Annotated in this window: 49 protein-coding genes and 2 pseudogenes (2 of these 51 running past the window's edge); 18 read left to right on the plus strand and 33 right to left on the minus strand. The window is 71.0% G+C overall.

The window, feature by feature from the left end; all coding sequences use genetic code 11:
• The 5 genes from ACGFY9_RS42265 to ACGFY9_RS42285 all read right to left on the minus strand — a co-directional run.
• Positions 1–116 carry the beginning of an ABC transporter substrate-binding protein gene (locus ACGFY9_RS42265; RefSeq protein WP_393763436.1) on the minus strand. The gene continues 1,693 nt to the left of window position 1, outside the view, so only the first 116 of its 1,809 coding nucleotides appear in the window; its start codon is at positions 114–116; its stop codon lies off the left edge, out of view.
• 120 nt (positions 117–236) lie between these two features.
• Positions 237–1,271 (minus strand): ABC transporter permease, encoded by a 1,035-nt coding sequence (locus ACGFY9_RS42270; RefSeq protein WP_393763438.1) that lies wholly within the window; start codon positions 1,269–1,271, stop codon positions 237–239.
• Positions 1,272–1,956: 685 nt separating this feature from the next.
• Entirely contained in the window at positions 1,957–3,864 is a 1,908-nt protein-coding gene (typA, locus tag ACGFY9_RS42275) for a translational GTPase TypA (RefSeq protein WP_393763440.1), read from the minus strand.
• 153 nt (positions 3,865–4,017) lie between these two features.
• Positions 4,018–4,602 carry a hypothetical protein gene (locus tag ACGFY9_RS42280; protein WP_393763442.1) on the minus strand — a complete coding sequence of 195 codons (585 nt, stop codon included), beginning with the start codon at positions 4,600–4,602 and terminating at the stop codon, positions 4,018–4,020.
• 106 nt (positions 4,603–4,708) lie between these two features.
• Positions 4,709–6,874 carry an ABC transporter family substrate-binding protein gene (locus ACGFY9_RS42285; RefSeq protein WP_393763443.1) on the minus strand — a complete coding sequence of 722 codons (2,166 nt, stop codon included), beginning with the start codon at positions 6,872–6,874 and terminating at the stop codon, positions 4,709–4,711.
• A 293-nt stretch (positions 6,875–7,167) separates the two neighbouring features.
• On the opposite strand from ACGFY9_RS42285, the gene ACGFY9_RS42290 reads away from it, so the two are divergent.
• The 4 genes from ACGFY9_RS42290 to ACGFY9_RS42305 are packed head-to-tail and all read left to right on the plus strand — an operon-like array spanning position 7,168 to position 11,014.
• Positions 7,168–7,458 (plus strand): hypothetical protein, encoded by a 291-nt coding sequence (locus tag ACGFY9_RS42290; protein WP_019058435.1) that lies wholly within the window; start codon positions 7,168–7,170, stop codon positions 7,456–7,458.
• Between the two features lie 18 nt (positions 7,459–7,476).
• Positions 7,477–8,298: a hypothetical protein gene (locus tag ACGFY9_RS42295; protein ID WP_266861771.1), complete on the plus strand. Its 822-nt coding sequence runs from the start codon at positions 7,477–7,479 to the stop codon at positions 8,296–8,298.
• Complete coding sequence (locus ACGFY9_RS42300) at positions 8,298–10,241, plus strand: fumarate reductase/succinate dehydrogenase flavoprotein subunit (protein ID WP_393763446.1); 1,944 nt, start codon at positions 8,298–8,300, stop codon at positions 10,239–10,241. Before ACGFY9_RS42295 ends, ACGFY9_RS42300 begins: the two co-directional genes overlap by 1 nt.
• A complete protein-coding gene (locus ACGFY9_RS42305) occupies positions 10,238–11,014 on the plus strand; it encodes a succinate dehydrogenase/fumarate reductase iron-sulfur subunit (protein ID WP_393763448.1) in 777 nt (258 codons plus the stop codon). The genes ACGFY9_RS42300 and ACGFY9_RS42305 overlap by 4 nt, the downstream gene beginning before the upstream one ends.
• On the opposite strand, the gene ACGFY9_RS42310 is transcribed toward ACGFY9_RS42305, so the two are convergent.
• The 3 genes from ACGFY9_RS42310 to ACGFY9_RS42320 form a co-directional block, all read right to left on the minus strand.
• The gene (locus ACGFY9_RS42310) at positions 10,989–11,987 is read right to left on the minus strand and encodes a phosphotransferase family protein (protein ID WP_393763450.1); all 999 of its coding nucleotides are present in this window, start codon (positions 11,985–11,987) and stop codon (positions 10,989–10,991) included. The genes ACGFY9_RS42305 and ACGFY9_RS42310 overlap by 26 nt on opposite strands.
• Positions 11,984–12,271: a hypothetical protein gene (locus ACGFY9_RS42315; protein ID WP_393763452.1), complete on the minus strand. Its 288-nt coding sequence runs from the start codon at positions 12,269–12,271 to the stop codon at positions 11,984–11,986. Before ACGFY9_RS42315 ends, ACGFY9_RS42310 begins: the two co-directional genes overlap by 4 nt.
• A gap of 82 nt (positions 12,272–12,353) precedes the next feature.
• The gene (locus tag ACGFY9_RS42320; protein ID WP_393763454.1) at positions 12,354–13,598 is read right to left on the minus strand and encodes a hypothetical protein; all 1,245 of its coding nucleotides are present in this window, start codon (positions 13,596–13,598) and stop codon (positions 12,354–12,356) included.
• Between the two features lie 325 nt (positions 13,599–13,923).
• Between ACGFY9_RS42320 and ACGFY9_RS42325 the strand changes: the two genes are divergently transcribed.
• The gene (locus ACGFY9_RS42325; protein WP_393763540.1) at positions 13,924–15,453 is read left to right on the plus strand and encodes a hypothetical protein; all 1,530 of its coding nucleotides are present in this window, start codon (positions 13,924–13,926) and stop codon (positions 15,451–15,453) included.
• Between the two features lie 47 nt (positions 15,454–15,500).
• Here ACGFY9_RS42325 and ACGFY9_RS42330 read toward each other — a convergent pair whose 3' ends face one another.
• The 6 genes from ACGFY9_RS42330 to ACGFY9_RS42355 form a co-directional block, all read right to left on the minus strand.
• A complete protein-coding gene (locus tag ACGFY9_RS42330; protein WP_393763456.1) occupies positions 15,501–18,215 on the minus strand; it encodes a SpoIIE family protein phosphatase in 2,715 nt (904 codons plus the stop codon).
• Positions 18,216–18,477: 262 nt separating this feature from the next.
• Positions 18,478–18,885, minus strand: a complete 408-nt coding sequence (locus tag ACGFY9_RS42335; protein WP_393763542.1) for an ATP-binding protein — start codon at positions 18,883–18,885, stop codon at positions 18,478–18,480.
• Positions 18,886–19,039: 154 nt separating this feature from the next.
• Positions 19,040–19,450: a (deoxy)nucleoside triphosphate pyrophosphohydrolase gene (locus tag ACGFY9_RS42340; RefSeq protein ID WP_393763458.1), complete on the minus strand. Its 411-nt coding sequence runs from the start codon at positions 19,448–19,450 to the stop codon at positions 19,040–19,042.
• 31 nt (positions 19,451–19,481) lie between these two features.
• Positions 19,482–19,673: an SPOR domain-containing protein gene (locus ACGFY9_RS42345; protein ID WP_033286475.1), complete on the minus strand. Its 192-nt coding sequence runs from the start codon at positions 19,671–19,673 to the stop codon at positions 19,482–19,484.
• Positions 19,674–20,015: 342 nt separating this feature from the next.
• Entirely contained in the window at positions 20,016–20,768 is a 753-nt protein-coding gene (locus tag ACGFY9_RS42350; RefSeq protein ID WP_393763460.1) for a GntR family transcriptional regulator, read from the minus strand.
• A 147-nt stretch (positions 20,769–20,915) separates the two neighbouring features.
• On the minus strand, positions 20,916–22,280 hold the full coding sequence (locus ACGFY9_RS42355; protein ID WP_393763462.1) for a DUF4190 domain-containing protein: 1,365 nt from the start codon (positions 22,278–22,280) through the stop codon (positions 20,916–20,918).
• A gap of 296 nt (positions 22,281–22,576) precedes the next feature.
• On the opposite strand from ACGFY9_RS42355, the gene ACGFY9_RS42360 reads away from it, so the two are divergent.
• Positions 22,577–23,806 carry a serpin family protein gene (locus ACGFY9_RS42360; protein WP_393763463.1) on the plus strand — a complete coding sequence of 410 codons (1,230 nt, stop codon included), beginning with the start codon at positions 22,577–22,579 and terminating at the stop codon, positions 23,804–23,806.
• A 24-nt stretch (positions 23,807–23,830) separates the two neighbouring features.
• Positions 23,831–24,439: pseudogene (locus ACGFY9_RS42365) on the plus strand (discoidin domain-containing protein); the annotation flags it as partial.
• A gap of 24 nt (positions 24,440–24,463) precedes the next feature.
• Here ACGFY9_RS42365 and ACGFY9_RS42370 read toward each other — a convergent pair.
• A complete protein-coding gene (locus ACGFY9_RS42370; protein WP_393763465.1) occupies positions 24,464–26,677 on the minus strand; it encodes a DEAD/DEAH box helicase in 2,214 nt (737 codons plus the stop codon).
• Positions 26,678–26,767: 90 nt separating this feature from the next.
• Positions 26,768–27,598, minus strand: a complete 831-nt coding sequence (locus tag ACGFY9_RS42375) for an oxidoreductase (RefSeq protein WP_393763467.1) — start codon at positions 27,596–27,598, stop codon at positions 26,768–26,770.
• 90 nt (positions 27,599–27,688) lie between these two features.
• Between ACGFY9_RS42375 and ACGFY9_RS42380 the strand changes: the two genes are divergently transcribed.
• Positions 27,689–28,597 (plus strand): LysR family transcriptional regulator, encoded by a 909-nt coding sequence (locus ACGFY9_RS42380; protein WP_393763469.1) that lies wholly within the window; start codon positions 27,689–27,691, stop codon positions 28,595–28,597.
• Between the two features lie 96 nt (positions 28,598–28,693).
• Positions 28,694–30,289, plus strand: coding sequence for a hypothetical protein (locus ACGFY9_RS42385; protein WP_393763471.1), 1,596 nt, complete (start codon positions 28,694–28,696; stop codon positions 30,287–30,289).
• Here the strand turns inward: ACGFY9_RS42385 and ACGFY9_RS42390 are convergent.
• On the minus strand, positions 30,251–31,813 hold the full coding sequence (locus ACGFY9_RS42390; RefSeq protein WP_393763473.1) for a sigma-70 family RNA polymerase sigma factor: 1,563 nt from the start codon (positions 31,811–31,813) through the stop codon (positions 30,251–30,253). The two genes, ACGFY9_RS42385 and ACGFY9_RS42390, sit on opposite strands and share 39 nt — an antisense overlap.
• Positions 31,814–32,021: 208 nt before the next feature.
• On the opposite strand from ACGFY9_RS42390, the gene ACGFY9_RS42395 reads away from it, so the two are divergent.
• A complete protein-coding gene (locus ACGFY9_RS42395) occupies positions 32,022–32,438 on the plus strand; it encodes an SsgA family sporulation/cell division regulator (protein ID WP_318018619.1) in 417 nt (138 codons plus the stop codon).
• A gap of 124 nt (positions 32,439–32,562) precedes the next feature.
• Entirely contained in the window at positions 32,563–33,999 is a 1,437-nt protein-coding gene (locus tag ACGFY9_RS42400) for an NAD(P)/FAD-dependent oxidoreductase (RefSeq protein WP_393763475.1), read from the plus strand.
• Between the two features lie 584 nt (positions 34,000–34,583).
• Here the strand turns inward: ACGFY9_RS42400 and ACGFY9_RS42405 are convergent.
• Positions 34,584–35,417, minus strand: coding sequence for a hypothetical protein (locus tag ACGFY9_RS42405; protein ID WP_393763477.1), 834 nt, complete (start codon positions 35,415–35,417; stop codon positions 34,584–34,586).
• A 118-nt stretch (positions 35,418–35,535) separates the two neighbouring features.
• On the opposite strand from ACGFY9_RS42405, the gene ACGFY9_RS42410 reads away from it, so the two are divergent.
• Positions 35,536–36,198, plus strand: coding sequence for a response regulator transcription factor (locus ACGFY9_RS42410; protein ID WP_393763479.1), 663 nt, complete (start codon positions 35,536–35,538; stop codon positions 36,196–36,198).
• 319 nt (positions 36,199–36,517) lie between these two features.
• A complete protein-coding gene (locus ACGFY9_RS42415; protein WP_393763481.1) occupies positions 36,518–37,909 on the plus strand; it encodes a sensor histidine kinase in 1,392 nt (463 codons plus the stop codon).
• Positions 37,910–37,922: 13 nt separating this feature from the next.
• Here ACGFY9_RS42415 and ACGFY9_RS42420 read toward each other — a convergent pair whose 3' ends face one another.
• The 3 genes from ACGFY9_RS42420 to ACGFY9_RS42430 form a co-directional block, all read right to left on the minus strand.
• Positions 37,923–38,714: a hypothetical protein gene (locus tag ACGFY9_RS42420; RefSeq protein ID WP_393763483.1), complete on the minus strand. Its 792-nt coding sequence runs from the start codon at positions 38,712–38,714 to the stop codon at positions 37,923–37,925.
• A 232-nt stretch (positions 38,715–38,946) separates the two neighbouring features.
• Positions 38,947–39,648, minus strand: coding sequence for a polysaccharide deacetylase family protein (locus ACGFY9_RS42425; protein ID WP_393763485.1), 702 nt, complete (start codon positions 39,646–39,648; stop codon positions 38,947–38,949).
• A 38-nt stretch (positions 39,649–39,686) separates the two neighbouring features.
• Positions 39,687–40,661 carry a glycoside hydrolase family 11 protein gene (locus ACGFY9_RS42430; protein ID WP_393763487.1) on the minus strand — a complete coding sequence of 325 codons (975 nt, stop codon included), beginning with the start codon at positions 40,659–40,661 and terminating at the stop codon, positions 39,687–39,689.
• A gap of 178 nt (positions 40,662–40,839) precedes the next feature.
• On the opposite strand from ACGFY9_RS42430, the gene ACGFY9_RS42435 reads away from it, so the two are divergent.
• Positions 40,840–42,192, plus strand: a complete 1,353-nt coding sequence (locus tag ACGFY9_RS42435) for a M14 family zinc carboxypeptidase (protein WP_393763489.1) — start codon at positions 40,840–40,842, stop codon at positions 42,190–42,192.
• Positions 42,193–42,233: 41 nt separating this feature from the next.
• Here the strand turns inward: ACGFY9_RS42435 and ACGFY9_RS42440 are convergent, their stop codons facing one another.
• Positions 42,234–42,848 (minus strand): TetR/AcrR family transcriptional regulator C-terminal domain-containing protein, encoded by a 615-nt coding sequence (locus tag ACGFY9_RS42440; protein ID WP_393763491.1) that lies wholly within the window; start codon positions 42,846–42,848, stop codon positions 42,234–42,236.
• 58 nt (positions 42,849–42,906) lie between these two features.
• On the opposite strand from ACGFY9_RS42440, the pseudogene ACGFY9_RS42445 reads away from it, so the two are divergent.
• The 4 genes and pseudogenes from ACGFY9_RS42445 to ACGFY9_RS42460 form a co-directional block, all read left to right on the plus strand.
• Positions 42,907–43,239: pseudogene (locus tag ACGFY9_RS42445) on the plus strand (FAD-dependent monooxygenase); the annotation flags it as partial.
• A gap of 504 nt (positions 43,240–43,743) precedes the next feature.
• Positions 43,744–44,250, plus strand: a complete 507-nt coding sequence (locus tag ACGFY9_RS42450; protein ID WP_393763493.1) for an RNA polymerase sigma factor — start codon at positions 43,744–43,746, stop codon at positions 44,248–44,250.
• A 63-nt stretch (positions 44,251–44,313) separates the two neighbouring features.
• Entirely contained in the window at positions 44,314–44,928 is a 615-nt protein-coding gene (locus ACGFY9_RS42455; protein ID WP_393763494.1) for a hypothetical protein, read from the plus strand.
• Between the two features lie 93 nt (positions 44,929–45,021).
• Positions 45,022–46,575 (plus strand): ABC1 kinase family protein, encoded by a 1,554-nt coding sequence (locus tag ACGFY9_RS42460; protein WP_393763496.1) that lies wholly within the window; start codon positions 45,022–45,024, stop codon positions 46,573–46,575.
• A gap of 126 nt (positions 46,576–46,701) precedes the next feature.
• On the opposite strand, the gene ACGFY9_RS42465 is transcribed toward ACGFY9_RS42460, so the two are convergent.
• The 11 genes from ACGFY9_RS42465 to ACGFY9_RS42515 all read right to left on the minus strand — a co-directional run.
• Complete coding sequence (locus ACGFY9_RS42465) at positions 46,702–47,181, minus strand: SRPBCC family protein (RefSeq protein WP_393763498.1); 480 nt, start codon at positions 47,179–47,181, stop codon at positions 46,702–46,704.
• Complete coding sequence (locus ACGFY9_RS42470) at positions 47,178–48,194, minus strand: hypothetical protein (protein WP_393763500.1); 1,017 nt, start codon at positions 48,192–48,194, stop codon at positions 47,178–47,180. Before ACGFY9_RS42470 ends, ACGFY9_RS42465 begins: the two co-directional genes overlap by 4 nt.
• Positions 48,191–49,612: a cytochrome P450 gene (locus tag ACGFY9_RS42475; protein ID WP_393763502.1), complete on the minus strand. Its 1,422-nt coding sequence runs from the start codon at positions 49,610–49,612 to the stop codon at positions 48,191–48,193. Before ACGFY9_RS42475 ends, ACGFY9_RS42470 begins: the two co-directional genes overlap by 4 nt.
• 11 nt (positions 49,613–49,623) lie before the next feature.
• Complete coding sequence (locus tag ACGFY9_RS42480) at positions 49,624–50,304, minus strand: class I SAM-dependent methyltransferase (RefSeq protein ID WP_393763504.1); 681 nt, start codon at positions 50,302–50,304, stop codon at positions 49,624–49,626.
• A gap of 101 nt (positions 50,305–50,405) precedes the next feature.
• Complete coding sequence (locus ACGFY9_RS42485) at positions 50,406–51,752, minus strand: NAD(P)/FAD-dependent oxidoreductase (protein ID WP_393763506.1); 1,347 nt, start codon at positions 51,750–51,752, stop codon at positions 50,406–50,408.
• Complete coding sequence (locus ACGFY9_RS42490) at positions 51,749–52,306, minus strand: flavin reductase family protein (protein WP_393763508.1); 558 nt, start codon at positions 52,304–52,306, stop codon at positions 51,749–51,751. The genes ACGFY9_RS42485 and ACGFY9_RS42490 overlap by 4 nt, the downstream gene beginning before the upstream one ends.
• A complete protein-coding gene (locus ACGFY9_RS42495) occupies positions 52,299–52,766 on the minus strand; it encodes an SRPBCC family protein (RefSeq protein ID WP_393763509.1) in 468 nt (155 codons plus the stop codon). Before ACGFY9_RS42495 ends, ACGFY9_RS42490 begins: the two co-directional genes overlap by 8 nt.
• Positions 52,767–52,821: 55 nt before the next feature.
• On the minus strand, positions 52,822–54,102 hold the full coding sequence (locus tag ACGFY9_RS42500) for an aspartate aminotransferase family protein (protein WP_393763544.1): 1,281 nt from the start codon (positions 54,100–54,102) through the stop codon (positions 52,822–52,824).
• 371 nt (positions 54,103–54,473) lie between these two features.
• A complete protein-coding gene (locus ACGFY9_RS42505; RefSeq protein ID WP_393763511.1) occupies positions 54,474–55,586 on the minus strand; it encodes an SDR family oxidoreductase in 1,113 nt (370 codons plus the stop codon).
• A gap of 100 nt (positions 55,587–55,686) precedes the next feature.
• Positions 55,687–56,817 (minus strand): acyl-CoA dehydrogenase, encoded by a 1,131-nt coding sequence (locus ACGFY9_RS42510; protein ID WP_393763513.1) that lies wholly within the window; start codon positions 56,815–56,817, stop codon positions 55,687–55,689.
• Positions 56,818–57,295: 478 nt separating this feature from the next.
• Positions 57,296–57,671, minus strand: the 3' end of a protein-coding gene (locus ACGFY9_RS42515) for a bifunctional lysylphosphatidylglycerol flippase/synthetase MprF (protein ID WP_393763546.1). It continues 596 nt past the right edge of the window; the window shows 376 of its 972 coding nt (coding positions 597–972); its start codon lies off the right edge, out of view — the gene reads right to left on this strand; the stop codon is at positions 57,296–57,298.

Below are 57,671 nucleotides of genomic sequence, written 5' to 3' on the forward strand. Positions count from 1 at the left end.
TCCTGCTTGTTGTTGTCGCTCGCGTCGCTGCCGCCCTTGCTGCAACCGGTGAGCACAAGAGCCCCGGCCGCGAGCACGGAGAGCGCGGCGTATACGTGGCGTCCGCCCCTACTCATCACTCAGTTTCCACCCATCTGTGTGTCACCAGTGCACAAAGGAATTCCCGTGCTGGATCGCCGTGCTGGATTGCTGTGTTGCCGTGCGGTAGCCGGGCGCGAACGCCCGCCAACGGACGGTCAGCGGGCCGTCTTGGGATCGAAGGCGTCCCTGACCGAGTCCCCGAGCAGGTTGAAGGCCACGATGAAGATGATCATCGAGACACCCGGGAAGAACATGTAGGTGATGTCGTTCGACATCACGAGTTCGGTGGACGCCTTGGAGAACATCTGTCCCCAGTCCGGCGTCGGTTCGACGATGCCCACGCCCAGGTAGGACAGGCCGGCCTCGGCGGTCACGAAGCCGGGAAGCATGTACGTGGACTGCACGAGGATCGGCGTGACCACGTTCGGCAGGATCTCTCTGCTGATGATCCGCCAGGACGAGGCTCCGCTGACCCGGGCCGCCTCGATGAACTCCCGTTCGCGCAGCGCCAGACTGGTGCCGCGCAGGATGCGGGCCAGGCTCATCCAGCCCAGGAACCACTGCACCGCGATGAGGGCCACGACACGGACGTACGTCGGTGTCTCGTCGGTCGGGCTCACGAAGAGCGACACGACGACCGGCATGCTCGCGATGAAGAACAGCTGGGCGGGGAAGGCCAGCAGGAAGTCGATGACCCGGCTGATGAAGTAGTCGGACTTGCCGCCGAGGAAGCCGGCCGCGACGCCGAGCAGGATGCCGGTGAGGACGGTCGCGATCGTCACGCAGACGGAGATCATCAGCGAGGTGCGGATGCCGTAGAGGAGCTTGGTGAAGACGTCGTAGCCGTTGCCCGGTTCGAGGCCGAACCAGAACTGGCTGCTGATCCCGCCGTTGGGCTGCAGCGGGACGCCCGCGCTGTCGAAGAGCTCGGGGCGTTCGTCCGCGTACACGGTGTACGGGTCCTTGCCGTACAGCTTGGAGATCAGTGGTGCGAGGAGTCCGACGAGGAAGAAGAAGGCCACGACGTAGGCCGAGATCACGCCGGTGCGGTCGCGCTTGAAGCGGATCCACATCAGCTGGCCGGGCGACCGGCCCTCCATCTTCTTGGCCTCGGGTTCCGCCTGCGGCCCTGGTTCGCCGTCGACGACGACCGAGGTTCCGCCGCCCTCAATGTCGATAGGACTTGTCACTGTTCGCCCATTTCACAGGTGTGGGTGTGCCGAGCGGGCGACCGCCGCAGGGTGTGCGCGATCACCGGTCGGAGCTAGGAAAGAGGTCCCGAGCGTCCCGGTGCGGTGGGAGATCCCGCAGCCGGACGCGCGTAGTTGAACGGCGGCACTGGACCGCCGGCCGACTCCTCAGAGCCAATCTCCGTATGGGCGGGCGAGGTTGCTACTGACGGACGGCGTGTCCCACCTGGCGTTCATGACACCACGCATGGGGCTCCTCCTCATGACTCCACGTGTTCACCAACAGGAGGGGGTTCACGTCTTTCCTCCGCCACCCCTGGCGGAGGGTCAGACACCCCCTGGTGCTCGCGAGTCGGCGCCGTCCCCACGGCGCGCTGACCCATTGACCCGAGCGCTACGCGGCTAACTATCTGCCATGTGCCAGGTGCCGACCACTGTCTTTAAATCTCAATTCAGTCACAGCTCGCCCGTACATCTTCCAAAACATGGACAAACTGTTCGATGCGAGAAGGCCACGAAACGGACTTGTTACATGGGTATCGGGCGAGGATCTCCGCATTACGGACAGACCGTCCCGGGGAACAGGGCGAAAATCAGTTGCAAAAAGCCCGGGCACCCCCAAGATGGGGGCACCCGGGCTCAGTTGGCCGGTAACAGCGCCTCGAACGGCCTGCGATCGTATGCGTCAGCCGTGCTTGGCGCGGCTCGCGGAGCGGCCGCGCTCCTTCTGGTCGAGCACGACCTTGCGGATGCGAACGGCCTCCGGGGTCACCTCGACGCACTCGTCGTCGCGGCAGAACTCCAGGGACTGCTCCAGCGAGAGCTTGCGCGGCGGCACGATCGCCTCGAACGAGTCGGCGGCGGCCGAGCGCATGTTGGTGAGCTTCTTCTCCTTGGTGATGTTCACGTCCATGTCGTCGGCGCGCGAGTTCTCGCCGACGATCATGCCCTCGTACACCTCGGTGCCGGGGTCGGTGAACAGCACACCGCGCTCCTGGAGGTTCGTCATCGCAAAGGCGGTGACGGCACCGGCGCGGTCGGCGACCAGCGAACCGTTGTTACGGGTCGTCAGCACACCGAACCACGGTTCGTGGCCCTCGTGGATGGAGTGGGCGATGCCCGTACCGCGCGTCCCGGTCAGGAACTCGGTACGGAAGCCGATGAGACCGCGGGACGGGACGACGAACTCCAGCCGGACCCAGCCCGAGCCGTGGTTCGACATGTTGTCCATCCGGCCCTTGCGGACGCCCATGAGCTGCGTGACCGCGCCCATGTGCTCCTCGGGCACGTCGATCGTCATGCGCTCGACCGGCTCGTGCACCTTGCCGTCGATGATCTGGGTGACGACCTGCGGCTTGCCGATGGTCAGCTCGAAGCCCTCGCGGCGCATCTGCTCGACCAGGATGGCCAGCGCCAGCTCACCGCGGCCCTGCACCTCCCAGGCGTCGGGACGCTCGGTGTCGAGCACGCGCAGCGAGACGTTACCGATCAGCTCGCGGTCCAGGCGGTCCTTGACCTGACGGGCGGTCACCTTGCGGTCCTTGACGGCCGCCTTCGCGGAGGCGCCCTTGCCGGTGCCGCCGCGGCCGACGAGCGGCGAGGTGTTCGTACCGATGGTCATGGAGATCGCCGGCTCGTCGACCGTGATGAGCGGCAGCGCGATCGGGTTCTCGGGGTCGGCGAGGGTCTCGCCGATCATGATGTCCGGGATACCGGCCACGGCGCAGATGTCACCGGGGCCCGCCATCTCGGCCGGCTTGCGGGTGAGCGCCTCGGTCATCAGCAGCTCGGTGATGCGCACGTTGGACATCGTGCCGTCGCGCTTGATCCACGTGACGGTCTGGCCCTTGCGCAGCTCGCCCTGCTCGACGCGGAGCAGCGCGATACGGCCGAGAAAGTTGTCCGCGTCCAGGTTGGTGACGTGCGCCTGGAGGGGGGCGGCCTCGTCGAACTCGGGGGCCGGGACGTGCGACAGGATCGTGGTGAAGAACGGCTCCAGGTTGTCGCTGTCCTGCGGGACGGTGCCGTTCTCGGGCTTGGTCAGCGAGGCCACGCCGTCACGCGCACACGCGTAGACGATGGGGAACTCGATCTGCTCCTCGTCCGCGTCCAGGTCCAGGAACAGGTCGTACGTCTCGTTGACGACCTCGTCGATCCGGGAGTCGGGGCGGTCCGTCTTGTTGATGCACAGGATGACGGGCAGGCGCTGCTGGAGCGCCTTGCGCAGCACGAAGCGGGTCTGGGGCAGCGGGCCCTCGGACGCGTCGACGAGCAGCACCACCGCGTCCACCATCGACAGACCGCGCTCGACCTCGCCACCGAAGTCGGCGTGGCCCGGGGTGTCGATGATGTTGATGGTGATGACGTCGCCGCCATCCTTCGGGTGGTACTTCACGGCCGTGTTCTTGGCCAGGATCGTGATGCCCTTCTCACGCTCCAGATCGTTCGAGTCCATCATTCGGTCGTCGAGCGATTCGGCGGCGTGCGCGGCGAAGGCACCGGCCTGCTTCAGCATGGCGTCGACGAGGGTCGTCTTCCCGTGGTCGACGTGGGCGACGATGGCGACGTTGCGGATGTCGTGGCGCGTGGCCATATTGCGGCGAACTCCCGGAGAGTGAGGAAGGCCTGCGCGTACGTCTGTGTTACGCGGACCCTGCCGGGCTGGACACGCCACGGCCTTACCCCATCGTACGTGGCGTACGGGGAAGGGGCCTCCGCAGGGCCTTACGGGCGGCGCCGGGACCGGTCAGACGCCGGTCACGGCAAGGGATCCGGCGGGGCACAGCTTCGCCGCGGCGACCTTGGCCGGGGCGCCCTCGGAGGGCTGGGAACAGGGCAGGAACCCACCGCCGTAGGTGTCCCAGGTGTGCACGTGGCCGTGCACCGGCGGGTTCAGTCCGCAGGTGTATGTGAAGTCGGCCTCCACCAGGTCGACCGACTCCCAGGCGTAGTACGGCTGCCGGGGTCCGACGAGCTCGTCGAAGAAGTCCGTCTCCTCGCGCCCGGCCGTTTCGGACGGTCCGGCGAGCGGGTTGTCCGTCTTGAGGTGGGCGCCCAGGGCCTGGATCACGCGGGCGGGGGCGACGCCCTTGGGCGGGTGGGTCACGGTGGGGCGGTAGACGGTGCCGGAGACGGGTTCGATGACACCCTGGTATCCGCCGTCGGCGTACGTGATCCGGTCGGGCAGCCCGGTCAGCCGCTCGACGTGCCGGATGCCGGACCAGGCGTACGTCCCGTGCGCGCAGATCGTGGCCGCGTCGGCGGAGAGCCGGCTGCTGCCCGCCGTGACTCCGCAACCCGCCGAACTCGCACCCAGTACCACCACGGCCACCGCCGCTCCCCAACCCCGCATGCCCCACCCCCGTACGACAACCGCCGCCCCGCAGGTAGCTGCGGGACGGCGGCCGTGCTCGTCATGTGCGGGTGATGCTAATCCCTCAGTCCTTTGTCGGGCTCGCCGAGGGGTGGGCGCCCTTCTTCAGGAAGCCCATGTCCTCGTAGACCGGGGTCTGGAAGCCGAAGGAGCCGGCGTTGACGACGGTCTTGCGGGCGGCCGTGAGCTGGGGGCGCTGGTAGAGGGGGATCGAGCCGGCCGCCGCCCAGATGCGGGCGTCGGCCTTGCGGACCAGGGCGGCGGACTCGTCCTCGTCGAGGGTGGAGGCGGCCTGGTCGAAGAGCTGGTCGACCTGGTCGGTGCCGACGCGGGTGTAGTTCTGCTCGACGTTCAGGGAGCCGTCCGCGGCCGGGACCGGCTTGGCGAAGATCGGGCGGGCGTCGGTGGCGGGGAAGGCGGACGCGGGCCAGGAGTAGAGGGCGAGGTCGTACTGGCCGGACGCGATGTGGTCCTTGAAGTAGCTGACGTCGGAGACCTTGGTGATCTCCGTGCGGATGCCGACCTTCTCCAGCATCCGGGAGATGCTGTCGGCGACCGTGCTCAGCGACTCCGAGCCGGTCCCGGAGGGGAGCACGAAGCGGAGGGTGAGCGGCTTGCCGTCCTTCGCGAGCGGCCCGGTCTTCGCGCCCGCCGGAGCGGCCGTGCCCTTGGGGGCGTACGCGCCGGGCGCGCCGCCCTGCTTCACCTTGCGGCCGTCGTACTGCTTGCCGTCGGCGAGGTGCTTGGAGCCCTCGTCGCCGTGCCCGTGCTTCTTGGTGTGGTCCTGCGGGTCCTTGTTGTCCTCGCCGACGATGTACTGCCCGTCGGAGCCGCCCTCGGACTCGGCCTCGTCGTCGGACTTCTTGCCCTTCTTGCTCTCGGCGCCGGCCGCCTTCTCGCCCTTGTCCTTGAGCGGTCCGCCGGGCACCCAGCCGGCGTCGGCGAGCAGCGCCTGCGCCTCCGCGGTGTCGTGGTCGCCGAGCGCGCCGCTGTTGTCGGCGTACGCGGCCTGCCCGGAGAGCGCGAGGTGGCTGCCGACCGGCACGGCGGGCAGGCCGAGCGGCTTGAGTACGACCTTCGCCAGCTCGGTGCGGTCGAGCGCGCGGGCCACCGCACGGCGGACGCGCTCGTCGGCGAGGGGGCCCTCGGAGCCGTTGAGGGCGAGCTGGGTGTACGCGGGCTCGAAGGAGCGGCGGACGGTGAAGGCGCGCAACTCGTCCTGCTGGCGCAGGTACGTGGCGACCGCCTTGCGCTCCTTCTTGCTGAGCTTCTTCTTCTGCCGGCTCTCGTTCTTGTTCTCGTCCTTGCCCGTGGGGCTCGCGCCCTGGAGCGGGGTGCTGGTGCCCTTGGCGCGGCCCGCGAGCGCGATCCGGCTCGCGTCGGCGGGGTCGATCTCGGCCAGGTCGACCGTGCCGTCGGCGAGCGCCGCGGCCCGCTTGTCAAGCGGTACGGCGTGCAGCACGATCTGGGAGAGCTTCGCGGGCCGGCCCCACCAGTGCGGGTTGCGGGCGAGGACGATCTCCTTGTCCTTGCGGTCGATCTTCTGCACCCCGAAGGCGCCGGCGGTGACCTTCAGCTTGCGGCGCGCGCCGTCGTTGAAGGCGTCCGGGGTGCCCATGACGTCCTTGGGATACAGCGGCGAGAACAGCGCCTTCCAGTCGGCGTACGGCCTGCTGAAGGTGACCTTGACCTCAAGGTTGTTGGCGCCGCGCTCGATCTTCTCGATGCGGTCGTAGCCGGCGTTGCGCGCGGTCCAGTACGCGGAGTCCTTGCCGGACAGGGCGCGCCACTGGGCGGCGAAGTCGGCGGCGCCGATCTCGCGGCCGTCGCTCCACACGGCCTGCTGGTCGAGCTTGTAGAGGACGACCTCCTTGGGCTCGGTGTCGACGACCTTCGCGGACTCCAGGTAGTCGGCGTCGCGCTGCGGGCGGCCCTGCGCGTCGAGCCGGAACATGGCGGGCAGGACGGCCTGGGCGACGCGGGTGGTGGCGTCGTCGGCGTCCGACTGGAAGGTGTTGAGGGTCTCCGGTACGTCGTCGACGGCCCAGTTCAGGGTGCCACCGTCGGCGACCAGGTCACGGCCGACGGGGGCGATGTCCTGGCCGGCCAGCGGCTTGCCCGATTCGTCGTCGGAACCGCATGCCGCGAGGGTGGGCACCGCGAGCGCGCCCGCGGTGAGGAAGGCGACCGAGCGCATGACCGCGCGCAGTCTGACGCCGTCGTGGGACATCACTGCTACCTCCGGTAAACCGCGGGACTTCTGATCACTTTTGGCCGTATATGGTGCTGATCAGATCTTTGCGGCCACTGAAGAGGAAACGGTTCGGCCATGGGGGGAGACACGGCGGAGGGCGCCGGGAAGCCCACCCGTGCGGCGCAATGTTCGAATCTGCCCCCGTACACACCAACGCACCCCGGCCAATCCGTGCACACCGCTTCCCACCGGTAGGTGTGACGCGCAACACTCGCAGGCGCATGAACGTTGCCGTCCAGGGCCGACGCCCGCGGAAGTGAGGTCACGTCATGTCCGTGCACGACGAACTGACGTCAGTCCAGCGCTGTCTCGACGACCTGTTCAGGTCGGTGGGACGGCTGGAGAACCAATTCGGCAGCGGCGGCCTGGAGATGCGCAGGGTCAAGGCCGACGCCGACCGGCTACGCGAGAGCGTCGCGCTGCTGCGCGACGCCGCACCAGGGATCGAGCGCCCCCGGCGCCCCGATCTCGTCTCCATCCCCGACACCCCCTACGACAACACCCTGTGGACGGACTCGGACGACGAAGGACTCGGCGCCCACGACCGCCACGCACCCTGAACCGACCGGAGTCCTGACTTGGCCACTGGTACGGAACCCCAACCGAAGAGCGGCGGCGTACACACCGGTACGCGCGCCGCGATCGACGCCCCGCATCTGCGGACCGACCGCTGGTGGCTGGCCCCGGCCGTCACCGCCGCCGGACTGCTGGCCTTCGTCGTCTACTCGACCTGGCGGGCCTTCGCGGACTCGAACTACTACTCGGCGCCCTATGTCTCGCCGTTCTACTCGCCCTGTCTGGCCGACCGGTGCCGGACGATGCACGCGGGCCCGAACGCGGATCTCTTCGGGAGCTGGTGGGGCATCTCCCCCGCCATCATCATCCTGATCTTCCCGCTCGGCTTCCGCCTGACCTGCTACTACTACCGCAAGGCCTACTACCGGGGCTTCTGGGCCTCGCCCCCGGCCTGCGCGGTGGCCGAGCCGCACAAGAAGTACAGCGGTGAGACCCGCTTCCCGCTGATCCTGCAGAACGTCCACCGGTACTTCTTCTACGCGGCGCTCCTGGTGGCGGGCACGCTGACGTACGACACCGTGCTGACCTTCCGCGACGAGCACTACCACTGGGGCCACATGGGCCTGGGCACCCTCGTCTTCGTGGCCAACATCGTGCTGATCTGGGCGTACACCCTGTCCTGCCACTCCTGCCGGCACATCGTCGGCGGCAAGCTCAAGCACTTCTCCAAGCATCCCGTGCGCTACAAGGCGTGGAAGTTCGTCGGGAAGCTGAACAACCGTCACATGCAGCTCGCCTGGGCGTCGTTGATCAGCGTGGCGGCTGCCGACTTCTACGTGTACCTGGTCGCCTCCGGCGCTTTCAACGATCCGAGGTTTTTCTGATGTCCGTGGTCGAGCGACAGGAGTGGGACGTCGTCGTGGTCGGTGCCGGTGGCGCCGGTCTGCGGGCCGCCATCGAGGCGCGCGAGCGCGGTGCCCGTACGGCGGTGATCTGCAAGTCGCTGTTCGGCAAGGCCCATACGGTGATGGCCGAGGGCGGCATCGCGGCGGCGATGGCCAACGTCAACGAGCACGACAACTGGCAGGTCCACTTCCGCGACACCCTGCGCGGCGGCAAGTTCCTCAACCAGTGGCGCATGTCGGAGCTGCACGCGAAGGAAGCCCCGGACCGCGTCTGGGAGTTGGAGACCTGGGGTGCCCTCTTCGACCGTACGAAGGACGGCAGGATCTCCCAGCGCAACTTCGGGGGCCACGAGTACCCGCGCCTCGCACACGTCGGCGACCGTACGGGACTTGAGCTGATCCGCACGCTCCAGCAGAAGATCGTGTCGCTCCAGCAGGAGGACCACAAGGAGACCGGCGACTACGAGTCCCGTCTGAAGGTCTATCAGGAGTGCACCGTCACAAGGGTGTTGAAGGACGGCAGCCGGGTCTCCGGGGTCTTCGCCTACGAGCGCGAGACGGGCCGTTTCCTCGTCCTGGAGGCGCCCTCCGTGGTGATCGCGACCGGCGGGATCGGCAAGTCCTTCAAGGTGACGTCCAACTCGTGGGAGTACACGGGCGACGGCCACGCGCTGGCACTGCTCGCCGGAGCGCCCCTGCTCAACATGGAGTTCGTGCAGTTCCACCCGACGGGCATGGTCTGGCCGCCGTCCGTGAAGGGCATCCTCGTCACCGAGTCGGTGCGCGGCGACGGCGGGGTGCTGCGCAACTCCGAGGGTAAACGCTTCATGTTCGACTACATCCCCGACGTCTTCAAGGAGAAGTACGCCGAGTCGGAGGCAGAGGGCGACCGCTGGTACGAGGACCCCGACAACAACCGCCGTCCCCCTGAACTCCTCCCCCGCGACGAGGTCGCCCGCGCCATCAACTCCGAGGTGAAGGCGGGCCGCGGCTCGCCGCACGGCGGGGTCTTCCTGGACGTGTCGACGCGGATGCCGGCGGAGGTGATCCGGCGCCGACTCCCGTCCATGTACCACCAGTTCAAGGAGCTGGCCGACGTCGACATCACGGCGGAGGCGATGGAGGTAGGGCCGACCTGTCACTACGTGATGGGCGGTGTCGCGGTCGACTCGGACACGGCGGCGGCACGCGGGGTACCGGGGCTGTTCGCGGCCGGTGAGGTGGCCGGGGGCATGCACGGCTCCAACCGGCTGGGCGGCAACTCCCTGTCCGACCTGCTGGTGTTCGGCCGCCGGGCGGGCTGGCACGCGGCGGACCACGCGGCCGACCTGGCGGACAGCCGCCCGCTGGTGGACGACACAGAGGTCGACCTGGCGGCGGCGGAGGCACTGCGCCCCTTCTCGGCGGAGGGCCCCGAACCCGGCAAGGAGAACGGGCGCCCACCGGAGAACCCGTACACCCTCCACCAGGAACTCCAGCAGACCATGAACGACCTCGTCGGCATCATCCGCCGCGAGGGCGAGATGGAACAGGCGCTGGAGAAACTGGCGGATCTCCGGGTACGGGCCCGTAGGGCGGGAGTCGAGGGCCACCGCCAGTTCAACCCCGGCTGGCATCTCGCCCTGGACCTGCGGAACATGCTGCTGGTCAGCGAGTGCGTGGCCCGGGCCGCGCTGGAGCGCACCGAGTCGCGCGGCGGACACACCCGCGAGGACCACCCCGGCATGAACCGCGACTGGCGCCGCATCAACCTGATCTGCCAACTGACCGACCCCAACGGCGGGTTGGCGGCCACCGACCCGGTGTCCGGCCAGATCAGCCTGACCCGCGAGACGACCGACCCCATCCGCGCCGACCTGCTCGCCCTCTTCGAGAAGGAAGAGCTGGTCAAGTACCTCGCCGAAGAGGAGCTCTACGAGTGAGCAGCTACGAGGCCCGCTTCAAGGTGTGGCGGGGGGACGTCAAGGGCGGCGACCTGGAGGACTTCAAGGTCGAGGTCAACGACGGCGAGGTGATCCTCGACATCATCCACCGCATCCAGGCCACCCAGGCCTCCGACCTCGCCGTGCGCTGGAACTGCAAGGCGGGCAAGTGCGGTTCGTGCTCGGCGGAGATCAACGGGCGCCCCCGGCTGATGTGCATGACCCGCATGTCGGTGTTCACCCGCGAGGAGACGATCACGGTCACCCCGCTCCGCGCCTTCCCCGTCATCCGCGACCTGGTCACGGACGTCGGCTTCAACTACCAGAAGGCCAGGGAGGTTCCGGCGTTCGTGCCGCCGGAGGGGGTGGGTCTCGGCGAGTACCGGATGATGCAGGAGGACGTCGACCGCTCGCAGGAGTTCCGCAAGTGCATCGAGTGCTTCCTGTGCCAGGACACCTGCCACGTCGTCCGCGACCACGAGGAGAACAAGACGGCGTTCGCGGGCCCCCGATTCCTCATGCGGGTCGCGGAGTTGGACATGCACCCGCTGGACGCGGCGGCGGACTCCGGCCTCGACCGCAAGAAGACCGCCCAGGACGAACACGGCCTCGGCTACTGCAACATCACCAAGTGCTGCACCGAGGTCTGCCCCGAGGGCATCCACATCACGGACAACGCCCTGATTCCCTTGAAGGAACGGGCGGTTGACCGCAAGTACGACCCGCTGGTGTGGCTGGGGTCGAAGATCAGGAGGCGTTCTTCAGAAAGCTGAGGACCTGGCCGAGGTTGTGCTCGGCGATGCCGCGCATGAACTCCGGGTCGTGGAAGTCCCCGACGTCGAGGAGGCGGAGGGGGCCTGCCACGAGGGAGAGGTGCATCGCCAGGCGGTACAGGCGCAGGCGGTCCTCGTCCAGGCCCTCGGTGAGCAGGGCGTCGTAGTGGGGGCCGAAGCGCAGGCGGAGGAAGGCGTGTTCCCACTCGGCGTCGAAGTACATGAGGCCCTCGATGTCGATGAGGGCGAGGTCTCCGTCGGGGGTCACGCGGACGTGGTCGGGGCCGAGTTCGCCGTGGATGAGGGTGGGGGGCTCGGCGCGGGGGCGGATCTGCGCGGCCAACCCCCTTAGCCAGTCGGCCAGTCGGGTGTGGACAGCGGTGACTCGGGGCTCGCGGCCGGCGAGTTCGTCGAGGTCGCTCAGGGCGCGTGCGACGACGATCTTCTCGCATGACCTCCCGTACGAGGAACCGCCGTTGTCGACGACCACGACCTTGCCGAAGCGCGGACCCGTGCAGGCGTGCAGGGTGTCGAGCAGGGCCGTCATCCGCTCCAGTGCCTCCGCCTTTACGGCGGCCGGGGCGCCGTTCAGCAGGTCCTCCAGGGTGCCGCCCGGGAGGTCCTCGACGATCGCCACGTCCGCCGGGAGGTGGGTGTGCGTGGGGTCGGCGTGGAGGAGTCGGGGGGCGCGGACGCCGGCCGCGGCGAGGCGGTTCGCCGCCGCGGTGAAGAGGGGGAGGCCGGAGGCGTGGGAGAAGGGGTCGCGGGGGTCGCCGGGGCCGGCGTCCCAGAGGTCCTCCTCGGGGGACCAAACGTAGGCGACCGCGGTCGAACCGTCCTCGAAGGCAAGCCTGTAGACGCCCTTCTTCGAGCCGCCCCGGATGCGGGTGACGGTCGTCGGAGTGCGGCCGAGGGCGGACCGGGCGAGCGGTGCCAGGTCGTCGCGGGTGAGGGACTTGCGCGTGCTGGTCACAGGGTCGCGGGACGCCGGGCGCGCGACTGGAGCAGGAAGCCGGAGAGGATCAGGACAAGGCCCAGCGGTCCCAGGAAGTCGAGCAGCGCCTGCGAGTGCCCCAGCCAGCGCAGGCACATCTCCGTCGCCAGGCCCACGGCCGACATCAGCGCGCCGTACCCCCACAGGTCCGGCCGTACGACTCTGGCCCGCAGTGCCGGCGGCAGCCAGCCGGTCGTCAGCGCAATCACTCCGGGCGTCGCCATCGCCACAATGGCCACCGCACCGATTACGGTCCACACCATCGCCCACCCCCATCAGACGTGCTGGATCATCGCACCCCTGGCTGTGAACAGCACCGTATTTTCAGGGAACTTGAGCGCGCGCTCAGCGCACCCAGCCCTCCCGGTACGCCGTCCAGTCCGCCTCCGTCGCCGCGAAGTCGACGTACAGGGCGACGCCGAAGTTCGTACGGTCCGCGTCCGTGCGGGACAGGCCGAGGCGGACGCCGCGTACGGCGGCGGGGACGGTCTCGGCGGCGCCGCGGTGGCCGAAGCGGTTCTCGTGGAAGAAGGGCAGGCCCATGAGGAGGTCGGTGGAGTCCGGGGTGACCTCCAGGGCGAGCGAGGTCTGTTGGGCGACGTAGCCGCCGTAGAGGCTCTGCAGGGGTTGCATCGTGTCGTACGACATGACGGCGATCTGGTCGACGCGGCGGGCGACCTGGCCGAAGTACGCCTGCGACCACCACTTGGGGTGGTTGGTGACGGTGCCCCAGAAGGAGTGGAAGGCGGGGAGCGGGTCGATCTGGTGGGCGGCGACGGAGAGTTGGGCGTCGTGGGCCCGGGTGACCTCGTGGAGTCTGTCGAGGAGGTCGAGGTAGTCGGCGTCGCCGGAGTGGAGGGGTTCCAGGTCGAAGTGGGCGCCCTCGAAGCCGGCGGCGAGGATCTGGCGGGTCGAGGCGACGATCGCTGTGCGGGTCGCGGGGTTCTGCAGGCGCAGGCCGTCCGGGCTCTCGGTGGCGAGCTTGTCGCCCAGCCAGGCCTGTACCCGGACCCCGGGAAGTTCCCTGTGCACCGACTCGATCAACCAGGCCGCCCTGGGATAGTCCGACGCCGGGAGGGTGCCGTCGTGCTCCAGGGGGCCTGAATGGACGTACAGATCGTGGATACCGGCGCTTTTCAGCCGACCGGCCAGCGCTGCGAAGTCCGCGTCGGTCTTGCGCCCGTCCACCCACGCGTGGCCCAGCCAGATCGCGTCCTGGCCCCGGGTGTACGTGCCGTCGGACAGCTCACCGGCGTAATTCACGCGGAGGGCGATCTCGGCGCCGAGGGCAGGAAGCAACAGGGCAAGCACAAGCGCGACGAGGCTCCGCCGAACCCACCTGGTTTTCCCACCCCGCCCACCCGTACTACTTTCGTCGTCGGCCGCGGGTGGCCCTTGTGGGGGTACGCCACCGCCGGCGACCTCCGGTGAATCGGTCCCCGCAGACCCGACGGTCGCTTCGCTCCCGCCGCGCTTCCCGATCTCCGGTTCCCCGGGTTCCGGACCAACTGGCACGTCCCCGTCCCCCGGACCGGCCGCCGCTTCCCGCTCTCCTTCCTCCAGACCCGCAGGTGGGTCTCCCCCACGCATCTCCGGATCCGGATCACCCGCACCCGCCGGCACGCCTCCCCCACCTATCCCCAGCCCAGCCGTCGCAGCCTCCGCTCCCCCTTCCCCCACTCCCCCCGAGCCCATCCCCGACCTCGCCCCCGAATCCCCTGCGTGCCCCATCCCCGTGCCGCCCCTCCCCCTAGCTGAACCCCTCGCACCACACACGCCCCGACATCCCACCCCAGGCCCACCCCGGTCGCGCGCCCGCAATCCTGCTCATACGCTCCGAAATGTGACGTCATCCTTGATACGGGGCCGGCCGCGGCGCGGGACCTCCCACATATCCGTGCGGGTGGGGCATGCCGTGCTGGGTGGGGCGGTCGGCGTCGTGTGGCTGGTGTTGCCGGTGATGACGATCAACGCGGATGTTCCGGTTGCGGCCGCCCGGGGTGGGCCCGTCGCCGGTGCGGGCGGACAGGGGCAGCAGCAGGCCGAGGGGACGACCTCCGGCGCCGACCTCGTCCTCCCCCTCGTCGCCGTCGGCGGAGTAGCCGTACTCGCGGGGTACGGGTATGTGCGGCGCACCCGTAGGGCCCGTACCCGTACGACCCCCGGTGCCGGTGTCGTCTCACCCCAACCCCCCGTCACCCCGCTCCCCGTACTGGAACGCCAGGCCGGTGCCGCCCTCGTCCAGGCCGACGACTGCCTGCGCACCAGCAGTGAGGAACTCGCCTTCGTCGAGGCCCGGTTCGGGGCGACGGCCGTCGAACCGTTCGTACGGGCCCTGCGGGACGCCGAGCGCGAACTCTCCGCCGCCTTCGCGATACGCCTGCGCTACGACCGGGGCGTCCCGGAACCGAAGGAAGAAGCCGCCCGGCGGCAGGCCCTCGCCGGCATCGTCGGACGGTGTGCCGAAGCCGGGCGGCGGCTGGACACCGAAGCGCCCGCCTTCGATCAACTCCGGGCGTTGGAGCAGGAGATGAACGAAGCGCTCGGCGTCGCGGAGGCCCGGTTCCGCGAGCTGGCCGGCCGCACAGGGGGCGCGGACGCCACCCTCGCCGACCTGCACGCCCGCTACCCGGCACCCGCAACCTCGACCGCCTCCGTCACCGGGTACGTCGAACAGGCCAAGGACCGGCTCGTGTTCGCCACCACCCACCTCAACCAGGCCCGTCAGGCAGCCGACTTGGGACACACCGGCGAGGCCATACGCTCCCTCCGCGCCGCCGAGGGCGCCATCAGTCAGGCCGGCGTCCTCCTGAACGACGTCGACCGGCTCGCCAACTCACTCGCCGCCGCAGCGGAGTTGGTGCCCGCCACACTCACCGGCGCCGAATCCTGCATCGCAAGGGCAACGGCAACGGCAACGGCCAAGTCACCGACAGGGCCGCTCCGCACCCACCTCGCCCACGCCCACACCACCCTCGCCGCCGTACGAGAGGAACTGACCGGTGACCGCCCCGACGGCTACGACCCCCTCGACGCCCTGCGCCGCGTCGTCCAGGCCATGCTGCCGCTGGGCGGGGCGCGGGACGGGGTCCTCGGCGCCGCCGCGTGGCTCGTCGGGCGGAGTGACGTGGGCTCGGCGGACGGTTTCGTGGCGACGCACCGGGGTGCCGTGGGCGTGGAAGCCCGCACCCGGCTGGCCGAAGCGGAGCTGCTGCTCACCACCGACCCGGCCGCGGCCGACGTACCCGCGCTGGAGGCCCGCGAGTCGGCCGAGCGGGACGTCCGCGTGCACGGGAACCCGTACGCCGGTGCCGCCGAGCACACGAGCGGGGTCGGCGGGGCGGTCCTCGGCGGGATCCTCCTCGGCGAGGACCCGGACGGCGGCCCGCCCCTCACCTTCGGCGGACCGGCCACACGGAAACGCCGCGTCCTTCCGCCGACGTAGAACACCGCAATGGAGACCGGCCAAGCCACATCCGCAGCTGACCGCCCTCAGAACAGGCTCAGCAACGCCTCCGCCGGATCCACCACCCCGTTCTCCCCGTCCGGCAACGGCAGTTCGAACCACACCGTCTTGCCGCGTGGCGTCCGGCGGGAGCCCCAGGCCGCCGACAGGAGGCCGACCAGTTGCAGGCCCCGGCCGCCCTCGTCCGTGTCGCGGGCGCGGCGGCGGCGGGGCTGGACCAGGCCCGCGTCCCAGACCTCGCACACCAGGGTGCGGTCCAGCAGGAGACGGAGCCTGATGTCGCCCTCGCCGTACCGCAGCGCGTTCGTCACCAGTTCGCTGACGAGCAACTCGGCGGTGTCGATGAGGGGTTCGAGGTCCCAGGACTGGAGTCGGGCGCGGGCGTACTCGCGGGCGCGGCCCACGCTGCGGGGTTCGCGCGGCAGGGTCCAGTCGCCGACCGAGTCGGCCGGCAGGCCCTGGACGCGGGCCATGAGGAGCGCGATGTCGTCCTCGCCGTGGTGGGTGTCGAGGGTGCTGAGGACGTGGTCGCAGACGTCTTCCAGGTCGCGGTGGGTCTCGGCGTTCAGTGCCGCCGCGGGGGACGGGCCGCCGTCGGACGAACCACGGGTCGCCGGGTCCGTCAGAGCGCCCACGAACGCCTGGAGGCCCTCGTCCAGGGGGTGGTCGCGGGATTCGACCAGTCCATCCGTGTAGAGCGCCAGGAGCGCGCCTTCGGGGAGTTCGACCTCCACCTCCTCGAAGGGCTCGCCGCCGACCCCCAGGGGCATGCCGGGCGGGACGTCGAGCATCAGCGCGGCCTCGCCCGGTTCCACCAGGACCGGCGGGAGGTGGCCCGCGTTGGCGAACGTGCAGCGCCTGGTCACCGAGTCGTAGACCGCGTAGATACAGGTCGCGAGATACACCTCCGCGAGGTCCGCCTCGCGGGGGCGGCGGGCCGCCCGGGTGGCCTGTTGGACTCCGCCGGGGGTGCCGAGGCCTCGCGCGATCTCGTCCAACGCCGAGAGGACCTCGGCCGGTTCGAGGTCGAGGAGGGCCAACGTGCGGACGGCCGTGCGGAGTTCGCCCATCGCCACCGCCGCGCGTAGACCACGTCCCATCACGTCTCCCACCACCAACGCCGTGCGGTGGCCGGGGAGTTCGATGACGTCGAACCAGTCGCCGCCGACCTCCGTCGCCGCGTTCCCGGGCAGGTAGCGGCAGGCGATGTCGAGGCCGGATGCCTCCGGGTCGCCGGGCGGGAGGAGGGACCGCTGCAGTATCAACGCCCGTTCGTGCTCACGCCGGTACAGCCGCGCGTTGTCGATACAGACGGCGGCCCGCGCCGCCAGCTCCACCGCGAGATCCCGGTCCCGGTCCCCGAACGGCTCGCTGCCCTTCGTACGGGCGAACTGCGCGAGTCCTACGACGGTGTCGTGGGCGACCATCGGCACGGCCAGCGTGGACTGGACCGGGCCGCCCTCCTCGGCGGGGACGTACTGCGGGCGGGCGGTGCGCAGGGCGTCCGCGCAGGGCGAGTTGAAGGGGTAGTGGTGGACCGCGTTCACGGCCACGGGTGCGCCGCCGCCGACGAACGGGGCGTCGGAGACCGCGCTGGCGAAGGCCACCCGGCGGAGCTCCGCGCTGCCGTCGGCACGGCCTGGCGGGGTCTCGTCGCCGGCCAGCAGGCCCTGGTAGAGATCGACGGTCGCGAGGTCGCAGAAGCCGGGGACGACGACGTCGAGGAGTTCGCGGGCCGTGGTCTCCAGGTCGAGGGAGTTCCCGATGCGGGCGCCGGCCTCGTTCAGAAGGGCGAGATTGCGCCGCGCGGAGGCGGCCTCGCGGGCGGCGGCGCGGCGGGCGGTGACGTCGGTGCCGAGCCAGGCGATGCCGATGGGGCGGCCGCTGCCGCTGTGCACGCGATAGAGGTTGATGGACCAGTGGCGGCGTTCCTCGGAGCCCGGCACGAGGCCGGTGACATGCATGTCCGTGATGGAGTTGCCGGTCTCCAGGACGCGGCGCAGGGTCGCGGTGACCCGCTCGGCCTCGGGGCTCTGCAGATAGTCGTGGACGCCCCGGCCGCGGTGGTCCTCGGGGCTGCCGCCGAAGGTGTTGGCGATCTGCTGGTTGGCCCGCCGGACCCGCAGGTCGGGGTCGATCAGCAGGAACCCGAACGGAGATTGACCGAATATCGACTGCGAGGCGGCGAGATCGGTCTCGATCCGGCGCAGGATGCGGACGTCGACGACGATGCAGACGGCGGCCCGCTCGCCCTCCTCGGTCCGGGTCGGCATCACATAGACCTCGGCGAGCCCCTCCTTGCCCGGTTCGCCGCCGGCGGTCCCCGGCACCTTGAAGGGGACCACTCCGGTCCACTCCCGGCCGTCCAGGATCTCGGCCATCTTCCGCTGGCCGCGCTCGTGCAGTTCGGGGTCGACGAACGCCTCGATGGGATCCATGCCCACCGCGCGCTCCGTGGGGATGCCGAACAGCTGCTCGGCCCGCAGGCTCCACTGGTCGACGAGCCCGTCGGGGCCTATGGAGAAGGAGGCGACCTTGATGTAATCGTAGATCGAGCCGGGTGGGCTGCTCTGCCACATGGCGTCGCCGACGGTCATCGCGTCGCCGCCGGGCACACCCGACATGACGTCGGCGGCGGACACGCCGTCGCCTCCGGGCACGTCGATGTGACCCGGGGCCTCAGCCCTCGCGCGGTCCGACGGGTCCTCGGACTCCGTGGCCTTCGCTGGTATCTCGCTCACGCGAACCGTCCCCTCCAGCTCACCGCGTCCGGCACCGGTCACCGGGGGCGGCTGCCCGCAGTATCCAGCACTACGGCGCCGCACAACACGGTGTTCACGATCACAGGACAATCCCGATGCATTTCGGACCTGCCCGCGACAACACTCCCAGTCTTCTAACCAGCGGACACGCAGTCGAACCACGCCGATCGACAACCGTCACAGGCCTGAACCAGTCGGTGGACACGGCTGTCCGGTTCGTACAGCTGTGTTCGGCCCCGAATCACCCGGGTACGGCCAGCTCGAACCACACGGTTTTGCCCGTTTCGCCGGGCCGGGTGCCCCAGCGGACGCAGGCGCCGGCGACGAGTTGGAGACCCCGGCCGCTCTCGTCCTCGGGGCGGGCGACACGCTCGCGGGGCGGGTCGGGCAGCGGGTCGGAGACCTCGACCAGCAGCACACCGGCCGGGCCGGCGGGCCGGACCAGGCGGACGCCGATGGGGCCGGTGGCGTGCCGCAGCGCGTTGGTCACCAGCTCACTGACCAGAAGCGCCGCGATGTCGGCGAGGGCGTCGAGGTCCCAGTCCCGCAACTGGCCGCGGACGGCGGTGCGTGCGGTGCGGACGGCTCCGGGGTCCGCGGGAAAGGTCCACTCGGCGCAGTCGCCTTCGGTGTCGATCAAGCCGATCACATCCCGGGCCAGCCAGCACACCCATGTCCGATTTCATGGGGTTAATTGGCACATACCCGATATTCAGGGCCCGGTACCGTCCCCGAGGGCGCACTGTGGCACGAACGGCGTACACCGAGCCCGGCGCGCTCCGCCGTCCCGGCCCACGACGACTTCAGCGCGCCCCCGCGTCCAGGAGCGCGAGTGTCTCCCGTACGGCGGGCACGTCCTGGTCGAGCCAGTCGACGGTCCAGATGTCGGCGGGGGCGAGCCAGCGCAGTTCGTCGTGGTCTTCGAGGGGCTCGGGCTCCGCCGAGCCGGGGAGCAGCCGGGCCGTCCAGACCTGGAGGACGTACGGCGGCTTCAGCGGCCACTGTCCCGGGACGCGCTCCACGGTCTCGGCGTCGACGCCGAGTTCCTCGCGCAACTCGCGCACCAGCGCGGTCTCGGGGCGCTCGCCGGGTTCGACCTTGCCGCCGGGGAGTTCCCAGCGCCCGGCCAGTTCGGGGGGTGCGCTGCGGCGCGCGGCGAGCAGTCGGCCGCCGTCGAACAGGGCGGCTCCGACCACCACGATCCGTGTCGTCATGCGCGGGAGCCTACGGGGTGCGAGGGCGCCGTCAGTTGCGGGTGGCGTCCTCGCTCTGTCCGATCCGCTCGACCCAGTAGAGCTGCTTGTGCCCGCGGTCGTCGAGGCTGTCCGCGATCTTCTGGGCCTCGGCGCGGGTCGCGTACCGCCCCACGCGGTAGCGATTGCCGTTGTCGTCCTGCCGTATCACGAGCCAGGGAAGAGTGATCGTGCCGTCGTTCATCGCCATCGCGCCCCTCCGCCTCCCGCTCGCGGTTCGTGCCGTGCCCCACCCCATAAGGAAACCGCAATCCGCATATGCCGGAGCCTACGCCTAACCTTCACGCAGCGAATACGGGTTTTCACAAAGAGGTACGCAACCAGCCAGGACGGAGGGGGCGCACGATGACGAACGCGCCGTTGGCGCACCTCGACGCATCCGGTGAGAGGCACGCTACAGGCGCGGTGAACGACCTGCGAGAAAGACCGGAATCCAACGGCGCCCGAGGCAGGGCGGATTGACCGGTTCCGGCGACAAATGCCGCAAGGGGTGGACTACTTCACACGAGGCGCACTCCTCGGTGCGCTACTTGACCGGCAGGTGGTAGGCGATCCGGTAGCGGTCGGCCGGGACCACGACATCGGCCGTCTCCACCGGGCGCCCCGAGGCGTAGTACGTCCGCTGGATGACCAGGACCACGTGCCCGGGGACTCCCCCCAGGGCGAGCAACTCCTCGGCGAGACCCGGCCGGGCGCCGACCTCCTCCGTGACGTTGTCCACGACGACGTCGATGGCGCGCATCCGCTCGACAACGCCCATGCCGCCCAGTGGCCCTTCCTCCGGGAGCATCACGGGCGTACGGCCGGTCACCGCGAGGGGCTCCCAGGACGTGGAGAGCATCATCGTCTCGCCCGCGTCCCGGAACACGTACTTCGTGCACATCACGCGCTCACCGGGCTGAAGGGCGAGCCGCTCGGCGATGGTGCCGCCGGCCTCCACCTGCTCGCTGCTGGACTCCCAGGTGCCGCGTGCCTCCCCCTCGGCCTGCTCCTGCCGGAACGGGGTCGCGCCGGCCGGCGGCCGGAACCCGGAGCGGGAGACGCGCCGCGGCACGGGACGCTCGCGCACGTACGTCCCCGACCCGGAGCGGCCCTCGACCAGCCCCTCGGCCATCAGCACCTTGCGCGCTTCGAGCGCGACCGTGTCGGAGACCCCGTACTCCTCGCGGATCCTGGCCTGCGAGGGCAGCCGGGTGTGCGGGGGCAGCTGGCCGTCGACGATCTTCTTGCGGAGATCACCCGCGACGCGCAGATACGCCGGCTGCTCACCGAATGTCACTGGCCGCTCCCATCAGGTTGTACAGACAGCAACAGCCTGGCAACCGTGGGTTGTGCCATGCAAGCAAAGGCCAGAGAATCACTCGATGTGATGACTTATCCCCGGCGTGGGCTTTACCCAGGCACTTTCTCCCCGCTATAGGAGCCGTCACACCTCCATGCCGCCGGCGTCTCCCCCACCGTCCCCGCCACCGTCGTTCTGGTCGTACGACGGAGGGGTCGTGGCGAGCCCCAGAGCCTCGCGGGCGGTGACCGACTTCTGCGGGTCGATCAGGGCGGCGCCCTTGTCGTAGTGCGCGTAGAACTCGTCGGCGTCCGAGGCCTTGGCGGCCTTCGCCCACTCCTTCTGCGCGGCCCGCAGATCCTTGACCAGGGCCGCGACGGGCTTGGCGGAACCGCCGGGCCACTGGTGGCTGTTGAGCAGGTCGGCCTGCTGGGTCAGCGCGGTCGAGACCCGGCCCGCCCAGGCCTTGTGCCCCGGCAGGTCGTCCTCGACGTACTGCGCGTCGGGGGCCGAGTCCAGCGCCGAGTTGAGGACGTGGGCCGCCTTCAGATACGCGACCTGGTCGGAGTCGAGGGTCGTGGCGTCGTTGCGCAGCGAACCGCCGGGCAGGCTCGCCTCCTCGTCCGTGTTGCCGAACACGCAGGTGATCTCGCGGTCGCCCAGGCTCCAGCTCTGCGCGGTCGGGGTGACGTAGTAGATGTCCACGTCGTCGGGCACGGCCCAGCCGTCCATGGCGTAGGCGTCCTGGAGGGCGTAGCACTTGTCGTCGGCGGTGGCGGTGACCTTCTTGTCCCCGGGGTACGAGCCGCCGCCCATCCGCACGACGGCGAACACCTCCCCATCGTGCTCGCCGTCGCAGGACACCACGTCGAAGTCGTACGTCATGCCCTCCAGCGAACCGCTGGGCGCGTCGAAGCACTCGCCCTTCACCGGAGAGGCGCTGGAGTCGTTCCGCGCGCTGTCCTTGACCTCGTCCCAGAAGCCGGTCGCCGCGCCGGTAGCCCCGAGCACCCACACCATCAGCCCGAGCGCCGACAGCACCATGCCGGCCGCCGCCATGCTCCGCCCGCGCTCACCCCGCTTCTTGATCTGGTTCAGCGAGATCAGCCCGAGGACGAACCCGACCCCCGGTATGCAGCACAGGACGCCGAGCACGAGAGCGGCGACGGACATGCCGTTGAGGGGCGCGGGGTTGTTGTACGGGGTGTAGCCCTGGGACCAGGTCTGGTAGGGCTGCGGGCCGTAGGGACCCGGAGGGGTCTGCGTGCCTTGGGGGTACGGGGCGTAGGGGATCTGCGGCGGTGTCCCGTACGGGGGTTGGGGCTGCGTGCCGTAGGGGGTGTACGGGTCCTGTGACGGCGCGGCGTACGGGTCCTGCTGGGGCGGGGCGTACGGGTTGTACGGGGTGGATGCCTGCGGGGAGGGAGCCTGGGCCGGGGGCTGGTCCTGGGGGCTCTCGGGGCCCTGGGCGGGCGGACCTTGGGGCTCCGGGGGCGGAGGTATGGACACGGGTACCGTGCTCCTGGTTCAGGCGGGGATCTCCGGAAGGAGAGCTGGAGATCTTCAGATGCGGGACTGACGTACGACTTGGCGCATGGTAAGCGTGAGGTGAGCGGGGGCGGCCGACGGGGGCACGGTGTTCTCGGGGGCGGGGTGGGGCACGGAACCGGAGTTGTTCCCTGAGCGGGACCGGGGCTGATCATCGGGGCGGGGCGGCCGACGATAGCCTTCCCGTGCGCGATCTTGTGATCGGGCGATCTTGCGCTACGGGACTCATGGGGGCGGAATTGGGAGCGGTCGGGGGGATGGCGGTTCAGGGCGCGGTGGTCGAAGGCACCGCGGTCGGAGGGACCGTCGACGCGGTCAATCGGCTGACGGCGCGTTGGGCGGACGCGGCGACCGGGGGCACGGTGTTCTCGGCGGCCGGGGTGTGGCCGCTGCTCGCGTTCCTCGCCGACGGGGCGTCGGGCGCCGCGCGGGCGGATCTGGCGGACGCGGTGGGGATGCCCGCCGGCCAAGCGGCCGGTGCCGCGCGGGAGTTGTTGGACGCGATGGGGTCGATGCCGGGTCTGGACTCCGCGCTCGGCCTGTGGACCCGGCGTGAGCTGGCCGTACGGGAGGAGTGGCGGGCCGGGCTGCCGGCGGGCACGCACGGTGTGCTCACCGCCGATCTCCCGGCCTCCCAGCGGGCGTTGGACACGTGGGTGGCCGAGCGGACGGGCGGGCTCATCGAGCGGATGCCGGTCGCGTTGGACGAGGACGTGCTGATGGTCCTGGCGAGTGCGCTCGCGCTCCGGACCGAATGGCCGCGCCCCTTCAGCGAGTTGATGCTCCGCCCTGACTCCGGGCCCTGGCAGGGGCGGCAGCTGGCCGGCCTGCACCGCACCGGCGTCCGCCTCGACCGGGTCGGCGTGGTGAGCGGCCCGCACGGGTACGTCACCCAGCTGAAAGTCCCCGGCGACAACGGGATCGACGTCCACCTGCTGCTGGGCGAGCAGCGCATGACCTCAGGTCAGGTGCTGGGCACGGGAGTTGACGTGCTGGCCCGCCGGCTCCCTGTCACACCGAGCGGCCAACTCCCGTACGGCGACGTGGGACCGGGCCTGCGCGTCGAGCAACAGCGCTGCGCCACACCGCAACCGCCGGAGCTGTCGGTCACGACGGTGGCGTACGACATGCGGGCGCGGCACGATCTCCGGGGCCTGCACGGCCTGTTCGGCCTCACGACGGCGATGGACACCAGGGACGGCCACTTCCCCGGCATCAGCCCGGCCCCGCTGGCCGTCGGGCAGGCCGAACAGTCCACGACGGCCCAGTTCGGCGCCCTCGGTTTCCGCGCCGCCGCGGTGACCGCCATCGCCCCGGTCGCCGGCAGCGCCCTGCCCGACCTCCGCTGTACGGCCACCGTCGTCACGGCCCGCTTCGACCGCCCGTTCGGCTTCCTGGCCGTATACCGGGAGTCCCGCCTGATCCTGACGGCGGGCTGGGTCACGGATCCGACGCCGTACGGGAACGGGTCGAATCCCGTGCGCTGACGCAGCGGTGTGTCCCTATCGGCCGGCAAGGGCGGCTTCCTCCAGGTCTTCACCCACGGCCTCACCGGCCTGCGCCTGCGCCCCGACGCCCTCCACCTCGACCCGACCCTGCCGCCCCAACTCCCGGACGGCGTACGCCTGTCGGGGCTCCACTGGCGCGGTCGTACGTACGACATCGCGATCGGGGCGAAGACGACGACGGTACGGCTGCGAACCGGCGCGCCCTTCTCGCTGGACACCCCCGAGGGGCGCCGCACCCTCTCCGGCACGGTCACCCTGAAGACCCGGCGCCCGGACCTCACCCCCACCACCGACCTGGCCCGCTGCCGCCCGGCGACGGCCACCTCCTCGGTCTCCGGCCTCTACCCGGAAGCCGCCGTCGACGGCAGCCCCGCGACCGCCTGGTCCCCGGACGCCGACCGCGCCACCCTCACGGTCGACCTGGGACGGACGGTGCGCGTGGGGACGGTTCGGCCCACGTGGACGAAGCAGCCGGGGTCGTACACGGTCGAGGTCTCTGCGGACGGGCGCACGTGGCACGCTCCGGACGGCACGGCCGCCCGGTACGTGCGCGTCACCGTGCGGAGTGGCGGCAAGGGCGCCGCTCTCGCCGAACTCGACGTGCGCTCGTGACGGCCGAACTCCCCTGAGGCAGGGTCAGTTGGTGGCCTCGGCCGCCAGTCGCCGCTGCTCCTCCTCCACGATGCGGCGGGCCAGCGTGGCGTCGGAGATGTCGATCGCGTCCGGGGTGGCGTCCGCCAGAGCGCTGCGCCGGGCGAAGGCGTCGAAGAGGCGGTCCTTGTTCTTGAGGATGGTCAGGAGCCGGTCGTCCACGCTGTCGGTGGCGAGCATGCGGTGCACCTGGACCGTGCGTATCTGGCCCATGCGGTGGACGCGGGCCACGGCCTGGTGCTCCACCGTCGGTTTGACCTGGGGTTCGCAGAGGATGACCAGGGAGGCGGCCTGGAGGTTGAGGCCGACCCCACCCGCCTCGATCTGGGAGAGCAGCACGGCGTGGCCGGGGGCCTGGGTGAAGTCGTCGACGAGCTGTTGCCGGCGGGCGGCCGGGACGCTTCCGGAGATGGGGCCGAACACCCCCTTCTCCAGGGCCTGTTCCACCGCGGCGAGGACGTCCCGGAAGTACGAGAAGACCACCACCTTCACGCCGTTGTCCGCGGCCTCGGCGACCAGCTCCCGCAGGCGTTGCAGTTTCGCGGACTTCTCGGTGTCGGCGTAGGCGGCCCGGCGCATCGCCATGAAGTTGCCGTCGCCGACCGCGCGGCCGTACGCCTCGCGGTCGGCGACGCCGAGTTCCACCCACTCGTCGACCTGGACCAGGGCGGGCAGTTCGGTGAGCACGTCCTCCTGGTTGCGGCGGAGATAGGCGGGGGCGACGGACTTGCGGAAGGCGTGCGGACCGGCCGCCGCGGTGCCGTTGCGGACGGTCGGCAGGAGGTCGGGGCGGAGGTGGCGGACGAGGGTGCGGAACTCCTCGACGTGGTTCTCCATGGGGGTGCCGGTGAGGAACAGGACGCGGTCGCAGCGCTCGGTCCACAGGGCGACCGACTTGGTGCGGCGGGTGTCCGGGTTCTTCACGTAGTGGGCCTCGTCCACGACGAGCATGCCCGGGGTGGGGCCGGTCGGTGCCTCGGCCTTCGGCCTCTTGCCCTTCGGTGACTTGTCGGCGGGCGTCGGCAAGGTGTGCAGCGTGTCGAAGGTCGTGATCGCGACCCCGCCCCGCTCACCCCACTCCGCATAGGCCTCGTGCCGGTCCGGGCCGTGCACCGGCAGCGCGCGCAGGGTGCTGCGGGCGCCGATCTCGCGAGTCCAGTTGATCAGCACGCTGGCCGGGCAGACCACCAGGAAGTGGCTCTGCCCCTCGGCCGCGAGATGGGCCAGCGCGGCGATGGCCTGGACGGTCTTGCCGAGTCCCATCTCATCCCCGAGGACGACCCGGCGTTGGGCAAGGGCGAAGCGGGCGCCGAAGGACTGGTATCCGCGCAGGGAGACCCGGCGGTGGGTGTCGTCCAGCGGCTGGGCGTGCACGCGCTCGGCCAGCTCGGCCGGCAGGAAACCCTCGCTCGCCGCGAGGTCCGGCTGCTGCCCGTCGACCTCGGCGAGCTGGCTGTAGTACTCGGCGGACCGCAGCTCGAAGTCGACCCACGCCTCGATGTCGGAGACCGGCGGCCGCAGCAGGTCGGTGGAGGCCTGCGCGATCAGCAGCCGTACGTCCTTGGCGGCCGGGTCGGCGACCAGCTCGTGGAGTTCGGCGACCGCCGCGAGCGCGCCGTCCCGCCGCTTGCGCCCGGCGAGTGCCATCAACAGCCTGCTGCTGGCGGGCCGGGCCACGGGCAGCAGCGCGCCGAGCCGCTCGTCGAGCCTGGTGGCGGCGTCCAGGGCACGGCGCAGTTCGGGTCCGGCCTCGACGAGCCGCTGCAGGGCGATGACCAGGGCCGTGGTGCGGGGCTCGGGGTGGTCGACGTCGATGCGGACGGACACGGTCTCCGCGACGGCCCGTGCGATCTGCCGGGCCGCCGCGAGGGCCCGGTCGGCGGTCTGCTGTCCTACGCCGGGCAGTTGCCGCAGCTCATACCGGCTCGCCTCGTGCACCGCGCGCACGGAGGTGAGGCCCGCCGCCTCCACGGCCCCGAGCCGCAGCCGCCCTTCGGTGACGTCCTTCAGACGGGCGACCGGGATGGACTCCAGCTCCTGCGCGACGAGTTCGGCCCGCAACGGCTCCAGCGCGGAGCGGACGGTGTCGAGGGCGCGGGTGTGGTCCTCACGCAGGGCGCGCGCCACGTCGTAGAGCCGCGTGCCCCGTGCGCACAGCTCCCTGGCCCGCCGCCCGGCCCGCGGAAACTCGCCCTCCATGTCACCCCCCGCTCCCCATGCGTCTCGCCGTGCACCCATCGTGGCACGCACCACTGACAACGGGAGCGGGCCCGGCTTCCCAGCCCTCCGTCAGGCGTCGAACCCCGTCGCCCGGGTCCGCTTCTCCCACGCCGCGATGTCGCCGCGCACCTGCTCCAGGTGTCCGAGCACGGCGTCGACCGCTTCGTCACCCAGCGGCAGGTGCAGCGGGGTGTCCTCGGCGTCGAGGGCGGCGAGAATGAGGGCCGCCGCCTTCTCGGGGTCGCCGGCCTGAGCGCCGTCGCCGCCGGAGACGAAGCCGCGGGTCTCGCTCACCTTGGCGTACACCCCGCTGTCGGCGCTGACCCCGGCCCGGCTCGTGTCGAAGAGGGCGGTCCGGAAGGCGCCCGGCTCGACGATCAGCACCTTGATGCCGTACTCGGCGACCTCGTCCGCGAGCCCCTCGGAGAGCCCCTCCAGGGCGAACTTCGTTCCGCTGTACGCCGAGAAGCCCGCGAAGGACATCTGCCCGCCCATGCTGCTCATCTGCACGATCGCGCCGGACCGCCGTTCCCGCATGGACGGCAGCACCGCGCGCGTGAGGGCCGCAGGCCCGAAGACATGCAGGTCGAACAGGTCCCGAAGTTCCTGCTCGGTGGTCTCCTCGAAGGCCCCGACGTGCGTACGGCCCGCGTTGTTGACGAGGACGTCGATCCGCCCGTGCCGCGCCACCACGTCCCGTACGGCGGCCTCGGCGGCCCCCGTGTCGGTGACGTCCAGGCGCAACGCCTCCATCTGGTCGGGCCGCGCGGCCACCAGGTCGTCCAGTCCCTCGGTCCGCCGGGCCGCACCGACCACCACGTCACCGGCCGCGAGCGCCGCCTCGACGATCGCCCGCCCGAACCCGCTGCTCGCACCGGTGACCAGCCACACCTTGTTCATGACGTCTCCCCTTGAGATCCCTTGTCGTCCAACTGCCGACCAGCGTGCTCCCGCCCCCGATCGCCCGTCCAAGACCTACGCTGATAACCCATGGCTATGACGACGGACGTCCACGTACGGGACCTGCGGTACTTCGTCGCGGTCGCCGAGGAGCTCCACTTCACGCGCGCGGCCGAGAAGCTGTACGTCTCGCAGCCCGCCCTGAGCAAGCAGATCCGGGCGCTGGAACGGCAGTTGGGCGCCGAGTTGTTCCGGCGTGACCGGCAGGGCGTGGCGCTCACGGCCGCCGGTGCGGCCCTACTGCCGTACGCCGAGCGGGTGTTGGCGGTCTGGGCGGAGGGCGCGGCCGCGCTGGCGGAGGTGAGCGCGGCCGGGCGCAGCACCCTGGTGGTCGGCATGAGCACCAGCCCCGGCCGGGGCGGCCTCCTGCCCGCGATCCGCTCCCGCTTCACGGCCGCGCGTCCGGAGGCCACCGTACGGCTGCGGCAGGTGAGTTGGGACGATCCGACGGCCGGTCTCGCGGACGGCGACGCGGACGTGGCGTTCGTGTGGCTGCCGCTGCCCGACGCGGAGCGCTACGACTGGACGGTCGTGGCGGAGGAACCCCGCCTGGTCGCGCTCCCGGAGAGCCACCCGCTGGCCGCTCGCGCCGAGGTCGACTTCGCGGACCTCGCCGACGAGCCGTTCCTCGCCCTGCCGTCGGACGCGGGCCCCCTGCGCGACCACTGGCTCGCCCTCGACGAGCGAGGTGGCCAACTCCCGCGCATCGGCGCGGAGATCGCGAGCACGGAGGAGACGTACGAGGCGCTGGTCGCCGGTCTCGGCGTCTGTCTGGTGGCCACGGGCAACGCCCACCTGATCACTCTCGGCGGTGTCATCACCCGCCCGGTGCACGGTATTTCGCCGAGCCGTTACGCCCTGGCCTGGCGGCGGGAGGACGGCGGACGGCCGCTGGTCCGGGCGTATGCGGAGGCGTGCCGTCTGGGGGCGGGGCGCTGATCGAACGCGTCTGCGACACGGTTACGATGAGCCGTTTTCGGGGGTCGGGATTCAGGGTTCGGGGCTCGGAGGGGAACCATGTCCACAGGGGGAAGCATGTCCGTACGACGGACAAGACGCACGCCGATCGCATCGCTCGCGTTCGTCGGAGTGGCCGCGCTCGCGGGGCCGTTGCTCGTTCCGACCACGTCCGCGCAGGCGGCGTCGGGCTCGCTGACCGTGACCACGCTGGGCCGGCACGGCGCCAAGGTCGCGACGACGATCACCGTCGTCAACGCGTCGTCGGGTGAGACGCGTACCGTCAAGTCGGGCAAGCGGCTCAGCCTGCCGGCGGGCAAGTACCTCGCCATGACCGACATCTACGAGAGCGCGACGGACGGTCTGGGCACCGACACGATCGGCGCGCAGGTGGTGACGGTGTCGGGAGCCAAGTCCGTGACGCTGGACGCCCGTAAGGGCAAGGCCGTGAAGGTGTCGCTGGACACCCCGGCCGATGTGACGCAGCCGGCCCGGATCAGCGCGCAGGTGTGCGCCGCGGACATGGACATGCCCTCCGCGTTCAGCTCGGGCGGCTGGAACGACGCGGGGTCGCTCTACGCGATCCCCAACTCCTCCAAGCTGCTCCAGTTCGGGTACATGGCGCAGTGGTCGGGCAACGACAGCTATGTCGCGGTCAGGAAGACGACCGGGATCCCGGCCGCACCCGGCGGTTCGTTCAAGCGGTCGCAGCTGGCGACGTTGCGGTTCTCGGTGCGCAGCGGGGCGCAGATGGGCACGCAGAACGAGACCGCCGTGCAGGCCGCGCCCAAGGTCGACGACTGCACGACCGACCTGTACGCCAACGTCACCGACGACAGCGCGCCGTTCAGCACCGCGGTCCATGTGACGCCCGGGACCTGGCAGCCGCGCGACGACGTGATCGCGAACAACGGCGATGCCGTCGGCGGCGGTTTCCCGGCGACCAGGACGCTGAAGGCGGGACAGAGCTTCACCCAGTCGTTCGGGCGGGCCGTGTGGAGCCCGATGCACTATCTGCCCTTCGTCTGGCAGAAGTCCGTGAACTTCATCCCGGACGCGCTGATCGGCGACCCCGACGTGGGCGTCTGGGGCGCCGACCCGACGAAGGAGACGGTGGTCCTGTCCAAGGGGAGCACCACCGTCAAGAAGCAGACCCTGACCAACTGGGGCTCCTCGGCCAGTGACACCTTCGCCGCCCGTATCCACTCGGCCGGCACCTACCGGCTGACCGTGGACGCCCACCGATACCACCCGGGCATCACCTTCCCGTCCGGCATGCTGTCCTCGCGCGTCACCCTGGACTGGCGGTTCAAGGCCGACCCGGCCAAGTCGGTGGTCGCCCCCGTCTTCATGACCCGCTTCCTGCCCGCCGGCCTCGACAGCCGCAACCGGGCGAAGGCGAGCAGCACCACGTCGGTCACGGTCAGCGCGGGCCGCGGATCTCAGGGCCCGGACGTCAAGTTCACCAAGTCGACGGTCAAGTCCCTGAAGGTCTGGGCGTCTTCGGACGGCGGCAAGACCTGGAAGGCCGCCACGGTCACCCGCTCCGGTTCCTCCTGGAAGGCCTCCGTGCACAACCCGGCCTCCGGCGCGGTCGCCCTGCGCTCCCAGGTGACCGACTCCACCGGCGGCACGTCAGTGGAGACCGTCTACCGCGCCTACGCCATCGGCTGATCCGGCCCCGTTCCCGTCCCGGCCTCCGGCTCCGTCCGAACAGGGCTGGTCGCCGGTCGGGGCGGACGGTTCGGGCGCGGGTGAGGTCGAGGGCTCGGACGGGGTCGTCGGCTCCGGAGTGGTGACGGGATCCGGAGTCTCCTCCACGGGAGTGCTCGGCTCCGGCGTCGGCTCCTCGCTCTTCGGAGGCGCGGGAGTCGGTTCCGTGGGCGTCGGGTCCGGCTTGGGTTCCGGCTTCGGTTCCGTGACCACCGGCGGCGTGGGAGTCGGCTCCGGTTCCGGCTTCGTGGTCACCGGCGGAGCAGGAGTCGGAGGCGGGGTCGGAACCGGAACCGGCTCAGTGGTCACCGGCGGCGGCTCAACAGGAGCCGTGGGAACCGGAGTTGCCCCGCCGCCCGCCACCGATATCACGATCGTCCCGCCCCCGCTGTCCCCAAGTACAGCCGGGGACACGGCACTTATGGACCCGTCCGGCGCAGGGGACGTAGAACCCGTGCTCTTGCCCGGCGTCTTCGAGGGCTTCCCCGTCCGCGGCTCGGACGCCACCGGCGCCTGGGAGACCGGGACTTCGGCCACCGGGCCCTTCGCGACCGGGACTTCGGTGGCGTCGGTGCCGCCGAGGAGGACACACACCGCGACGGCGCCCGCCACGGCCGTACCGACGGCGGCCGCGACCTGTGCCTTGGAGGCGCCGGCTGCCGCATGGCGTACGCCGTGCAGCAGTCCGGCACCATGACCACCCGCAGCCGTGACCGCACTCGCGGAGCCCGCGCCGAACGCGGCGAACAGGAACTTGCCCGTGCCGCCGAGCACGAACACCAGCAGGGCCGGTGCGACGAGTGCGGGCAGGCGGTCGTTGGCGCGCATCTGGGCCGCGAGGCGAGCGCGGCAGTCGTCGCACGCGTCGACGTGGCCGAGGAGCCGTTCGGACTGCCGCTCGGTGGCGCCGCCGCGGACGTACGCGGGCATACGGGCCCAGTGGACCTGGCACGCGGGATCGTCCGGGGCGCCGGTCTGCTCGCGCAGGAACGCCTGCCGCATGCCCTCGCGCGCGCGGTGCAGCAGTACGGCCGTCGCGCCCTGCTTGGTGCCGAGTTGGGGACCGATCGCGGCCAGCGGAAGGCCCTCGGCCTCGGCCAGCCACAGTGCCTTCACCCAGCGCTCGGGCAGTTGCTCAAGTACCCGTACCAGCAGGTCGGTCGAGGACACCTGCTCGGCCGGGTCGCCCCCGTGGACGTGCGCGTGGCTCGCGTCCGCCCGCTCGTCGGCCTGCGGATCGCGCGGTGTCTCGCGTGCGGCGCTCCCCGCGGCCGTGGCGAGGTGCTTCACGGTCGTCATGAGGTACGCCGGTACGTTGTCGATCTCATGGCCGGCGGACAGCCTGCGCCACACCCTGAAGTGCGCCTCGGCGACGAGGTCTTCGGCGACCCAGGTGTTCCGGGTGAGCGAGCGGGCGTAGGCGACGAGGCGCGGCTGCTGCTCCTCGTAGATCCGGGCGTACGCGGCGGTGGGACCGTCGTTCATGGCAGCAACGCTCCAGTTGCCAAGGGGGGCGGGGAAGGATTTGTAAGCCTAGATGGCGAAACTTTCAACTAAAGTTGCAGCAATAACAGAAGGTGACCCAGATCACATCAACCTTCTTCCGTAACCGCGTAATCAAGCACCCCTCCACGCGCTCAAGGAGGTGAGTCGGCACAACCGGCCGCCGTCCCACCCGAATCGGAGACCGTCCATGCGCCACGTCACCCTGGAACAGCCCACCAGCGCCCGCCTGATCGCCGACGACGACCAGGAGCTGGCCGTCACGGTCACCCTTCGCTACTCCTCCGGCGACCCCTTCGCCGTCCAACTCCTGTTCCCCGCCTGGATATCGCTCGACGGCAAGAAGGTGACGTGGACCTTCGCGCGGGCGTTGCTGGAGGAGGGTCTCGCCACCCCGGCCGGGATGGGCAACGTACACATCCGTCCCTACGGCCCCGCCCACACGGCTGTTGAGTTCCACTCGCCGGAGGGCATCGCGATGATCCGCTTCGACACGGTCGCGCTGCACCACTTCCTGCGCCGCACGTACCGGGTGACCGAGCCGGGCCGGGAGGCCCTGGAGCCGTCCCTCGACCGGGGTCTCGCCTCGCTGCTCGACGGCGCGTGAGGGCGGTGGTCCCGTTTCGGTCCCCTTGCGATTGGCATATTCTGCGAGGCCTCTCGATGTGATCCGGTTCGCCGGTACCCCCTGCCACGCACGAACGGTGCCCGTCTGGAGAAAGCAGCCCCCCATGAGCGCATCGCCGCCCCGGACGCCCCGGTTGTCCACCCGTGCCGTCGTCGTCGGAGGCAGCCTCGCCGGCATGCTCGCCGCCGCCGCCGTGAAGGACTTCGTCGACACCGTCGAGATCATCGAGGCGCACGATCTGCCCGAGGGGCCGGAGTCACGCCCGGGCGTTCCCCAAGCGGCCCATTTCCACGTCCTGTTGTCCGGTGGGGCCAACGCGATCGAGGATCTGGTGCCGGGCACGGTCGGGGAGTTGTTGTCCGCGGGCGCCAACCGGGTGCCCATGACGACGAACATGCTGATCTACTCCCCCGAGGGCTGGTACCGCCGCTGGGAACGGGACAGCCACTACCTGATCACCGCGAGCCGCGACCTCACGGATTCCATCGTCCGCGGACAGGTGCTGAAGGACCCGCGCGTCAGCGTGCGCCCGCACACCAAAGTCACGGCCCTGCTGGGGAGTTCGCGCCGCGTCACCGGCGTACGGCTGCGCGCGGCGGACGGCACCGAGACCGACCTGACCGCGGACCTGGTGATCGACGCGTCCGGAAGGGCGTCCCGAACTCCGCAGTGGCTGGGCGAGTTGGGCATCCCGGGCCCCGCCGAGGACCGCATCGACTCCGGCATCGCGTACGCCAGCCGTATCTACCGCGCCCCGGTCTCCACCCGCGGCTGGCCCGTGATCAACGTCCAGGCCGACCCGCGGCGAGGCGAACCCGGCCGGACGGGCGGCATCGTCCCCATCGAGGACGGCCGCTGGCACGTCAGCCTGATCGGCACCCCGGGCGCCCAACCCACCCGTGAGGCAGCCGAGTTCGAGCCGTACGCCCGCACCCTCCGCCACCCGATCGTCGCCGACCTCCTGTCCCACGCCGAACCCCTCACCGACGTGGCCCTGACCCACAGCACGGTCAACCGCCGTTACTACTACGAGCGCCTGAAGTCCTGGCCCGAAGGCCTGGTCGCCCTGGGCGACTCGGTCGCCGCGTTCAACCCGATCTACGGCCACGGCATGTCGGTGGCGGCGCTCGGCGCGGTAGCGCTCCGCACCCAACTGACGTCCGTGGGCCTCGCCGACGGCCTCTCCCGCAAGGCGCAACGGGCCATCGCGAGACCTGTCGAACTCGCCTGGAGTCTCGCCGTGGGCCAGGACATCCACTACGAGACGACGAAGGGCAGGAACGCGGGCGCGGCCGACCGCCTCCTCCAGCGCTACGTCAGCAGGCTGTCCCACACCGCCACGGGCTCGTACCACGTGGCGACCGCGATGACGGAGGTACTGACCCTCCAGTCCCCGGGCACGGCGCTGCTCCGGCCAAGTGTGCTCGCGGCGGCGGCAATTGGGCCGCTGAGGCCGCAGCTCGACGGGCCGACTTTCACAGCTGGGGAACGGGAGTTGCTGGCTGAGGCCGGTATCTCGCTGCCCGGGATCGCCCAGTAGCGCGCCGGGGTTGTCAGTGGCGGCTGCTTCCATGAGGTCATGAGCACCGTGTACGAGGCCGCCGCCCTCCTCCCCGACCCCGCCGAAGTCCGTGTCCATCTGCGGGCGTTGGCGGTCCTGGACGCCACGATCGGCGACGATCCGCAGTTCTGCGTGTACACCTTCGACGCCGACTGGGGCCCGGGCGAGGAGGCGGCCCTGATGGACAACGGCTCGACTTCACTCGCGTCACCGTCTGTCTGTGGCGCGAGACCGGTGACACCGCGTGGCGCACCGGCTCGGCCATCGATTTCCCGGCGGGTCACGAGAGCCCGGACGGCTCCGGCTTCCTCATCCAGCTCCTCACCGACCGCTCCCCGGAGACCGTCCAGGCCCACTTCGAGGACTACTACGAGCGCCCCGTCCCCTTCGACGCCGTCCGTCACGTCCTCGCCGGACGCCCCGTGACCCCGGCGGTCGCGGCGGTCGCGGCGGTCGCGGCGGTCGCGGCGGTCGCGGCGGTCGCGGCGGTCGCGGCGGTCGCGGCGGCGCTCAACCCGGCCGCCGGGCGGGAGTGACGTGGGGACGGTTTCGCCGTCCGCCGGTCAGGCCGCCTGGCGCGCGACACCCCCGCGGTCGATGACGTCCCTGCGGGTCACCGCGAGGTACACCACCAGGCCGAGGATGACCGCCAGGAACAGCGCGCTCGTGACGACGGTTCCGAAGCCGAGGCCGCCGTCGCCGGTCGGCTGGGAGAGGTAGTCGCCGATCGAGGCGCCCAGGGGGCGGGTGAGGACGTAGGCGATCCAGAAGCTGCGCACCGCGTCCAGGCCGAGGGCGAAGTGCGCGACCGCCACCGCCCCGATGGCCAGGGCGAAGAGGACGGCGGACAGCCAGTAGCCGAGGTTCATGCGCTCGGAGACCAGGTCACCGGCGGCGGTGCCCAGGGCGAAGGTGAACAGCACGGCGAGCCAGTAGTAGGCCTCGCGGCCGGTGGTGTCGATGCTGTGGATGGACAGCGTCCCCTCGCGCCGGTACCAGACCACGAACACCACCACGAGGGCGACGGCGAACACCGCGGTGCTCGTCTCCAGCGGCACACCCATGTTGTCGGTCAGGTTGTCGCTGATGAGCGTCCCGACGACGCTGATCAGCGCCACGGCGAGCCAGTAGACGCCGGCGCGGTAGGCGGTCGTACGGAACTGGACCACCAGCACCACCGCCAGCAGCCCGCTCATCAGCACCGACACACCGGTCAGGCCCAGGCCGGCCTTCTCGTTCAGCAGATCGGCCGCGGTCTCGCCGACCGTCGTGCACAGCACCTTGATGATCCAGAAGTACGCGGTGACCTCGGGCACCTTGTTCCAGCGCGGCGGACGCGTGACGCCGGCCGTGCCGGTCGCAGAGGTCTCGGACGTCTCGGATGTCTCGTATGTCATGGGGCCCGACCGTGCCATCGGACACCTGAACGCATCCTGACCGTCGCGCGGCGCGCTCCCGCCCCGGCATCGTCTACAGTTCCGTAGACCGTCTACAGGATTGTAGTCAGGGAGGACCATGCGCCGGACGATCCTGGTCGTCGAGGACGATCACGCCCTGCGGGACGTGCTGATGCGCGGGCTGCGCGACGAGGACTACGACACCGTCCCCGCGCCGGACGGCGCCACCGCCCTGCGCCTGGCCACCGCCGACGTCTCCGCCGCCGTGCTCGACATCGGGCTGCCCGACGCCGACGGGCGGGACGTGTGCCAGGCGATGCGGGCGAACGGGTTCCTCTCCCCGGTGATCTTCCTCAGCGCGCATCACCGGCTGCCCGACCGGCTGTCCGGGTTCTCGGCCGGGGGCGACGACTACCTGCCCAAGCCGTTCCACCTCGCCGAACTCGCCGCCCGCCTGCGGGCTGCCCTCAAACGGGCGGCACCGGCGCCCGCCGCCACGGCGGGAGACCTGGTGCTGGACGCCGTCCGGCACACGGTCGACATGCGGGACACCCGGGTCGACCTGACACCGACCGAGTTCCGGCTCCTGGCCGCGCTCATGGCGGCCTCCGGCGGCATCGTCAGCCGCCGCGAGCTGGTCCGCGCGGGCTGGCCCGCAGGCGCCCGGGTCCACGACAACACCCTCGACCAGTACCTGACCCGCCTGCGCCGCAAACTCCGCGAGGCGGGCAGCACCCGGACGATCGGCACGGCCCGCGGGGTCGGACACCGCCTGTCATGAACGGGGTTGCTTCGTCACGGGCTGTGGGCCGGCGGCCGCGCGAAGGTCCCGGGCGCGAGGGCCCGAGTGGCCCACGGCGATTCGGCTCGCGGATGTGCCGGCGTCGGGCTGCGGGTGCAGGCGGGCCTGCCCTGCCAGCCCCGCACAGCCCGCATCCCCCGCACAGCCCGCCAGCCCGCCAGCCCGCCAGCCCGCCAGCCCGCCACGATCGGCATCCACCCATCATGAGCGACCCCGACACCCACCCCCCGCGCCCCGCGACCGCCCTCCACCACCACCCGGGACCCCGCACCACCCGCACCTCCGGCGACCAACCGTCATGAGCGCCCCCCGACACCGACCGCAGGCCACCGTCACCGCCGTCCTCCGGCGCCTGCCACCCCGCACCCTGCGCGGCCGGCTCTCCCTCGTGGCGCTGCTCACGGCCGCGTTGCTGATGGTGGTGCTCACCGTGGCGTTCAACTCCGTCGCCGGGCACCGGCTCCGGCATCAGGCGGACGATGAGCTGCGCACCCGTGCCGCCGCCGTCGCGACGACCGTCGACACCAGCGGGGCGACGGTACGGGTGCTGGAGACGTCCCACGACGACCTCCTCGACGCCAACGTGTGGATCTACTCCGGCCGGCGCCTGCTCGAACAGCCGCCGGCTGCGGGCCCGTTGACCCGGGTCGCCGACGCGCTCGCCGCGCGGGGCGGGCAGCGCTGCCTCACGACCACGGTCCGTCGCCCCCTCCGCTTGTGCTCCCACCCGGTACCGGGTGCGGGCGGGCGGGCCACGGTGGTCACCGCGCTGGACCTCTCCCCCTACCGGAGTTCGGCCGACACCCTGCTCCTGGGATCGCTCGCGCTGGACGTCGTCATGCTCGCCTGCACCTACGCCCTGACCCGACTGGCCGTCGGCCGCGCGCTGCGCCCCGTCCGCACGATGACCGACCAGGCCACCCAGTGGAGCGCGACCGCCTCCGAGGAACGGTTCGGCAGCATGCGGCATCCGGCCGAACTCGCCCGTCTCGGCGGGTCGTTGGACGCCCTGCTGGACCGTATCCGCACTCTTCTGCGCCACGAACGCCGGCTCACCGGCGAGCTCTCGCACGAGCTGCGCACACCGTTGAGCCGGATCATCGCCGAGCTCGACTGGTGGCGGGCCCGCCCCCGCACGGCCGATCAGACCCGGGCCACCCACCAGGTGATCGCGGATGCCGCCGAGTCGATGCGCAGCATCTGCGACACCCTCCTGGACGACGCCCGCGACGGCGCCCTCACCGCGCCGGGCACGGCCGAGGTCCTGCCCGTACTGCGCGGCCTGGCCGAAGTCCCGTACGCACCAGGGCACTTGACGGTCACGGTGGCCGGACCGCACCTCGTGGCCGGAGTTCCGCCCGCCCTCCTCGAACGCATTGTCAGCCCGCTCCTCGGCAACGCCTGCCGCTACGCCGAGTCGGTCGTCACCGTCCGCGCGTACCGCGCACCCGACGGCGCACCGGACGGCGTACGCGTCGACATCGTGGACGACGGGCCCGGCGTACCGCCCCCGTTCGCCGGACAGCTCTTCGAGCCCGGCCGTCGCGCGGATCCCGGCGACGGCCATGGCGGCGCGGGCCTCGGACTGCCGCTGGCGCGCCGCCTGGCCCGCTCCGCGGGCGGGGAGGTGACGTACGACGCCGGGCACGCCCCCGGCGCGCGGTTCGTGGTGGATCTGCCCGCCGGATGACCGTGGCCCGCGCTCACGCCACGGCGTCGTGCCGGATGTCCTTGCGGGAGACGGCGAGATAGCCGACGAAGCCGAGGATGGCCACCGTCCAGGCCAGCGTGACCGGACCGAGTCCCCAGGCGAGACCGCCCCGTTGGTGACCGACAGCCATCCAGTCGGCGACGGACGCACCGAGCGGGCGGGTGAGGACGTACGCCGCCCAGAACGCGGTCACCGCGTTCAGGTTGCCCCACCGGTGCGCGACGGCCGGAACCGCGATCGCGACGCCGTACAGGACGGCGGAGCCCAGATAGCCGAGGCCGATCGTGGCGGTGAGGTCCCCGCAGGCCGTGCCCAGCGCGAACGTGGCGAGCACGGCGGCCCAGTAGAAGGCCTCGCGGCGCCGGGTGTGGATGCTGTGGATCGACAGGGTGCCCTCGCTGCGGTACCAGAGGACGAAGACGGCGGCCAGGACGACCATGAAGAACGGCGTGGAGAGCGCGTACGGCACACCGAGGCCGACGTGCAGGACGTCGGCGGCCATCGTGCCGAACACGCTGACCATGACGATCGCCGTCCAGTAGACCCAGGCCACGTACCGCCGCACGGCGAACTGCGCCGCCAGGGCGGCCACCAGGGCGATGCCGCCGAGGCCGACGGCGGGGATCGGGCCGAACGCGTGGGCCAGGAAGTCGGAGGCCGTCTCCCCCATGCCCGTCGTCAGCACCTTGATGATCCAGAAGTAGACGGTCACCTCCGGCACCTTGCTCGCCGCGTGCCGGATGCGGCGCGAGGGCCGGTCGTGAGTGAGGTGATCAGTCGTCATGGCAGGCACCATGGCACGCTGTCCGAGGGTTGCCCCAGACCCCTTTGCCAGAGTTTTGGGGCTTCCTGTGCATGAGTTGCCCGAGGCCCCTCCGAGCCTGAACACAACCTGAAAGCGGTAGCCAACGCGCTGGTCAGGGGCGTGTTTCGGGTGATACACGCGGCGCGACAGCGAAGGCCGCCGCGCCGCGTGGACGGTGTTCCTGAGGAACTCGCCGACGCCGCTACTGCCCCTATCCGGGAGCCACGGCACGGCCGGTCTGCGGCGAGATCATCCCGGCGCACAGATTGCGGGCGGCCAGGCCCTGCGCGATGCGCGGGATCGCCGCGACCGTGTTGGCGGGCCAGTCGTGCATGAGGATGATCTGGCCGTTGGTGAGCCGGGCGGCCGCCGCGACGATCGCGTCGGTGCTGGCGCCGTTCCAGTCCTGGGAGTCGACGTCCCAAATGATCTCTTTCAGACCGTACTTGGCCTCTACGGCCTTCACCGTCGCGTTGGTCTCGCCGTACGGCGGCCGGAAGAGCTTGGGGGTGCCGCCGCCCGCGGCCGCGATGGCCTGCTGGGTCCGGGCGATCTCCGAGTCGATCGTCGCCTGGGTCTGCTGGATCAGGTGCGGATGGGTGTAGCTGTGGTTGCCGACCCACATGCCGGCGGCGACCTCCGCCCTGACCTGCGCCGGGTACGCGGCCGCGTACTGGCCCTCGTTGAACGTCGTGGCCCGGAGACCGTTCTGCTTCAGGGCGTTGAGCAGGGCGGGTGTGTTGCCGGACGGGCCGTCGTCGAAGGTGAGCCCGACGTACCCGCCGCACGTGGCGGCCTGAGCGGGGGTGTTCAAGCTGACGGCGAGGGTGCCCGCGGCGGCCAGGGCGACGACGGCCGGCGTGGCGACCAGGGGTCGCAGGGAACGTAACGAGAAGTGCGGTGCGGATGCCATGTGAAGTGGTCCTCCAGTCTGGGGAGTTGGGGGGGCGGTCAGCTCGCCGTGCAGGAGACCGTGGGCCAGGTCCAGTTGCCGTTCGCCTGGATGGTGGCGCCCCAACTGTTGCCGGCGCCGTTGGGCTTGGCGGTCAGCACCTGTGAACTCGGGTACGTGGCCGCGATGTTCCAGGTGGAGAGGACCTTCGCGGGCGACGGGACGTTCATCGTCACGGTCCAGTCGCTGGAGCCGGTGACCGAGACGTTGAGGTTGTAGCGGTCGCTCCACTGCTGGCCGGCGGACAGAGTCGCCGTGCAGCCGCTGGTGCCGCCGCCCGAACTCGTCCCGCCCACCGTGATGTTGGAGTTCCCGCTGCTCTGGTAGCCCTCGGTCGCGAGGATCATGTAGTAGCTGAAGCTGCCGAGCGGCATCCCGGCGCGGGCCCAGGCGTCGAAGTGGTTGCCGGTGGTGATGGTGCCGCCGGTGCGCTTCGTCTGCCGGACGCTCCAGTACTGGTCGAAGGTCTTCGTGCCCTCCACCGAGGGGGCGTTGTAGCGCGTGGTCTTGTAGATGTCGTACGTGCCGCCGTCGCTGGTGACGGTGCCCATGTACGTGCCCGTGGGCCGGTAGGTGCCCCAGTTGTCGACGATGTAGTACTCGACGAGCGGGTTCGACGTCCAGCCGTACAGCGACAGATAGCCGTTGCCGGACGGGTTGAAGGTCCCCGAGTACGTCACGCTGCGGCGGCCGCCGGTGCTCCAGCCCTTGCCGGCGACGAAGTTGCCGGTGTTGCTCCAGGTGGTGCTGTAGTTGCCGCCGGAGCCGAGGTTCATGGAGACCGAACCCTGGGTGTCGGTCCAGAACGAGTAGTAGTAGCCGTTGTTGGTGCCGGTCTGGTTCGTGGTGACGACGGTGTCGGCACTGGCGGTGCCGGGCAGGGTCATCGCCGCCAGGAGTGCCAGCAGCAGGGTGCAGGCACCGCTGACCAGCAGCCTGAAGCGTTTCGTCGTGCGTGCGGGTGTGTTGTCCATGGCGCGCCAGTGTTGGTCTGCCCCTGTCAACTGTCAATAGTTTCGGTATCGAATACGAAAGATTCGCCGCTCGCCAATGTCTGAACTTTTGCCGAACTTCCCAGCTCATAAGCACAATTGAACGATTCACGCCAGGAGGCCACTTATGGATAGCCGACAAACAAGATCCGAGCGTCGAATGTTTTCGCCCGAATGTTTCGAAGAATTCCCCGATCATACGGACCGCTACCCCACCGTCGCCGAAGTCGCCCAGTCCGCACGGCAGTTGGTCGCCCGGTATCCCGAAGCCTGCCGACTGCGCCGGATCGGGAGATCCCGCGCGGGCCGCCCGATCCTGATGCTGTCCGTGGGGCACGGGCGGCATCACGTCCTCGTGGTCGCCGGCCCGCACCCCGACGAGCCGGTCGGCGGCGCGACCGCGCTCGTGCTGGCGGAGCAAGTGGCGCGTGGAGAACGGCTGTTCGCGGCGACCGACCCGGCCGTCGTCACCTGGGACATCGTCCTGTGCCTCGACCCGGACGGCGCGGCCGTGAGCGAGGCCGGCGCCCAAGGCGTGCCGGGCACGGCGGCCCCCACCCTGCGGAGCTACTACCGCACCACCTATCGCCCGATCGCGGCGGAGCAACCGGAGTGGGCCCCGATCGTCGCGCGCCGACTCCCGGAGAGCGAGGCGCTGTTCGAGACGATCGACGCCCTGCGACCGTTCCTCCAGTGCTCCCTGCACAGCACCGATGTGGGCGGCAGCTGGGTCCAGTTGACCCGCGACCTCCCCGAACTGGCCGCGCCCTTCCGCACATCCGCCGCGGAACTCGGCATCCCGCTCCAGCACGGCACGTACGACGCCCTGTACTGGGAGAACCCCGGCCCCGCGGTCTACGTCCTGCCCCCGCCGGACAACACCGCACGCCTGGCGGCCGGTTCGGAGAACATCGGCGCGTCCACCTGGTGCGCACCCCTGCGGTACGGCGGTGTCACCGCGATCGTCGAAGTCCCCATGTGGGCAAGCGACTTGGCCCAGGACCTGACCCCGTACCCGGACGCCGAACACGCCCTCTGCGACCTGGCCGGCCTGGTCCTGGACGGCGGCCGCCAGGTGACCGCCGTACTCGAAAAGGCACGCGCCTTCCTGTCACCGCCCCGACACGACCCGCTCAGACGCGTGCTGGAGTGGATGGCCGACGGCCTCTACGACATGGTCGCCAACTCCTGGGAACCACTGGCCCGTCAGGCCGCGACCGCGTCGGCCGACGACGATCCGCGGCGCTTGACGACGGCCCAGGTCGCGGCCCTGAACATCGTGGCCCGCCGCCAACCGATCCGCGCGGCAGGCCTGTTGCTACGGCTCCTGCACGCGTCGGACGATCAAGCGGCCCCGGCTCTGTATCGCGAGCTGGACGACCTCTTCACCGCGTGGTGCGCGGACGCCGAGGAGGCCCTACGGGTGCGCTGGGTACCGGTCCGCCACCAGGTGGAACACCAGGCACGTACGGTTCTGGCCGGGGCGGACAGCGCCCTGAAGGCTCCCCGCTGAACACACGGCGGTCGCGCACGCGAGCCCGGAGACACTCCCGCTCACCGCCGTCCGGCAAGCAGCGCCGCCACCCCGAACTCGAACCGCTCCTCGAACGACGCCGGCGCGAGATGCCCGGCCACCCGGTGGAGCGCGGGATGGGTCGTCCCGGAGATCGCGCGCGCCAGGATGTCGCCCAACGGCCGGTGATCCACGGCCTGTTCCTCCTGGGTGAGCCCGAGCGCGAAGTAGACGACGGCCCACGAGGTCCACGCGGCCTCGCGGTCACCCAGGCCGCACGCGAGCAGTGCCTCGACCAGAGCCTCCGCGTAGGAGAGGGTCTTGGGCTCGGCGGCGTAGGTGCCGACCACGAGTGCCGCGCCGTCGCGATGGGACAGCAGCGCGCGGCGGAACCGGCGGGCCAGTTCGCGGGCGCGTTCGGCGGGGACGTTCGGCAGACCGGTGAGCGGGATCTCACCGATCACGGCGTCCGCCATCAGCTCCAGCATCCGGGCCTTGGTCTTCACATGCCACTGCACGGTGTTGATCCGCACGCCGAGCCGGTCGGCGACCGCGCGCGTGGACACCGCGTCCAGGCCCTTCTCGTCCAGGAGGTCGAGCCCTGCGCGGATCACCGTGGCCGGATCCAGTCGGTCACTCTGTCGCTTGTTGGTCACTGACCTAGTTTACTTCACCCGGCGACTCTAGGTCGGCGACCAAGAAATGGGTGATCTCATGGGTGCGCAGCAGGCGGAAGCAGAGCAGGCAGGGACGCGGCGGGTGGAAACCACGCAGGTCGTCATCTCCGGAGGCGGCCCCGTCGGCCTCTGGCTGGCCGCCGAACTCCGGCTGAACGGCATCTCCGTCACCGTCCTGGAACTCCGCACGGGGATCGACAACCGCTCCAAGGCGCTCACCGTGCACCCGCGCGGCGTCGAGGTGCCGGCCTCCCGCGGTATCCACCAGCGCACAGCCGGGAGAACTCGGCATGGTCGATCCGTTCGGCGTCGATGCCGAACAAGTACCGGGCACTCAACGGCAGACCGGCCGGAACTCGACGTCGCGGACAGAGGCGGTGTGGGAATGATCAGTCGCTATGTGTGGATCCCGCCGGCGGTGGCCGTCGTCGGCTGGATCCTGTCGTGGTGGGGACCGCGGTGGCTCCGGTGGAGCCTGCTGTCCGCCTCGGCCGTCGTCTCCGTGCTCTGCGTCGTCATCGGGGGCCTCACGAAGGGCTCGCCTGCCAGTCCGGAGGACACCGGCCGCTCGCCGGCCTTCGCGTGCATGGACTGGCATCCGGTCCACTGGCTGGAAGCCGGAGCAGCGCTGAAAGCCCCGCTCGTCGCCGAGCCGAAAATACTGTTATCCCTTCTCATTTTCTCATTCAAACGAAGGAAGGGTGTGATGTGCGGGTTAACCACCTCCCCCGAGGGCAGAAAGCCGTTGTTTCCGCCGAAGAATGAAAAGGAAGGGTGAGGGGGTGGAAAGAGTGGAGGGGATTTTCGTGCCATGAGAGCATGCGTGAAAACAATCGCCGGGAACATTTCTTTCGTTCGATCATTGGTGATACGCATGCACTTATGCCGCGATTCCTACTGGACTGAAGTCCTTCAGCATCGCGAGCGCCTCCTGCGTCTGGTGCGGCGTCGGCTGCCCAATCCGCATGACGCCGAGGACTGCGTCCAGGAGGCCATGCTGCGGGCGGCGACCCACCGCGACCTGGACCGCGACCGGCTCGGGGCCTTCCTGACCACGGTCGCCATGCGGCTGTGCATCGACAGCTACCGGGAACGGGAGCGCTGGCAGCGGCTGTTGCTGCGCATCACCGCCGACGGGGCGCCGGAGATGCTGGAGGAAGCCGTCTGCGACCAGGAATTCGGTCGCTGGCTGCTCCGGCAGGCCGGCCAGCTCCGTGGCCGGGAACGGCAGGTGATGCTCGCGCGGGCCGACGGGATCTCCATCGTCGAGTTCGCCCGCATCAACCAGATCTCCGTAAAGGCCGCCGAGGGTGCTTTCACACGTGGCAGAGCAAGGCTCCGGCACATGTGCACCCAGTCTCTGGGCGAATCCTGCGGATGACCGAAAAATGGTTGGGCATTCTGGCCTATTCCATGATGCCCTTAGGGAAGGACACCCGAAAAAGTGGCTGACAAACCGAGCACGCAGGACACCATCAAGAACTTACTCGGCGACATCGCCGACAGTTCCAACAAGGCCTTCAACGATTTCCTCGACCCGCCGAACAAGTCCAGGAAGTCCGATTACCCGGACTGGTTCGGCTCCGGCAATCCGATGGCGGCCCTGGCCGGGACCCCCCTCGGGGCGCTCCAGGCGATGGCCGCGTTCGGCGGTGTGAACCCCGTGGCCGCACTCGCCGGCGCCAACCCGCTCGCCCTCCTGGCGGGCGCCTCCTCCGACCGGGGCTCCGGTCCGGTGAACCCCCTGGCCGCACTCGCGAACGCCAACCCGCTCGCCGCACTGGCGGGCGCGACCCATCCGGCGGCGGCCCTCGCCGGGCTGGCCGGCTCGTCCAGCTCCTCCAACAATCCGCTCGCGGCCTTCGGGCAGCTCGCCGGTGCGGCGGCGGGACTGCCCGCTGCCGTGGGCGGTCTCGGCGGCCTGGCCGAATCCCTGGCGACCCTGCCCCAGCAGATCGCCAGGCTGACCGACCTGCTCTCCACGTTGGTCGGTTCCCTGGACGCGATCAGCGATGTCGCGGCGAGTGCCGGAGTCCGTCCGCCGGCCAAGAAGGGATGACCGACGCCGCCCTGGCACCAGGCCGTTGACCCGCGGTCCGTGCCCGGTGTGCCGGGCCGGCTGCCGCAGAACCCTTAGGAGGGAACCCGCGTCGTGAGGACCTTGATCGGCGACCGGCTCCGGCTGGTCGTGAAGGTGCTGGGCAGTCTGATCGCCGACGAGGTCGGTCATACGGCGCGGGAACGCGGCAGATCCAAGGGGAACGGCTGGTCCCCGGCGGAGGAGGAGGAATCCGCCGCCGGGGACGCCCAACGACGCGCAAGGGCCGTACGAAAAGCACTGGAGAGCCTGGGCCCGTTCTATGTGAAGCTCGGCCAGATCCTCTCCACCCGGCCGGACATGGTGCCGCCCTCGATGATCGCCGAGTTCCAGAACCTGCACGACCAGGTCGACGTGCAGCCGTTCTCCCTGTTCGAGCCGGTCCTGGAGAGTGATCTCGGCCCCGACTGGAAGCTCAGGTTCGACGACATCGACACCAGCAAGCCCCTCGGGGCGGCGTCGCTGGCCCAGGTCTACAAGGTGACCCTGCCCGGGGGCCGGCCGGCCGTGGTGAAGATCCAGCGGCCGGAGATCCGCGAGGCGGTACGGGCGGACATGGCCCTGCTGCGCCGGGCCTCCCGGATCGTGGCCCGGGCGGCACCGCGCTTCAACGAGGTCATCGATGTCGAGGCGATGCTGGGCTCGATCTTCGACGCCATGGAACCCGAGCTGGACTTCACCGGCGAGGCCCGCAACATGGAGGAGGGCCGGGAGGCGGCCCGGGACTTCAGCACCCTGGCCGTGCCCGAGGTCCTCTCCGCCACACCCCGGGTGCTGGTGCAGTCGATGGCTCCCGGGATGTCCGTACGGCATCTGGACCCCAGGGCGTTCAGCGACCGCGAACGCACCGACATCGGCAAGGACCTGCTGCGGTTCATGTACCGCGGCTACTTCGTCCAGCGGACGTTCCACGCGGACCCGCACGCGGGCAACGTCTTCGCGCTGCCCGGGGGCCCCGCGACGCTGATCGACTGGGGCATGGTGGGGCGCCTGGACAAGCGGACCAGTCTCCAACTGCTGCCGCTGCTGATGGCGCTGGCGCAGAACGACGGACACGGTCTGGCCCGCGCCTGGGCCGACATGGGGAAACTCACCGCCTGGGCGAACCTGCCGGCGTTCGCCGCCGACATGGCGGCGCTGGTCCCCAAGATCTCCAGCGCCTCGCTGGGCGAGCTGAACTTCGGTGTCTCGCTCACCACGGTGCTGGAGAAGGCCACCAAGCGGGGCATCGGTTCCGCGCCCTCGATCTCCCTGCTGGGAAAGTCCTTCGCCAACCTCGAAGGCTCGGTCCGCTGCCTGGCGCCCGAACTGTCGCTCGCGGAGATCTTCAAGGGCGAGGTCCGCGGCATCGTGATGTCCCTGCTGGGCGAGTTCATCTCGCTGGAGCAGCTGGGCCGTACGGCGATGGACCTGATGGTCACGGCCACCACCAGCCCCGAGCAGCTGCGCGGCCTGCTGGCCGACGCGTCCAACCGGCGGTTCGCGCTCCAGGTCCACCACCCGAGGACACCGGCCGCCCTGGGAGGCGAACGCGGCTCCTCCTACGCGGGGTTGATCGCCCTGGGTGCCATGGCACTGCTGCTGGACCACCGCCGTCGATCCCGCTGACGCGTCCGGGTCCCGGCGCACACGCTGCCTCGACCGCCCGCAAGGAACCCGTCTCGGACGTCCCCCGGGCTCCCGCCTCGACCGGCCGCTAGAAACCCGCCCCAGGCCATCCTCCAGGCCCCGGCCTCAGCCGCCCTCCAGCGCCGTCCGGAGGGCGGCGAGTGTCGCCCTCATCGTGGCGCGGTTGCGCTCGCGGCGCCGGACCACGCCGGTGACCACCGGGCTGACGACGGTGAGCAGTCGTCCGGCGACCGCCGACCGCAGGTCCAGCCACTCCTCCGTCACCTCGCATCCCCCGGGTACCTCCGTGAACCGGTACGTCCACTGCGACAGGGCGACACCCAGGATGCTGACCCTGAAGGAGAAGCAGTTCCCCGGCCGGGCGGCGACCACGGTGCACAGGGTGGCCCAGGGCAGCCACGCGGCGCGGTTGAGTCCCACGAAGCGGGTGCCCACGCGCACGGGCCCGCGGCCGCCCAGCACACGGGCGCCGCGGACCTCCGGACTCCACTGCCCCATGCGCGTGACGTCGCTGACGGCGGCGTACGCCGTGTCCGGCGGCACCCGGACCGTGACGCGCTCGCTGAGCGAGGCCGGGCCGCTCACGCGCGGATGGTGATGCCGTGCTCACGGTCGTCCGTGAGGATCTCCATCAGGGCGCGGCTGTCGGTCTTGAGCGCGGTGCGCCTGCCGGTGACCCGGTTGGCGATCTCGACCGTGCAGGACCCGATCTTCGTGTTGAGGCAGTGTTTGATCCCGCCCGGCGGGTTGTAGTAGTTGAGGCCCACGAACCGTTCCTTGGGGGCGGTCATCCTGCCGCGGATGTCGACGGTGCCGTCGGACGTGGCGAAGTCCCAGTAGAAGTAGCCGAAGTCCGCCTTCGCGGTGAGCGCCTGACGCAGGGACACGAGCGAGTACTCGCGGTCGTCGTGGCGCAGGACGAGGAAGGTGACCTGCGGGATGTGCACCGGGCCGAGCTTGGCGCGGGCGGTGACGACCTCCAGGAAGCTGTCGGGCTCCCCGTCGAACCCGGCGACCTGCCCGAAGGCGTAGTGGTCGGTGTGCCGGCTGCCCCAGTTGTGGTTCTGGCTGCCCGTCCAGCCGTCGATGTCGATCTCCTCGCCGTTGACGTCGAGGCTGCCGCTGTACCGGGCGAGCGGTGTGCCGACCAGGCTCTTGGCCTTGGGGAAGCCGCCCGTGTACATCCTCGGCGGCAGCAGGAGCAGCGGCGGCTGGTCCCCGGTGTACGTCAGGTCCCAGCCGATCCGGCCGTCCGGTCCCCGCGCCTCGCCCTTGAGGCGGCCCGGCTCCAGCACGCGGTCGCCGACCCGGGCGCCGAACGAGTCGGTGCTGAAGTGGCAGTCGGCGATGGGGTGTTCCTCCTTGGCCACCACATGCCGGCCGGTCACCCCGTCGAACCAGATCGCCCACAGCTCACCGATGGCCGCCTCGGGCATCCCGGCAGGGCTGAACACGGTGTACCTGATCCAGAAGGCGCGGGGTTCCGTGGGGTGGTTGCCCCGCTGGTAGAAGCTCTCGTAGTGGCCGGCCCGCTGGCCCGGCCGGTAGCGGGTCCGGTTGATGTGCTCGGGGTCGAGGAGCGAGGCGTCGGCGTTCATGAGGTCCGTTCTCCGGCGACATGGGCGGTACGTGCGGCCGAGGGCGTCCGCTGATGCATCGTCATCAGCATTCCGTACCTGGGCCGCAGGGTGATGGTGGCGTGGTTCACCACCCGGTGTGAGGGAACATGGCGGAACTCCCAGCGGCGCACCAGGGCGCACAGCAGCAGATGCGCCTCCATGAGCGCGAAGTGCTTCCCGATGCAGAGGTGGGGCCCCGCGCCGAACGGCAGATACGCGAAGCGATGCCGCCCTTTGCCTGTCTCCGCCAGGAAGCGGTCGGGGTCGAAGCGCTCGGGGTCCGGCCAGTGCCGGGGGTGCCGGTGGATGTCGTACAGGTTCACCAGGACGCGTGACCCGGCAGGCACCCGGTAGCCGCCCAGTTCGGTGTCCCGCAGGACCAGCCGGGGCAGGATCGGCGCCGACGGGTAGAGCCGCAGGGCCTCCTCGAAGACCCGCAGGGTGTACGGCATCGCCGCCAGGTCGTCGGGGGTGGGCAGGTCGTCGCCCAGGACGCCGTCCACCTCCCGCTGGACCCGCTCCAGCGTCTCACGGTGCCGGGAGAGCAGGTAGAAGGCCCAGGTGAGGGTGATCGCGGTGGTCTCGTGCCCGGCGGCGAAGGTCGTGATCACCTCGTCGCGCAGCTCCCGGTCGGTCATCCCCTGGCCGGTGTCGGCGTCGCGGGCGGCCAGCAGCATGTCCAGCAGGTCCCCGCCGCCGGTGCCGGCATCGGGTTGCCGGCGTTCCGCGATGATTCGATAGATGAGGTCGTCGAGTCCCCGCATGACCTCGTGGAAGCGCCGGTTGCGCGGGGTCGGCCAGGACGTCGGCGGGCTCAGCGGGTTCTGCAGCCGGTCGAAGGCGTAGTTGATGGCGACGTCCACCGCGTCCGGGCCGAGACCGGCCAGGGTCCGGCTCACATCGGTGCTGAACATGCAGCGGCTGACGATGTCGAGGGTGACCCGCATCATCTCCGTGTGCAGGTCCACCACCGCGCCCGTCCGGTAGCGGCCGGCCATGTGCGCGATCTGCTCGGCCGCCGAGACCCCCATCGTCGCGAACATGCCCGCGAGGGCCTGCTTGGTGTAGATCGGCTGCATCATCCGCCGGTTGCGCAGCCAGCTCTTGTGGTCGTCGCTGGTCAGCAGGCCCTCGCCGAGGACGAGCCGGAGCGGATTGTCCGGCCCGAGTTTGCCGAACCGGTCGCTGTCGGTCAGCACCTCGGCGGCCAGCTCCGGACTGGACACCCCGTGCACCGCCACCGGCCCGAGCCGGTACTGGACCAGGTCGCCGTGGGCGGCGCGCCCCCGGTGCATGGCCTGGAGGATGTCGCGCCGGAAGTCCAGCACACTGCCCAGCAACGGCAGCCCGGCCGCCCTCGGGGCACCCGCCGCCACACCATCGCGTACGCCGGTCATCGCGATCGCCCTCACTTCCGCGCCAGCGCGCAGACCCAGCCCAGCGAACGGCGTGGCTCCGACACGAACCGGGCGTCCTGGAACCCGGCCTTGGTGAGCCGTTCCACCAGGTCGTCCCCGGAGAGGATGTGCAGCCCCGCCCGCTGCGAGCGTTCCGTGAAGCGCCGGCCGAAGAACCGCTGCGTCAGCGACGGATCGTCAGCGGCCTCCCGGCTCATCTCCAGCGTGACGGCCACCTGGCCGCCCGGTTTGAGCACCCGGTACGCCTCGGCGAGACCGCCCAGGGGATCCGGCCAGAAGTAGAAGGTCTCGATCGCGCAGACCTGGTCGAACGAGGCGTCCGCGTACGGCAGTTGGGAGCAGTCCCCGTGCCGAACCTCGACCCGGCCGCGCGCGATCGCCGGCAGATTGCGCCGTGCCGCCTGCTCGACCATCTCCATCGAGTAGTCCACCCCGGCGACGAATCCCTGGGCGGCCCGCCGCGACAGCAGCTTCACCGCCATGCCCCCGCCGCAGCCGACGTCCAGCACCCGTTGGCGGCCGCGCACGTCCATGTGCTCGATCGTCCACTCGGTGAGGCTCCGGTGCTGCACCGCCATCAGGTTTCCGAAGAACCGCCCGGCTCGCCCGGTCGGCCTGCGGAAGTTCTCCTCCATGAGCTCCAACGGCCTTGCCAGCAGTGTCCCGATCATTGACATTCCTTTCCCGGTGAGCCCGGAGTCCGTGTGGTGGTGCGGCAGTCGAAGGGAAGCCGGACGGATGGTCCACGGCGCGGATGGTCTACGGCGGCTCCTCACCCCCGGGGCCCGAGTGCGGGCACCGCCGCGCGGCGGGCGGTACGGTCCAGCGCGGCCAGATGGGCCCGCAGGAGCGGCCGGGCCGGCCCCGACACCGGCAGCCGGGCTGCCCGGGAGCGGTGCCAGGGCAGCGGCTCGCGTCTGTCCGCGTCGCCCAACAGGGATGCGGCGAGGTAGGCGCCGTGCGCCACGGACATCGCGAGACCGTGCCCGTTGCAGCCGCCCGCGTACCAGACGCCGGGCCGGCCCCGGACCGGCCCCACCACGGGGAGGCCGTCGGCCGTCACCCCGATCCCGCCCGCCCAGCGGTGCGTGACCTCCACCCCGGCCAGCGCCGGGTGCAGGGCCCGCAGCCACTGCTCCAGCCGGTGGAACGCGAAGACCCGCAGCACAGCTCTACGGCGGGGTCCGATCCCGTCCGGACACAGGGCGGTGCCGCCCCCGACCACCAACCGTCCATCCGCGGTGAGGCGGAAGTACGGGGCCAGCGGCACCGCGTCGATCACCGCCAGGCCACCGTGCCCGAGGAGCGCCCGCGCCTCGTGGCCCAGCGGCTCGGTCGCCACCGCGTGCACCTCAAGCCCGAGCACCGTGCCCACCGGCAGCCCGAGCCCGGCCACCCCGGCGTTCACCGCCAGCACGGACGACGGCGCCCGCACGGTGCCGTGCGGGAACAGCAGTTCAGGCCCGTGTCCGTCCCCGCCGCGCACCTCCCGCAGCGGGCTGCCGCCGTAGAGCCGTACGCCCTTGGCCACGCAGGCCCTCGCCAGCGCCGCCGTCAGCGCGGCCGGGTCGAGGGTGGCGGTGTGCCGGTGGAGCAGACCCGCGTGGTACGGCACGTCGACCCGACGCCGGATGTCGGCGGCGCAGAGGACGGGCACGTCCAGGTCCAGGGCGCGGTAGGCGGCGGCCTGCCGGGCCAGGGACGCCAGCCCGGTGCGGGAGCGCGCGGCGACGATCTGTTCCCCGTCCGCGCAGGGCACGCCGAGCCGGTCGCACAGCTCCACGACGTGCCGTACCGCCTCGACGCTGGCCCGGTGCATCCGGCGGGCGACGACGGGCCCGTGCCGACGCACCGCCCGGTCGACCGGCGGGCCCACCCGCGGACCCAGCAGCCCGGTGCCCCGCCCGCTGGCACCGGCCGCCGGCCGTCGCGCGTCCACCACCACGATGTCCAGGGAAGGTTGACGTTCCGCCAGGTGGTAGGCCGTGGACAGTCCTACGAGTCCCGCGCCCACCACCGCGACATCGGTACCGATCCGGCCGCGCACGGTGGACGGCGGGTCCGTGCCGTCCGGGTCCCCGGACTCCCAGCAGGGTGTGCCCGGCGCGAAAAGGGTCACCGGGGCGCTCCTTCCCCTGCCCCGGACAGCGACCCGAACCTCCGGTCGTGCCAGAGCAGGGGTCGCCCCGACGCCACCTGCACCGCGGCCACCCGTCCCACCACCGCGCTGTGGTCGCCGTAGCGGCGGATGTCCTCGACCAGGCAGACCGACCAGCCGAGCGCGTCGCCGAAGACGGGGGCTCCCAGGACCGGACGCAGCGGGATCCCGCGGAACCGCTCCGCCGACGAGGCCGCCGGATCCGCGAAGCGGGCAGCCCGCGAACTCTGGTTGTCGCGCAGCAGGTTGACCGCGAAGACGCGCCGGCCGCGGATCGCCGACAGGGTGTGGGAGCCGTTGCGCAGGCAGGCGAGCAGGAGGGGTGGGCGGGCCGAGAGCGAGGTGAGGGAGGAGACGGTCATGCCGGCTGGGCCGGCCCCGCCCTGTGTGGTGATCACGGTGACGCCGGAGGCGAGTTTCGCGTACAGGCGCAGGCAGTGCTCGGTGTCCGGGCCGGGCTCGTCCCGCAGCTGTTGGCCCGGGTCCGGCGGGCGGGCCAGGACGAGGTCAGCCATGCGCGGCGTCCGCGAGACCGGCCGGTGACACCGTGCCGAGCAGACCCTGGAGGATCTTCTCGATGTTGGTGCGTAACGTCGACTCGGCCACCGGGTCGAGGATCTCGGCCAGCGTGGGAATCCCCAGGTCGAACGCGGCCCGGAAGGTGACGGTGGTGCCGTCCTGGTGCGCCTCGCAGGCCCAGCTGCCCTCGAAGGTCTCGAAGTCGCCGCTGAGCTGCTCGAACGCGATGGAGAGGGCGGCCGGCGAGAAGGTGTCGCGTTCCGTCCAGCGCATCAGCCCGTTGCGGAAGGAGACGGTCCACGCGGAGACCACGGAACCGTCGGGACGCGGAGGCTGCACCTCCACCGCGCGGACCGTCGTGGTGAGTTCGGGGTACCGGCTGAAGTCGCTGATCCTCCGGTAGGCGTGCTCGGGGTCGATGCCCTGAGCCGTCATCCGGACTGTCACATGGCGCATGGGGGTTCGTCCTCACTGGTGTGTGTGGGGGGCTGTCGTGCCGATGTCATGACGCTCAGCCGAGGCGGGTGTGCAGGGCCCGCAGAGCTTCGGCCAGGGCGTCCAGGAAGAGCTGGGTCTCGTCGGCGTCGGCGATCGCCGGGGGCGTCAGCCGGAGCACACGCGTGGAGTTGAGCGAGTGGTTGACCAGGACGCCGCGGCTCACCAGCTCCAGCAGCGTCTCGCCGACGGCCTGTGCCCGGGTGAACTCGATCCCGATCAGCAGTCCCCTGCCACGGACCTCGTGCACCAGGCGGTCCCGGTAGGGGGCGCAGATCTCCACGACTCCCGCGAGCAACTGCCGGCCGAGCGCGGCGGCCCGGCCCACGATGTCCTCACGGTCGATCGTCTCCACCGCCGCCATCGCCGCGGCACAGGCGATCGGCGAGGCGCCGAAGGTCGAGGTGTGGAGGTAGGGGTCGCGGGAGAACGGACCGTAGGCGTCCTTGGTGGCGACCATCGCCGCCACCGGTACGACACCACCGCTGAGCCCCTTCCCCACGAGGAGGACATCGGGCACCACGCCCTCGGCGTCCACACCCCACCAGGTACCGAGCCGGCCAAGACCGGTCTGCACCTCGTCCACGATCAGGAAGGCGCCGTACGCACGGCACAGCCCGGCCGCCTCCGCGAGATACCCGGGCGGCGGGATACGCACCCCGCCCTCGCCCTGCACCGGTTCGAGGATCACGCAGGCGCGGTCACGGCGCTCACTGAGTGCCGCCTCCAGCTCGGCCAAGTCCCCGTAGGCGACCTGCGCGGTGTCCGGCAACAACGGCTCGAAGGGCTTCTGGTAGAGGGAGTTGGCGGTGACACTCAACGCCCCCAGGGTCTTGCCGTGGTACCCGGACACGGTGGTCACCAGCGCGTTGCGTCCCTGCGCACGGGCCAGCTTCAGTCCCGCTTCGGTGGCCTCGGCACCGGAGTTGACGAAGTGGACGTGGTCGAGACCCGCCGGGGTGCGCGCGGCCAGCGCGGCAGCGGCCCGCGCGGCGACGGGCTCCAGGAACACCCGGGTGGCCAGCGGATGCGCGTCCAACTGCCGTTGCACCGCGTCGAGTACGGCCGGGTGCCGATGCCCCAGGATGAAGACGCCGTAGCCCCCGAAGTCCAGGTACCGGCGCCCATCGTCGGTGTGCACCCAGGCGCCTTCGGAGTGGACCTCGGCCATCCCGCCCAGCACCGTGCCCATGACCGCGCGGCCGGTGCCGAGGTGACGCCGGTAGAGCTCGGCGGTGTCGGGGGGCGGGCCTGTGGGGGCGGGAGCGGCCGTCTCTGCGAGGGCGGGAGAGGCCACCCCTGCGGGGATGGAAGCGGCCGTCTCCACGGCGGCGGGAGAGGCCGTCTCTGCGAGCGCGGGACCGGCCGCCTCTACGGCGGCGCAAGTGGCCACCCCTGTGGGGGCGAGACCGGCCGTCGCTGAGGGGGCGGGAGCAGCTACCTCTACGGCGGCGTGGGCGGCCACTCCCACTGGGGCGTGAGCCGCCACCTCTACGGCGACAGGACCGGCCGTCTCCACGGGGGCGGAAGCGGCCGTCTCCACGGCGACGGGACCGGACGTCCCTGCTGTAACGGGAGCAGCCATCCCTGCGATAGCGGGAGCGGCCGTCTCTGTGGCGACGGGACCAGCGACCCCTACGGCGGTGTGAGCCGCCGCCTCTGTCGCGGTCATGACGCCAGCTCCGCCGGGGTCTGGGGCGTGCGCGGCCGGCGCAGGCCACCTCGGCCGGTGGCCCAGCACTCCACGTTGCGTGTCAGCGCCGACCGGATCGCGGCGCGCGTGGGGGCCGTGCCGCAGTGCGGTGTCCCCAGGTCGGACGCGAAGGGCAGCTCGCGCTGGAAGACCAGCAGCAGCTCGGCGTAGTCCTGGAGCCGGCGCCGCACCAGCGCGGGGAAGGACGGCCCCTCCAGCAGTGGCAGCAGCAGCCGGTGCACGGCTTCCACGGGGATCAGCCGCGGCGGGTGCGGGCGTTCACCGTGCTGTCCGGCGAACTCCAGGCAGATGTCGACGACCTCCCGCTGCAGGATGGCCTCGCGCCCTGCGGTCAGCCAGTACTCGCCCTGCGCGACGCCGGATCTGACCAGGTCGCCCACCGCGCGGGCCACCACGTCCTGCGGCACCATGTCGATCCGTGTCCCGGGCGAGCCCGGCAGCACCGGGACCTGGCCCTTGACGATCCCGCCCAGCGCCCGGGTCAGGCCCTGCACCCGGGCGATCCGGCCGGTGGACGAGTCGCCCATGACCAGGGACGGACGCAGGACGACCCCGGGGACCTCGGCCGACCGTACGGCCTCCTCGGCCGCCGTCTTGGAGGCGAGGTAGGCGGCCGCCCCGGGAAAACGCTCCCGCTCCTCGGGCGCGAGCGGGTTCGCCACGAAAGCGGTGCTCATGTAGAAGAAGGGGGCGTCGGCGCGGGCCGCGAGGTCGAGCATCGACCGGGTGCCGTCCAGGTTCGTGCGCCAGATGTCGGCCGGGTCCAGCCGCCAGTTGGTGGCCGCGGCGGAGTGCACGACCACGTCCACCTCGGCGGCGAGGTCCAGCCGTTGGGCCGCGGAGAGCCCCAGACCGGGGGCGCGCAGGTCCGCCGTCACCTCCCGTACCCGGGGGTCGTCCAGGGGTGCCCGGTGGCGCAGGCAGATCAGGTCGTAGTCGTCGCAGAGCTCGTCGATCAGTGCCTGGCCGAGTACTCCCGCGGCGCCGGTGAGCAGCAGGGTCGGGCGTTGACTTCGAGAGCGGGACGGACGGGATGGGCTGGACGGACCGGTGGGTTCTGGCGGCATGGTTCGGAAACTCCCATCGGGTAGGGGGTGTTGGGGGGGGACGCCGTTCGTGGAGACGTCCGGAGTCGTACCCGGGGACGTAGTCGTGCCCGGGGTCGGATCAGGCGACGGTGAGCGGGCCGTCGGCCAGGTGTGCCGCCAGCGGGCCGGTCATCCTGGACCGGGCGGGCGGGTGCAGGGAGAGCCCGTTGGCGCAGGCCGCGAGGTGTCCGACCTCGTCCGAGCTCATGAAGTTGAGGCCGCCGAGCAGTTCCACCGCCCGGGGGACGATGCGGGCCAGGGCGTCCTGCACGCAGTACCGCACGTACAGCGAGTCGGCGAGTGTCGACTCGTCCGGGCAGCCCTCGTCGAGCCGACGGGCGACGCCCTCCGCGGCGGCCATCGCGCCCTCGGCCTCCACCAGCAGCCGGACCCGCTCGGAGTCGGGCACTCGCTCGTTGCGCAGCACCCGCTCCACCAGCGCGCTCGCGGCCCCGAGATAGCTCCCCGTCATCAGCAGCTCGAACCAGACCAGGCCCGCGGTCTGCAGTTCGTCCAGCCGCCCCTCCGTGGCCGAGGTACGCAGCAGCAGCTCCGGCGGTACGAGCACATCCGTGAGGGTGACCTGGTCGCTCTCCGCTCCCGACAGGAAGGTGCTGGACCAGAATCCGCTGACGCTCACGCCCTCGCTCTCGGCGGGCACCAGCGCCACCGCCAGCTCGTCGCGCGCCCCTTGCTCACCGGGTACCAGGACGCTGGCGGTGAGCAGATCCATGGACCGGGCGAGGCTGCACGGGCGTTTCACCCCGCTGATCCGCACCCCGTCCGGTCCCACCGTGGCGGTCATCGACGGGGAGAGGATGCCGGCGCCCGGCCGCCCCTCGGCGAAGCCGGAGGCCACCAGGCGGTTGCCTGAGGCCACTCCCTCGACGAGCATCCACTCCAGGCCCTCGCCGTCGGTGACCAGACCGACCAGGGTGGCCAGGGAGAAGTGGTGCATCGTGGTGGCCACCGCCAGGGACGGCGACCTGCTGCCCAGCGCGCGCTGCACCCGCAGGGCGTCCAGCGCGGAGGCGCCCTTCCCCTTGCAGGAGACCGGCACCACAAGTCCGGGCCCGCCGCTGTCGCGGAAGAGCCCGATACCGGGGCTGCGCGGGCTCTCCAGCTCCATGAGCGGCACCGCCCGCAGACTCTCGTCGAGCCCCGGCAGCATTTTCGTCAGTACGGCGCGTTCGCGCTCCAGAAACCTCATGTGCTCCCCTGCTCCGGGACGGGACCCGGTCGCGCTGAACCCCGTCCGACGGACGGGAATGACGGGTGGCGGGAATGGTGGATTGACGGGACTGGTCGGACGGCGGAACTGACGGGATGACGGGACCGATCGGACCGGCGGGACTGGCAAGTTGACGGACTGGCCGGACAACGGGACTGATGGGACACGCGGGACCGGCAGGACGGCGGGACTGACCGGACGCGCGGGACCGGCAGGACGACGGGACCGATCGGACGAGCGGGACGGGCGGGATGACGGGCCTGGTCGGACGAGCGGGACTGATCGGACCCGTGGGACCGGCAGGACGGCGGGACTGGCCGGACGCGCGGGACCGGCGGGACGACGAGGATGGCCGGACAACGGGACTGATCGGACGGCGGGACTGATCGGGCAGCGGAACTGATCGGGCAGCGGAACTGATCGGGCAGCGGAACTGGCAGGACTGATCGCCCGGCCCCTACACCGCTCGCGTGGCACGCAGCAGCTGCCACACCGCCGCTGGACCGGGCCGCCCCTGGAAGGCGATGTACTCGGGCAGCACCACGTGGGGCGCCCATTTCCGCTTGTACTCAAGCTGCGCGGCGGCCGGGTAGATCCGTTCGCCGTGCTGGGCGAGCAACCGCACGCAGCGCGTGAACGTACGGCTCGCACACGGCAGTTCGTGCTCGTCGGAGAGACCGGTGAAGGGCGTGAAGCCGAAGTGCAGCCAGCCCGCGCCGTCGGCCGACATCCGCTCCATCGCGGTCGCGTTGAGCGCCTCCATCACCCCGGGCGGAGCGTCCGGGGAACGCCGGCTGAGGTCGTGGAGCCAGCCCGGCCGGCTGCCGAAGACC

The organism is Streptomyces sp. NPDC048504 (genome assembly GCF_043200035.1).
GTDB lineage: Bacteria > Actinomycetota > Actinomycetes > Streptomycetales > Streptomycetaceae > Streptomyces.

Excerpts from the sequence above, each read along its gene's own strand:
- typA (WP_393763440.1), bottom strand. The coding sequence starts at position 3,864 with ATGGCCACGCGCCACGACATCCGCAACGTCGCCATCGTCGCCCACGTC.
- ACGFY9_RS42390 (WP_393763473.1), bottom strand. The coding sequence starts at position 31,813 with ATGAACGACGGTCCCACCGCCGCGTACGCCCGGATCTACGAGGAGCAG.
- ACGFY9_RS42395 (WP_318018619.1), top strand. The coding sequence starts at position 32,022 with ATGCGCCACGTCACCCTGGAACAGCCCACCAGCGCCCGCCTGATCGCC.
- ACGFY9_RS42490 (WP_393763508.1), bottom strand. The coding sequence starts at position 52,306 with ATGGCTGACCTCGTCCTGGCCCGCCCGCCGGACCCGGGCCAACAGCTG.
- ACGFY9_RS42345 (WP_033286475.1), bottom strand. The coding sequence starts at position 19,673 with ATGAACGACGGCACGATCACTCTTCCCTGGCTCGTGATACGGCAGGAC.
- ACGFY9_RS42360 (WP_393763463.1), top strand. The coding sequence starts at position 22,577 with ATGGCGGTTCAGGGCGCGGTGGTCGAAGGCACCGCGGTCGGAGGGACC.
- ACGFY9_RS42425 (WP_393763485.1), bottom strand. The coding sequence starts at position 39,648 with ATGGCATCCGCACCGCACTTCTCGTTACGTTCCCTGCGACCCCTGGTC.
- ACGFY9_RS42410 (WP_393763479.1), top strand. The coding sequence starts at position 35,536 with ATGCGCCGGACGATCCTGGTCGTCGAGGACGATCACGCCCTGCGGGAC.
- ACGFY9_RS42370 (WP_393763465.1), bottom strand. The coding sequence starts at position 26,677 with ATGGAGGGCGAGTTTCCGCGGGCCGGGCGGCGGGCCAGGGAGCTGTGC.
- ACGFY9_RS42300 (WP_393763446.1), top strand. The coding sequence starts at position 8,298 with ATGTCCGTGGTCGAGCGACAGGAGTGGGACGTCGTCGTGGTCGGTGCC.
- ACGFY9_RS42510 (WP_393763513.1), bottom strand. The coding sequence starts at position 56,817 with ATGAGGTTTCTGGAGCGCGAACGCGCCGTACTGACGAAAATGCTGCCG.
- ACGFY9_RS42285 (WP_393763443.1), bottom strand. The coding sequence starts at position 6,874 with ATGTCCCACGACGGCGTCAGACTGCGCGCGGTCATGCGCTCGGTCGCC.
- ACGFY9_RS42375 (WP_393763467.1), bottom strand. The coding sequence starts at position 27,598 with ATGAACAAGGTGTGGCTGGTCACCGGTGCGAGCAGCGGGTTCGGGCGG.
- ACGFY9_RS42380 (WP_393763469.1), top strand. The coding sequence starts at position 27,689 with ATGGCTATGACGACGGACGTCCACGTACGGGACCTGCGGTACTTCGTC.
- ACGFY9_RS42290 (WP_019058435.1), top strand. The coding sequence starts at position 7,168 with ATGTCCGTGCACGACGAACTGACGTCAGTCCAGCGCTGTCTCGACGAC.
- ACGFY9_RS42385 (WP_393763471.1), top strand. The coding sequence starts at position 28,694 with ATGTCCGTACGACGGACAAGACGCACGCCGATCGCATCGCTCGCGTTC.
- ACGFY9_RS42430 (WP_393763487.1), bottom strand. The coding sequence starts at position 40,661 with ATGGACAACACACCCGCACGCACGACGAAACGCTTCAGGCTGCTGGTC.
- ACGFY9_RS42435 (WP_393763489.1), top strand. The coding sequence starts at position 40,840 with ATGTTTTCGCCCGAATGTTTCGAAGAATTCCCCGATCATACGGACCGC.
- ACGFY9_RS42495 (WP_393763509.1), bottom strand. The coding sequence starts at position 52,766 with ATGCGCCATGTGACAGTCCGGATGACGGCTCAGGGCATCGACCCCGAG.
- ACGFY9_RS42315 (WP_393763452.1), bottom strand. The coding sequence starts at position 12,271 with ATGGTGTGGACCGTAATCGGTGCGGTGGCCATTGTGGCGATGGCGACG.
- ACGFY9_RS42450 (WP_393763493.1), top strand. The coding sequence starts at position 43,744 with ATGCACTTATGCCGCGATTCCTACTGGACTGAAGTCCTTCAGCATCGC.
- ACGFY9_RS42415 (WP_393763481.1), top strand. The coding sequence starts at position 36,518 with ATGAGCGCCCCCCGACACCGACCGCAGGCCACCGTCACCGCCGTCCTC.
- ACGFY9_RS42420 (WP_393763483.1), bottom strand. The coding sequence starts at position 38,714 with ATGACGACTGATCACCTCACTCACGACCGGCCCTCGCGCCGCATCCGG.
- ACGFY9_RS42320 (WP_393763454.1), bottom strand. The coding sequence starts at position 13,598 with ATGCGTGGGGGAGACCCACCTGCGGGTCTGGAGGAAGGAGAGCGGGAA.
- ACGFY9_RS42480 (WP_393763504.1), bottom strand. The coding sequence starts at position 50,304 with ATGATCGGGACACTGCTGGCAAGGCCGTTGGAGCTCATGGAGGAGAAC.
- ACGFY9_RS42340 (WP_393763458.1), bottom strand. The coding sequence starts at position 19,450 with ATGACGACACGGATCGTGGTGGTCGGAGCCGCCCTGTTCGACGGCGGC.
- ACGFY9_RS42475 (WP_393763502.1), bottom strand. The coding sequence starts at position 49,612 with ATGACCGGCGTACGCGATGGTGTGGCGGCGGGTGCCCCGAGGGCGGCC.
- ACGFY9_RS42400 (WP_393763475.1), top strand. The coding sequence starts at position 32,563 with ATGAGCGCATCGCCGCCCCGGACGCCCCGGTTGTCCACCCGTGCCGTC.
- ACGFY9_RS42505 (WP_393763511.1), bottom strand. The coding sequence starts at position 55,586 with ATGCCGCCAGAACCCACCGGTCCGTCCAGCCCATCCCGTCCGTCCCGC.
- ACGFY9_RS42405 (WP_393763477.1), bottom strand. The coding sequence starts at position 35,417 with ATGACATACGAGACATCCGAGACGTCCGAGACCTCTGCGACCGGCACG.
- ACGFY9_RS42470 (WP_393763500.1), bottom strand. The coding sequence starts at position 48,194 with ATGAACGCCGACGCCTCGCTCCTCGACCCCGAGCACATCAACCGGACC.